Here is a 52817-nt window from a genome sequence, read left to right as displayed (position 1 = left end):
GCATCGCCAAAGCCCACGGCATGAGCGTGAGGGAACTGAAGGAGCTCAACGGCCTCACCTCGGACCTGATCCATCCCGGCCAGGTCCTGAGGCTTACGGAAAAGGAGCTCCCAGCCAAAACCCGCTTCCTGCAGGAGGGGCTTGCGGTCTGGTATGGCCCCGGCTTCCACGGCAGGCGCACGGCCAGCGGGGAACGCTACGACATGCACGCCCTCACCGCCGCCCATCCCTCCCTGCCCTTCGGCACCCGGGTGCGGGTCACCAACCTGAAAAACGGCAAAAGCGTGGTGGTGCGCATCAACGACCGGGGGCCCTTTGGGGGAAGGTATATCATCGACCTCTCCTACGCCGCGGCCAAAACCATCGGGGCCCTTTCCGCCACCCGGGTACGGGTGGAGGTTGTGGAGGAGGAGTAGCATGGCGCGCTACGGCTTCCACCTCTCCATCGCCGGAAAAAAGGGGGTGGCCGGGGCCGTGGAGGAAGCCCAGGCCCTGGGTCTTTCCGCCTTCCAGATCTTCGCCAAAAGCCCGAGAAGCTGGAAAACCCGAGCCCTCTCCCCAAGCGAGGTGGAAACGTTTCGCGCCCTCAGGGAGATAGCCGGGGAGCTTCCCGGGGTTATCCATGCCTCCTACCTGGTAAACCTGGGAGCAGAAGGGGAGCTTTGGGAAAAGAGCGTGATGAGCCTGGCGGACGACCTAGAAAAAGCCCGCCTACTGGGCCTGGAGTACGTGGTGGTCCATCCGGGCTCTGGAGACCCCAAGCGGGTCAAGGAAGGTCTCCTGAAGGCCCTGCACCTGGCCAGGGTCAGGGAGCGCCCCACCCTCCTGGTGGAGAACACCGCTGGTGGCGGGGAAAAGGTGGGGGCTCGCTTTGAGGAGTTGGCCTGGCTCATAGAGGACACGCCCTTAGGGGTCTGCCTGGACACCTGCCACGCCTATGCCGCCGGGTACGACGTGAAGGGGGATCCAAAGGGGGTTTTGAGCGAGCTGGACCGCCTCGTGGGGCTCGAGCGGGTGCCTGTGGTACACCTGAACGATTCCGTGGGGGGCTTGGCTAGCCGCATCGACCACCACGCCCACCTCCTCCAGGGCCAGATCGGGGAGGGGCTTAAGGGCGTGCTCCTTGACCCCCGGCTGAGGGGCCGGGTCTTCATCTTGGAAACCCCAAGGAGCCCGGAGGAGGACGCCTGGAACCTGAGGATCCTGCGCACCTGGCTAGAGGAAGCCTCCCCCTAGGAAAAGGCGCAAGGCGGAAACCACCATCAGCAGAAGCCCGAGCTTAAAGGCCCGCTCCTCTCCCGAAAGCAGGCCGAGCCCTGCGGCCAGAAGGGCCAGGGGCAGGACCACCCAGTTGAGCCAGCCCAAAAGGGGCAGGAGGGCGGGGAGGAGGAGCAGGAGGGCCACCACGGCCAGCACCAGGCTCAGGGTGCGCATGACCCCAGTCTAGCCGAAGAAAAAGCCAAAGAACACCCGCCGGGCCAAGCGCAACACCTCCTGGATAGGCCCCCGCAACACGGTAAGGATCAGAAGAAAGGAAAGCCAGGCGTACTGCTCCAACCGCCACAAAAGGGGTTGCCAAGAAAGGGGAAGAAGGCTCTGCAGGATCTTGGAACCATCCAAGGGGGGGATGGGCAGGAGGTTGAAGACCGCCAGGACCAGGTTAATGGAACTGGCGAAAAAGGCCGCCAGGGCCAGCAGGCCGAGCTCAGTCTGCCCCTCCCCCCGCAGGGTCATCACCACTCCCACGGGATCCAGGGTAAATAGCCCCCGAACCAGGAGGGCAAAGAGCACGGCCAAAACCAGGTTGATGACGATCCCGGCAATGGAAACCACGAAAAGCCCTAGGCGGTAGTGGCGGAAGGCCGGGGGGTAGATGGGCACGGGTTTGGCCCAGCCGAAGCCCACCAGGAGGAGAAGGACCGTGCCCAAGGGGTCCAGGTGCTTGAGGGGATTAAGGGTAAGCCGCCCCTGGCGCTTGGCGGTGGCGTCCCCGAAAAGGTAGGCCGCGTAGGCGTGGCCCAGCTCGTGAAGGACCAGGCTGAACACCAAGATGGCAAAGGTCAAAAGAAAGGCCAGGGGATCCCGCTGCAAAAGAGCGATCATAGCCCGATGACCCGGTATAGCGTGGCCAAGAAGCCCGCAAGCCCTTGGACCGCCGCCCCGGTAACCCCGGTATAGGAGAGCACCAGAAAGATCAGGATGAAACCCAGGGGTCCGTAGGCCGCAAGCTGCTCCAGAAAGCGCCGGGCCTCATACCCGCCCACGGCGTAGAGGGCCTTGGCCCCATCCAAGGGAGGCACGGGGAAAAGGTAGATGGCGGCGTGAAGGAGCATGAGCCTTTGGGCCAGCAGAAGTCCTTCGCCAAAGGGATAGGGCAGAAAGCGGGCGAGAAGGCCATAGAGGAAGGCAGCCACAAAAAACCCCAAAGGCCCCATGAGGGCCACCATGGCCCCCTTCCTCCCGGGCAGGTTCGTGGGCACGGTTCTCGGCCATCCGAAACCCAAAAGGAGCAAAAAGACCAGGCCTAAGGGTTCCAGGTGGACCTTTAGGTCCAAGGAGAGGAAACCGTAGCGGCGGGGAGCCGTATCCCCATACCGGTCCGCCAGGTAGGCCTGGAACAGGTTGTGGACCACGAGGCCAAAAACAGCAAAGGCGAAGGCCACCAGGAAGACCGGGGGGTCATTGAGGTACGGAAAAAGACCCATCGCCTATCAGTCTACGGGCTAAGGCCAGTTCCTCCTCGAAGGTCCTTACCTCCCCCCGGGCCCGCGCCTCGGCCACCTGGCGCAGGATCTCCCCCACCCTGGGACCCGGCTTCAGGCCCAGCTGCAAGAGATCCCGCCCCATGAGGACCCGCCTTTTTTCCGTAAGCCAGCCCTCTTTCCCGGGGAAGAGGGCCAGAAAAACCCCGCGCAAGGGCTCCTTCCCCAAAGCCTCCTTGTCCACCTCCTCCCAGGAGCCTTTGAGAAGCAGGGCCAAGGCCTCCTGCAACCGCTTGGGAAGCCCCAGGGCCAAGGCCTTTTCCAGGGGGTTTTCCTGGAAGTAGAGGAGAAGGAGGAGGCGAGCTTCCACCCTAGCCCGCCCAGGCGGAAACCCCTCGTCTTCCAGAGGCCCCCACCTAAGCCGTACAAAGGGGTCCCTGGGTGGAAGCTTTAGCCCGTAGAGGGGACCCAAGGCCCCAAGCTCCTCCAAAAGGGAAAGGGCCTCGAGGAAGGTGTCCTCCTCCAGGGTCAAGAAGAGCTCGTCGCGCAGGCGGCTCTTGCTGGCACCCTTGAGCACCTCGGGAAGGAGGGCTGGGGGCAAGGCCTTTAAGGCCTCCTCGGAAAAACGGAAGGCCAACCGGGCAGCCAGGCGCGCCCCCCGGACGATGCGGCTCGGGTCCTCCACGAAGGAAAGGGGATGCAGGGGACGGAGGAGGCGGTTCCTTAGATCCTCGAGGCCCCCATAGGGATCCAAAAGCTCTAAGGTGGCCAAGGACAGAGCCATGGCGTTCACCGTGTAATCCCGCCTCTCCAGGTCCTTGGCGATGGGGGCCGGACGCACCTGGGGCAAGGCGCCGGGATAGGGGTAGACCTCCTCCCGGCTTTCCGCCAGGTCCACGGTAAGGCCAAAACTCACGCGCACCCGGGCGGTGCCAAAGGCATAGTGGAGGCCAAAGCTGCCCCCGAAGCGCTCCACCAGAAAGCGGGCCACCTCCCCCACCCTGACCCCTGGTTCCAGAACCAGGTCCAGGTCGGGGCCCGACCGGTCCAAAAGGGCATCCCGCACCGCCCCCCCCACCAGGTAGATCCCTTGCGGAAACGCCTTCCTAAGGGCCAGGACCACCCGCCTGGCCCCTTCGGGTAAGGCTTCCAGGATCCGCTCCCCCAGAGGCTTCTCCAAAGCGGGCTTCTTGCGGTAGAGGTCGGTACGGGTGAAGATCCCAAGAAGCTTAACGCCCTCCCCCAACCTCTCCCCCACCAGAACCCTTCCCCCTCCCGCCTTCAAGTGGGGCTCCACCTCGGAAAGGGGGGTCTCCGGGGGAAGGACAAGGGCCCGGGCCAAAAAGCCCTCCACGGGATACTCCGCCAGGCCAAGTCTTTCCGCCTTCCTAAGATCCCTTCTCCGGGCCAGGCCCAAGACCCGCACCCTTCCTCCCTCCAGGGGCTCCACCACCGGCATGGCCCCGTACCCCCGCTCCTCCAGGATCCGCAGGGCTTCCCGCACGGTGGTGGGGCGCAGGGTTTCCACAGGCGCGGACATGACCTCGGCTAGGGTGGACTCGGGCTCCAGGTACTGGGGAAGGCTTTCCAGAAGGCGCCGCACCGCATTGCGTACCCCCCGCACCCGGGCAAAGGCCGCCCGGGGGTGCCCCCCACCTCCCACCTGGGAAAGCCAGCGGCCCACATCCAACCGCTCCCGGCTCCGGGCGATGAGGAGGACCTCCCGGGCAAGCCGAAGCACCAGCAACACCCCATGGGCCTCGTGCAGGTCCAAAAGAGCATGGGCGAGGGGGGCCAAGGCCGGCACATAGCCCTCCTCCTGAGCCCGGGCGAGGAGGAGCCGGAACCCCTGCCGTTCCACCACCTTGGCGGTGCGGATAAGGCTCTTCAGGACCTCCCGGGCCTCCTCCCCCAGCTGGGGCCGTACCCACTCCCGCACCCGGGGGATCTCCGCTCCTTGCTGGGCTAAAAAGTAAGCGGCCTCGAGGTCCTGGGGCGTGGTGGAGGGAAAGCTGAACCCCCCGGTATCCTCCCAGATCCCCGCATAGGCCAAGGTGGCCTCCAAGGGTGTGAGAGTCAGGCCCCGCTCCCGGATCAGGGGAATCAGGAGACTCACCGTGGCCCCTACCTGGGCCACCCTCCCCCCCACCGCAGGCACATCCCCCGGTGCCCGGGGGTGGTGGTCGAAGACCAAAAAGGGCACCCGGCCCACCAGGGCCTTAAAGGGACCGATGCGCTCAGGCCGGGCGTTGTCCACCAGCACCACTTCGGTAACCCTTTCCACGGGGATCTCCGCAGCCGGGACCAGATCCAGACGATCCTCCAAAAGGGGGGCGATCTCCTTCAAGGGCCCCTCGAGGCCCCCAATCAAGGCCAGAACGCTTCCCGGAAAGAGCCTTCCCGCCAGGACCATGGAACCCAGGGCGTCAAAGTCTAGGTTCTCGTGAGCCACCACCACCCGCACACCTTCAGCTTACTTGACGATAAAAACGGGCCTTGTTAAACTCAGGCTTGGCACTTGGAGAGGTGCCCGAGTGGCTGAAGGGACACGACTGGAAATCGTGTAGGCGGGCTTAAACCTGCCTCGCGGGTTCGAATCCCGCCCTCTCCGCCAAAGCCCCCTTGCCCCTTAGGGCAAGGGGTTTTCCACATGGACCACCGTTCCCGCCTTCCGGGCCTCCTCCGCTAAGAAGGTGAGCCGGTGGGCCTGGACCGCCTGGGAGAAGGGCTCTAAAAGACCTTCGTCGTCCCTCTTCAGCGCCTGCAAAAAGGTCCCTATGTCCCCGCCCCCGTGCCCGCTTCGGATGGAGCCCTCCCGTTCCGTCTCCAGGTCAAAGACCCTCTCCCCCTCCCCGAACCGGTAGAGCCTCAGGTACCGCCCATCCCCAAAAACCTCTCCCCTGGTCCCGAAGATTCGGGTCTCGCGAAACCGCATCCGGGTGACGACTCCCCGGACTTTAGTCTGGGGAGTCGTCACGATGCTACTGAGCCACAAACCGTGCGCAACCGGGAGCAAGAACCCCCCGGCCACGCTACCGGGGGGCAAAGCGTTGTGTCCTGGACTTGGTGGAGCGGAGGGGATTTGAACCCCTGACCTCCCGCTTGCAAGGCGGGTGCTCTCCCTCTGAGCTACCGCCCCAAGCCTAGGGGAGTATAGCCCAAAAGGGGGGGTTACGCAAAGCCCCTTTTCCCCCTATAATCGGGAAGGTGTGCCGGGCCAGCCCGTAGGCAGGGGAAGGTCCTGCGGGAAAGAGGACGGCACACAGGAAACGCCAAGCCCAACCTTCCCCGAATGGGAGGAATATGCCTGTAAACATCAGCATCAAGGAGCTTTTGGAAGCAGGGGTTCACTTCGGCCACGAGCGCAAGCGCTGGAACCCCAAGTTCAGCCGCTATATCTACGCGGAGCGCAACGGAATCCACATCATCGACCTGCAGAAGACCATGGTGGAGCTGGAGCGCACCTTCCGCTTCCTCGAGGACCTGGCCATGCGGGGAGGCACCATCCTCTTCGTGGGCACCAAGAAGCAGGCCCAGGACATCATCCGCATGGAAGCGGAGCGGGCCGGGATGCCCTACGTGAACCAGCGCTGGCTGGGTGGCATGCTCACCAACTTCAAGACCATCTCCCAGCGGGTGAACCGCCTGGAGGAGCTGGAGAACCTCTTCGCCTCCCCGGAGATCCAGGACCGGCCCAAGAAGGAGCAGGTGCGCTTGAAGCACGAGCTGGACCGCCTGCAGAAATACCTTTCGGGCTTCCGCCGTCTGAAGCGCCTTCCTGACGCCATCTTCGTGGTGGACCCCACCAAGGAGGCCATCGCCGTGCGGGAGGCCCGCAAGCTCTTCATCCCCGTGGTGGCCCTGGCGGACACCGACTCCGACCCCGAGCTGGTGGACTACATCATCCCCGGCAACGACGACGCCATCCGCTCCATCCAGCTCATCGTCTCCCGGGCTGTGGACCTCATCATCCAGGCCCGGGGCGGGGTGGTGGAGCCCTCCCCCTCCTACGCCCTGGTGGAGGAGGCCGAGAAGGCGGAAGCCCAGGTCCAGGGGGAATCCGACTTCGGCGAGGACGAGGTGGAAGCATGAGCCAGATGGAACTCATCAAGAAGCTGCGCGAGGCCACGGGGGCCGGCATGATGGATGTGAAGAAGGCCCTCGAGGACGCCGGCTGGAACGAGGAAAAGGCCGTCCAGCTCCTCCGGGAGCGGGGGGCCATGAAGGCGGCCAAGAAGGCGGAGCGAGAGGCTCGGGAAGGGGTCATCGGCCACTACATCCACCACAACCAGCGGGTAGGGGTCCTGGTGGAGCTCAACTGCGAGACCGACTTCGTAGCCCGGAACGAGATCTTCCAGAACCTGGCCCGGGACCTGGCCATGCACATCGCCATGATGAACCCCCGCTACGTCTCCGCCGAGGAGATCCCCGCTGAGGAGCTGGAGAAGGAGCGGCAGATCTACATCCAGGCCGCCCTCAACGAGGGCAAACCCGCCCAGATTGCGGAGAAGATCGCCGAGGGTCGCCTGAAGAAGTACCTGGAGGAGGTAGCCCTTCTGGAACAGCCCTTCGTCAAGGACGACAAGATCCGGGTGAAGGAGCTGATCCAGGAGGCCATCGCCAAGACCGGGGAGAACATCGTGGTACGGCGCTTCTGCCGCTTTGAGCTGGGGGCGTAGGGCCACCCCACCCTGGCAGGGCCAGGGTGGGGACCCCGGCAAATCCAAGTCTATGGAAGCGTACCCCCTCAAGGGAGAAGGGCGTGAGCCGTGGGGAATATCTGGGGCCTTTTTCAGAAGGGCCCCGGCTTTGCTAATGCCATGAAGTACAAAAGGGTTCTCCTAAAGCTTTCCGGAGAGTTTTTGACGGCCAACGGCTTTGGTATCGAGCCCGAGGCCACCAAGGCCCTGGCCAAGGAGATCAAGGCCGCCTACGACACGGGAGTCCAGCTGGCCATCGTGATCGGGGCGGGGAACCTCTGGCGGGGAGCAAGGCAGGGGGTGGGTATGGACCGGGCCACCGCCGACTATATCGGCATGCTGGCCACCATCATGAACGCCCTAGCCCTGCAAGACGCCCTGGAGTCCCTGGGGATCCCCACCCGGGTCCAGACCGCCCTCACCATCACCCAGGTGGCCGAGCCCTACATCCGCAGGCGGGCCCTGCGCCACCTGGAGAAGGAACGCATCGTCATCTTCGGCGGAGGGACGGGCAACCCCTTCTTCTCCACGGACACCGCCGCCGCCCTAAGAGCTCTGGAGGTGGGGGCCGAGGTGGTCCTCATGGCCAAGAACAAGGTGGACGGGGTTTATTCCGACGACCCCCGGAAGAATCCCCACGCGGTGCGCTTTGACGAGCTCACCTACCTGGAGGTCTTGAACCGGGGCCTGCAGGTCATGGACACCACCGCCATCACCCTGTGCATGGAAGCGGGGCTTCCCATCGTGGTCTTTGACATCTTCAAACCCGGCGCTTTGGTAAGTATCATCCAGGGGGAAAAGGTGGGTACCCTGATCCACACCTGAAGGAGGTGCCATGAGCCTGAAAGAGCTTTACGCGGAAACAAGGGCGCACATGCAAAAGAGCCTCGAGGCCCTGGAGCACAACCTGGCGGGCCTTCGTACCGGGCGGGCCAACCCCGCCCTTCTCCTCCACCTCAAGGTGGAGTACTACGGCACCCATGTGCCCCTGAACCAGATCGCCACCGTAACCGCCCCCGACGCCAAGACCCTGGTGGTGCAGTCCTGGGACCAAAACGCCCTGAAGGCCATAGAGAAGGCCATCCGCGACTCGGACCTGGGCCTGAACCCCGCCAACAAGGGGGATGCCCTGTACATCAACATCCCCCCCCTCACCGAGGAGCGGCGCAAGGAGCTGGTGAAAACCGCCCGCCACTACGCCGAGGAGGGACGGATCGCCATCCGCAACATCCGGCGCGAGGCCCTGGAAAAACTCAAGAAGCTTTCCAAGGAACTCCACCTCTCGGAGGACGATACCAAGCGGGCGGAGGCCGAAATCCAGAAGATCACCGACGAGTTCATTGCCAAGGCCGACGAGCTTCTGGAGAAGAAGGAGCAGGAGATCCTAGGCTAGGAAGCCCCTTAGGACCCACCTTTTGTCTGCTGTGGACGGCTTGCCCAAATCTTATGGGCCCCTTACCCGGGGGCCCACGGGAAAGGAGGGGTGATGGAGGGCAGGGACGACCTGCCCACCCGGGTCCTCTCCGCCCTGGTAGGGGTTCTTTTGCTCCTATGGGTGCTGTGGGGGGGACTCGCCCTAATCCTGCCCACCCTGGTTTTCGTCCTGTGGCTGGGGAGCCTGGAGCTTAGGGACATGCTGGCCAAAAGGGGCATCCGGCTGAACCTGCCCTTCCTGGTGGGCGGAGGGGTACTCCTCTTCCTCTTCTCCTTGCCCCAGCTCTACTGGCACTTCCCCCAGGTGCCCTGGCGGGAAGTGGCCCTGGGGCTTTTCCTATTGGGAAGTTTCAGCTATGAGCTGCTCAGGGGAGCCGACCTCACCCGCTTCGCCTTCACCCTCATGGCCTTTTTGTACCTGCCCTGGAGCCTGGGGTATGTCCTCCTCCTGAGGGAGATCCCGGACAGCACCCTGGGCCTTTGGACCCTTTCCCTGCCCCTGGTGGCCAGCTTCGCCACCGACATCGGCGCCTACTTCGTGGGCCGGACCCTGGGCCGTCAAAAGCTGGCCCCGGAAATCTCCCCCGGTAAGACGGTGGAAGGCTCTCTGGGGGGGATTGCGGTAAGCTTCCTGGCCCTGGCCCTCTACACCGGGCTGGTGCGGGAGGTCTTCCCTTTCGGCCTATTGGAACTTTGGCTTTTCAGCCTCCTCCTTTCCCTGGCCGCCCAGCTTGGGGACCTGGTGGAGTCCATGCTGAAGCGGTACTGTGGGGTGAAGGACTCGGGGCACTTCCTTCCCGGCCACGGCGGCCTTCTGGATAGGATCGACAGCCTTCTCTTCACCTTCCCCCTCACCTACTTTTTGGTGGTGCTCTTCACATGAAACGGGTGGTGATCCTAGGCTCCACGGGTTCCATAGGGCGGCAGGCCCTCGAGGTGTGCCGCTGGCGGGGCTACCGGGTGGTGGGGCTTGCCGCCGGGCAAAACCTGGAGGAGCTCTCCCGCCAGATCCAGGAGTGGAGGCCCCTCCTGGTGGCCGCCCACGAAAGCCTCCACGAGGAGCTAAAGGCTCGCTTCCCCGGGCTAAGGCTTGGCACCCCGGAGGAGGTGGCCTCCTTGGAAGCGGAGGTGGCCGTGGCCGCCATTCCGGGCCTTGCGGGGCTTGCTCCCACCTGGGCTGCGGCCAGAACAGGAAAGCGCCTGGCCCTGGCCAACAAGGAGGCCATGGTGGCGGCAGGGCCCCTCCTCTGGCAGGAGGTGGAAGCCCAGGGAGCTGAGATCCTCCCCGTGGACTCCGAGCACTCGGCGCTTTTCCAGGCCCTCCTGGGGGAAAGGCGCGAGGATGTGGCCGAGCTCATCCTCACGGCAAGCGGAGGACCTTTCCTTTGGGGGCCCGAGGATCTCTCCCAGGTTACCCCAGCCATGGCCTTAAACCATCCCCGCTGGTGCATGGGCCCCAAGGTGACGATAGACTCCGCCACCCTCTTCAACAAGGGCCTCGAGGTCCTCGAGGCCAAGGAGCTTTTCCACTTTCCCCTGGAGAAGATCAAGGTCCTGGTTCACCCCCAGGCCTATGTCCACGGCCTGGTCCGCTTCGTGGACGGTAGCCTCAAGGCCCAACTGGGCCCCACGGACATGCGCCTTCCCATCCAGTACGCCCTCACCTACCCCGAAAGGGCGGAAACCCCTTTGCAGAACCTCCCCTTCCCTGGGGTGCTGGAGTTCTTCGAGCCGGACCTCAACCGCTTCCCCGCCCTGGCGGTGGCCTACGAGGCGGGAAGGCGGGGCGGGGTGGCCCAGGTGGCGGTTTCCGCCGCCGATGAGGTGGCGGTGGAGGCCTTTCTTTCCGGAAAGATTCCGTTTACCGAGATTCCAAAGATCCTGGCCCGGGTCCTGGAAAACACCCCTTCCCTTCCCCTAACATGGGAGAACCTCTTCGCCGTGGATGCCTGGGCCCGGGAAGAGGCCAAGAGGTGGGCATGAGCTTGGTCTGGTTTCTGATCATCATCGGCGTGAGCATCTTCGTGCACGAGCTGGGGCACTACCTGGCAGCACGGGTTCAAGGGGTGCGGGTCAAGGCCTTCAGCCTGGGCTTCGGCCCCGTCCTTCTCAGGCGGCAGGCCTGGGGAACGGAGTGGCGGCTTTCCGCCATCCCCCTAGGGGGGTATGCGGACATCGAGGGCCTCCTCCCGGAGGAGCGGGGCCGAGGGTACGACGCCCTGCCCTTCCTGGGCAAGCTTTTGGTCCTGGTGGCCGGGGTGCTCATGAACATCCTTTTGGCCTGGGGACTCCTTGCCTACCTCTTCAGCGCCCAAGGGGTGCCGGAGGCCACGGGAAGGGCCATCATCCTGGAGGTCCTGCCGGGAAGCGTGGCGGAAGAAGCGGGGCTACGGGCCGGCGACATCCTGGTAGCCATAGACGGCACCCCCCTGGCCCAGGCCCAGGAGATCGAGCGGGTCAAGACCCCAGGGGAACATACCCTCACGGTGCTCCGCCAAGGCCAGGAGCTCACCCTCTCCCTCACCTGGAAAGAGGGCATGGAACGGCTTGGGGTGGTGTACCAGCCAGAGGTCACCTTCCACCGGGTGGGACTCCTGGAGGGGCTTGGGCTAGCCGTAAGCCGCACCCTGGCCTTCGGACCCCAGATGGTGAAGGCATTGGTGGGAGGGCTTTTGAGCGTGCTGGCGGGAAATCCCGACAACGGGGTCATGGGACCGGTGGGCATCGTGGCCGAAACGGGCCGGGCAGCCCAGGAAGGGCTCTTCCGCCTTCTGGAGCTTACCGTGGCCATCAACCTGTCCTTAGCCCTTTTCAACCTTCTCCCCATCCCCGCCTTGGATGGAGGCCGGATCCTGATCCTCTTCCTCTCCCGCTTCCTGCGCATCCGCCCCGAGCAGGAGGCCATGGTCCACTACCTGGGCTTTCTCTTCCTCATCCTTCTGGTCATCCTGGTCACCTTCCAGGACCTAAGGCGGCTTCTCGGGGGCTAAATGGAGGCCACGGTCCTCATCCCTGCCTACAACGAGGAGGCCTCCATCGCAGGGGTGGTGCGGGTGGCCAAGGAGGCAGGTTTCCCCGTGGTGGTGGCCGATGACGGCTCAGAGGACCGCACCGCCCAGGAGGCCGCCAGGGCTGGAGCCCAGGTGGTGCGCCTGCCCCACAACCGGGGTAAGGGCGGGGCCATCGCCGAGGGGCTCAAACGGGTGAACACCCCCTTGGTCCTCCTCCTGGATGCGGATCTTCTGGGTCTTGCCCCGCACCATCTGGAGTCCCTGCTGGACCCTGTGGCAAAGGGGAAGGCGGAGATGACGGTGGGCGTCTTCCAAGGGGGAAGGCTTTCCACGGATCTCGCCATGCGCCTTACCCCCTTTCTCTCCGGACAGCGAGCCCTGAAGACGGAGGATTTGCGAAGGGTGCCGGGCCTCGAGAACGCCCGATACGACTTGGAGCTCCTCCTCACCCGCTACGCTAAAAAGGCGGGCTGGCGGGTCCTCTACCTGCCCCTTCCTGGGGTGAGCCAGGTGATGAAGGAGGAAAAGCGGGGGCTTCTACCGGGATTGTTCCACCGCCTGCGCATGTACCGGGAAATCCTGCGCTACTACCTCAAGGCCAAGGCTTAAGGCCCCTGCCTGGGCGTAAGGGCCTGTGGGAGCCTTAAAAGCTCCACCCAGTCCTCCCCGGTGCGGTAGGCCACCACCCCCAGGCCCGGGACCCAAAAGAGCTCCTTTAGGTCCGTGCCTCCCTTTTCCGTGGTGTAGGCCACCCGCACCCGGTAGGCGTTGAAGGCCCCGGCCTTTACTCTTACCCCTTCGATTCCCTCCACCCGGGCGGAAAGGGCCACCCGCTGCCCGCGAAACCGGGCGCTTCCCCCCCAGGAAAGCCCCAGGTCCAGCCTCGAGGGATAGAGAAGAAGGGGGGGCGTAAAGGGAAAGTACCCCTCGGGCAGGCCCACCCCCAGGAGAAAAAGCCCCTCGGCACCCCCTTTGAGCCGGTCCTCCCGGAACACGCGCCCCTCCTTCCAGTAGCGGAGGCGATACCCCTCCTGGGTGGGAAGAAGCTCCTGCTGGGTGCCATCGGAGTACAGGTACCGTCCCCCTCCCTGGGGAAAGACCTGGCCCAGGGCCAGGGAAAGGAAAACCGACACCGCCCAGAGGAACCGCCAAAGCCCCCTGCCCTTAGCGCTTTCCATACCCTTACTCCGCCTCTCCCAGCTCGTGCCCGCGCCGGGTGGCGGCCTCCACCGCCTCGTAGAAGGCAGCTCTCAAGGAGCGGGCCTCGAGGGCATGGAGGCCGTGGATGGTGGTTCCCCCGGGGCTGGCCACCTCGTCCTTGAGCTGGGCGGGATGGCGGCTTTTCAAGAGCTCCCCCGTGGCCGCCAGGGCCTCCGCCGCCAGGCGCAGGGCCAGGGCCCGGGGCATACCCATCTTCACCCCAGCATCGGCCAAAGCCTCCGCCACCACCGCCAGATAGGCGGGGGCGGAGGCGGACATGGCGGTGAAGGGGTCAAAGAGGTGCTCGGGGATCTCGTACACATCCCCCACGGTGGCGAAAAGGGACCGGGCAAACTCCAGGTCCCCTGCCTCCCGGGCCTCCCTCAAGGCGGTAAGGGCGGTGGAGCTCTCCCCGATCACCGCCGCCAGGTTGGGCATGGCCCGCACCACCCGCCGGGTGTCCAGCCTGCGGGAAAGCACCGCCGTGGATACCCCGGCCATGATGGAGATGTATCCCACCCCGGGGTGGGCGATCTCCGGGGCCAGATGGGGAAAATCCCGGGGCTGGACCGCCAAAAGCACCCGCTCCGCCTGGGCGAGTTCCTTAAGGGCCAAAGGACGAAGCCCAAAGGCCTCGGCCAGCTCCCGGGTGCGCTCCGGGGTGCGGCCCACCACCCCCACCTCCCCGGGCCTGAGGAAACCCCGGTCCAAGGCTCCCTTCAGGATGCTTTTCCCCATCTTGCCCAGGCCCACAAACACCAACTTCATGATCTAGAGTTTACCTTCCGCAGGCGCAGGTAATAAAACCCATCCAGGCCTCCCTCCGGGGCCACATAGACACCCAGGCCCGACCGAAGCGCGGGAAAGGGGCAGGCTATGGGCTCCGGCACAAACTCCGGGTGCCGGGCAAGAAAGGCCCGGGCCACCCCCTCCCCTTCCTCCTCCGTCAGGGTGCAGACGCTATACACCAGCACCCCCCCTTCCTCCGTAGCCCGGGCAGCGGTCTCCAGAAGCTTAAGCTGCAACTCCGCCATGCGCCTCGGATCTTCTGGAGCCAGGCGGTAGCGGAGCTCGGGATGGCTCCGGAAAGTCCCGGTTCCGGTGCAAGGAGCATCCAGAAGAACCTTTTTGGCCTTCTCGGAAAGAGGTTCCCTCAGGTCCTGGGTGAGGTAGATGACCCTCAGGCCCAGCTTCCTCGCCGTCTTCTCCCCTGCCTCCTGGCGTCTGGGGTTCAGGTCGTAGGACACCACCTCCGCCCCCTTGGCGGCCAGGTAAAAGGCCTTAAGCCCCGCACCCCCGCACAGGTCCAGCACCTTTTCCCCGGGGACAGGGCTAAGAAGCCGGGCGGCAAAGAGGGAAGCGGGGTTTTGGGGCTGGAGGCCTAAAGCAGAAAAGTCGGTTTTCCCTCCCTCCCAGAGGTAGCTATCAGGGATGGGCCCTGGCTTCAATCCCTCCACGGAGCGGTACGCGGTGACGAAGAGGGGAGCGGGCTCGTTGAACCCCTCCGCGAAGGCCACCTGGCCGAAGAATCCTTGCCAGGCTTGGCAAAGCCAGTCGGGCAGGCTGAGGCGTACGCACTCCGGGGCCTCCCGCAGGCTCAAACGACGGAGCACGGCGTTGACCAGGCCGGCGAGGCGCGGGGAAACCTTCTTGGCCTCCTCCACCCAGGGGCTCACCCGGGCATGGTCCGCCTTGCCCGCAAGCCACTCCCAGGCCCCCAGGCGCAGGATGCAGCGCACCTGGGGAGGAAGCCTCTCCGGCTTCCTGAGGTGGGGCTCCAAGAGAAAGTCCAAATACCTCAGGCGGCGCAGGACCCCGTACACCAGGTGGGTGGCGTAGGCCCTGTCCCGCTCGGGCCAGGACAGGCGGTCCAGAGCCCGGTCCAAAAGCAGCTGGGTCCTGCCGCCCCGCTCCACCTCGAGGAGGATGCGAACGGCCAGGGCCCTGGGGCTTCCCGGCCTCAAGACTCCAGGGGATGGGCCTTGATGCTGAACTTAAGGGCGGTCCGCTCCTCGTTCTCCAGGTCCAGCTTGACGAAGGCCGGCTTGACCACCAGGTCCAGGTTGTCGGGGGCGATGTACCCCCGGGCGATGGCGATGGCCTTCACCGCCTGGTTCACCGCCTGGGGCCCGATGGCCTGCACCTCCACCTCCCCCTTGGTGCGCAAGAGCGCCGCAATGGCGCCGGCCACGGAGTTGGGGCGGGACTTGGAAGACACGCGCAACGTTTCCACTTTGACCTCCTGAAAGCTCTTGGGCCACCCCGCTTTGGAAGGACATGGGCGGCTTCAGGCCCATGGTAGAGCAAAAGGGCCCCATGTGCAACTAGGAAGCCAGAACCCGTTCCTCCAGGCCCTTAAGAAGGCTTTCTATGTTCTCCTGCATGAGCTTTTGCACCAGCTTCTGCAAAAGCCCCCCGAAGATGGGGATGGCGAGCTCATAGGTCAGGCTCAGGACCACCCGGGTCCCCTCCCCCTCCGGCAGGAAGACCCAGGTGCCCTCGTACCGGTCAAAATCCCCTTCCGGGGAGTAAAAGCGGTTCCTTAGGTTCTGGTCGTCCCACTCCTCCTCCTCCAGCCAGCGCACCTTCTTGCCCATGGCCACCGCCACCCATTCGCTTCGGGTGCGGTTTCCCTCCTGGGAAAGAACCTTTAGGCTTTCCACCTCCTTGAGGTAGGGCTTCAAGCCCTCCAGGTCCTTGGCCAGGGCATACACCTTTTCCGCTGGCGCCTTGATCAAGCGTTCCGCGCGCACCTCGGGCATGGGCTCTTTTTACCCGCTTTCCTCCTCCTTGACAAGCCGGTAGGCCTCTAGGGCCACGGAAAGGGGGAAACCCCGGCCCCGAAGGAAGCGCACCGCCTTGGCCTTGTCCTGGCGGCGGGGGTAGCGGCGGAGGACCTTAAGCGCCGCCTCCAGGCTCTCCTCCTCCCCATAGGCGGCAAGGACTTCCTCCACCACCTCCTCCGGCACCCCCTGGGCTTTCAGGAGAAACCGGAGCTTATGGGGGCCGTACTTCCGCCTGCTGGCCACGAAGGCTTCCGCAAAGGCCCGGTCGTCCAGATAGCCCAGCTCCTCGAGGCGGGCCAGGGCTCCTTCCACCTCCCCCTCGGGAAAGCGGCCGAGAAGCTTCTCCCGCAGGCGGGCCCGGCTCATGGCCCTTTGGGAGAGGAGCCTTAAGGCATAGGCCAGGGCCTCAGCCTTTTCCATACCCATAGGGTACGCTAAAGCCCATGCGGGTCTTCGCCATCGCCGACCCCCACCTCTCCCGCCTGCACTCCAAGCCCATGACCATCTTCGGCCCCAACTGGCAGGGCCACCCGGAGGCCTTCTTCCGGGGCTGGCGGGAGGTGGTGGCGGAGGGGGACCTGGTGATTGTGCCTGGAGACATCTCCTGGGCCATGCGCCTGGGGGAGGCCCTGCCGGACCTCCTGGACCTGGCCGCCTTGCCCGGCAAAAAGGTGCTCCTGAAGGGGAACCACGACTACTGGTGGCCCTCCATAACCCGCCTGAGGGCCGTTTTGCCCGAGGGCATGTACGCCCTGCAAAACGACGCCCTGGTCTTGGATGGGGTGGCGGTGGCGGGAAGTAGGGGCTGGCAGTATCCCCCCGCCACCCCAGAGGACGAGCGGATCTTCGCCCGGGAGGTGGAGCGGCTCAAGCTCTCCCTACAGGACCTCGAGGGCAAACCCTACCGCCACCTGGTGGTGGCCTTCCACTTTCCCCCCTTCGGCCCCAAGGGGGAGGCCACCCCCCTTTTGGAGCTGGCCGCGGAGGCCAAGCCCCAGGCCATCGTCTACGGCCACCTGCACGGGGCCGACCCGGAAAAGCTTCCCAAAGAGTACCGGGGCATTCCCCTCCACCTGGTGGCCGCCGACGCCCTGGCCTTCCGGCCCAAGCTGATCCTGGAGGTAGGATAAAGGGGTGATCACCGCCTTCGTACTCATCCGTGCCCGCGGGGACCGGATCGCCACCCTGGGCGAGGCCATCGCCGAACTCCCCCAGGTGGCCGAGGTCTACTCGGTTACAGGCCCCTTTGACCTGGTGGCCCTTTTGCGCCTGAAGGACCTCGAGGAACTGGACGATGCCGTCACCCAGGGGATCCTGGCCCTGGAAGGAGTGGAGCGCACGGAAACCCTCCTGGCCTTCCGCGCTTACCCCAAGAAGCTCCTGGACCAGGGCTTCGCCCTGGGCGGGGAGTAGGTTGGTTCCTCCACCCCTGGGCTTCCTCCTGGCCCTCCAAGGGGGGCTACTCCTCCTTGGGGCTTCGGGCATGCTCCTCTTGGGCCTTCCCTTCGGCCAGGCGGGTCCCAAGGAGCTCTTCTATGCCCTGGGCCTCTTCCTGGCCTTGGCCGCTTTGGAAGAAGCCTTCCGGCACCTTTTCCCCGCTTCCTTCCGGGAGGCGGAAAACCTCCACCGGGCCTTGGGAGAAGCCCTGCGCCGGGCTGGGGTAGGACCCGCGGTCCTCCTTCTCCTCGCCCTCCTTTCGGGGGTGGCCGAGGAAGTCTTCTTCCGGGGCCTTCTGCAAAGCCTCCTCATGGCCTGGCTGGGGCCCTCGGGGCTCTTCCTCCAGGCCCTGGCCTTCGCCCTCCTTCACCCCGCCCCCAGGCGGGCCCTCGCCTACCCCGTATACACCGGGCTTGCCGGGCTCCTTTTCGGGCTCACCTACCTTCTCACCGGAAGCCTTCTCCCCGGCATCCTGGCCCACTTCCTCCACAACGCCCGGGGGTTCTACGAGATCTCAAGAAGCTAGGAAAGCTTAGCGCAAATCCCCTTCCCCGGCTAGAACCAGGGCCACATTCTCCGCCCAGAACCTGCTACAATAAAGGCAAAGCTATCAAAACCCGTCCCTGGCCGGTATGAAGGAGGGCGTCCATGAACGAACTGGAGCGCATCCGTCGCCGTCAAGACCTCGAGGCCTACCGGGCCCTGAGCTGGGGGGGACATCAACTACCGCAAGGTGGCCATCTACGGCTCCGACTCCGACCCCAGGGCCTTCAACTTCGACGGGGAACTCAACATCGCCAACCGGGGCCTGGTGGAGTTCATCGAGATCCTCAAGCTGGACGTGGCCTTCCTCTACGACCTCCTCACCGCCAGCCAGGAGCACAAGATCAAGTCCAAGAAGTTCGCCCAGACGGATATAGATGAGATTGTGCTTGGGCACACGAACGAGCCTGAGTACCGAAAGCTCCAGGCCAACGAGTACATGGAGGCCCTCCGGGACCGCACCATCAAGATCGACGGGCTGGGCCACCTACTGGCACACCCGCCTCCTCCTCCCCCTCCTCTCCCCGGAGGAGGCCTTGGAGTTCGCCGAGCTCCAGGCCGGGCTTCTCGCCCCACACGGCTTTAACCCTTACCGCCTGGGCTACCTGCTCCTAAAGGAGGTGGAGGAACGCTGGGATAAGGGGCGGTTCGGCCCCGAGTACGAGGCCCTGCCCCTAGGGGAGCGGCTCACCTACGAGAGGCCCACCGGCCTGGGGCTCAAGCAGCTTTTCCAGGTGCGCACCGTCCACACGGACCTGAGCTTCCTGGATAGCTTCCTGACCCCCGAGTTCGCCCTCAGGCAGAGGCTCCTCAACCCCGAGGACCTTCCCCGCTTCGCCGAGGCCAAGAAGGCCCTCCTCTTCCGCCTCACCAACGGGGGCTACCCCATCGTGGAGCTGGTGGACGCCAACTACGGGAACCGGGGAGAGCTCCTTCTGGAACACGCCTACGAGGGCGTGGAGCTGGACCTGAAAAAGACCCAGGCGGTGCTGGAGAACCTCTACCGCCTGTGGGGCCGGCCGGTGCACCTGAAGACAGTGGTGGGGGAAAAGGAAACCCTGCTTTCCGCGGGAAGCTAGCGCAAAACCCGGAGGTAGCCCAAAAGGAGGGCCTCGGAAAGCTCCCCCAGGTGCCGGGCCACCAGGCGCCCCTCCCGGTCAAAGAAAAAGGTGGTGGGAAGGCCCTGGGTCTTCAGGACCTGGGAAAGCTGGGTTTCCGGATCCAGGAGAACCCACTTGGGGGCCAGCTTCTCTTCCTCTAAAAAGCTCCGCACCACCGCCGGTCCCTCCCCCTGGCTGGCGAAGGCGAAGCGCACCTCGGGGTGCTCCTGGCTCAGGCGCACCATCATGGGTAGTTCCCGCCGGCAAGGAGGGCACCAGGTAGCCCAGAGGTTCAGGACCAAAGGCTTCCCCCGGAAGTCCTGGAGGTTCACCGGGGTACCCCCCAGGGTGGCGAGGGTGACCGAGGGCAGCCGCACCTCCTCCCCCCCTCGCCTCTGCACCTGGAAGACCCCGAAGACCAAACCGGCTGCCAACGCAGAGAACAGGGCATACCGCCAAAGGGTCTTGGGCAATACCATCAGCGTGTACCCTCCCGCAGCCAGGATACCCCAAAGGGGAGTAAAACCTCCTTGCCAAACGTAAAGGACGGAAAGGGGATCCCTGGCGAACACCGAAGCGTTTTCCAGCACAAAGCCAAGCCGCGCCCCCACAAAGCCCAGAAGAATGGCATTGTACGCCCAAGGGGCCAGCCGCCGGTCCACCCGACGTGCCGCCACCTCGGCCCCCGCCACCAAGACCAAGAGGGCCAGGAACACCTGGAACCTGACCCAGGGGATGGCGAAGGGTCCTACCTGTACCGCATCCATCAGCGAACCAGGGGGAAGCCGGCCCTTTCTATGGCCAAGACCCCACCCTCCAGGTTGTAGAGGTTGGTGTACCCCTTTTTCTTCAGGTACTCCGCCGCTTGGCGGCTGCGGTTGCCGCTACGGCAGTAGAGGTAGACGGGCTTGTCCTTGGGGAGCTTGTCGGCCCAGGCGGCGATCTCCTGAAGGGGCAGGTTTACCGCGCCCGGCACGTGGCCCTGGGCGAACTCCTGGGGGGTGCGCACGTCCACCACCCAGGCCCCGGACTCGAGGGCCCGGTAAAGCTCTCCTGGATCCACATCCTGGTAGCTCCCCTTGGGCCCACAGGCGGCGAGGACTAGGGGAAGGGCGAAAAGGCCAAGGAGGGCGCGGCGATTCACCTTAGGCCCTCACCCCCACGGCCCTTTGTATGGCCTGGAGGAACTGGGAAAGGGGTTGGGCGCCCAAAATCCGCTCCTTTCCGTGGTTGATGACGGTGTCGGGTACGCCGTGGATGTGGTAGCGCTCGGAAAGGGCAGGGAACTCGTTGGCCTCAATCATCTCGCCCCAGACCTTAGGGGAAGCGTAAGCCATGCGGTGGGCGGTGCGCACCGCCTGCGGGCAGTAGGGGCAGGTGGGGGTGACGAAGACCTGGAGGACCACCTCCTCGGGGAGGTTGTTGAGCTCCTCCACCACGTTTTCCGGCAGGCCGTGGCCATCCCGGCCCAGCATCTCGATGTCCTCGAGGAGGCTTGCGAACTCGTACCCCGCTGGGATCCCCCGGTAGCGCAGGTTAATGGCCTCGGAGCCCTTCTCCCGCAGGATCAGGGTGGGGGGATCCTCCACCCTGTACTCCTTGGCCTTCTCCTTGCCCTCGGGGGTGGCCAGGTCGTAGACCACCAGGTGCAGCTTATCGGAAAGGGCGGAAAGCTCCTCCAGAAGCTGCTTGGTCTCCTTGCAGTACAAGCAGGGCTCCTTGCCCGGGGCCACGAGGGTGGAGGAGTCGGTGAAAAGGACCATCTCCACATCCCGCACCAGGCTGGAAAGCCTCTCGCGCACGATCTCTTGCTCCTTCGGTCCCAAAAGCGCCATGCTCACCTCCAGAATACCCCGGTAGGGGTACATCCAGGCCCTCACTATATCAAAAAAGATTTTCCGGAATAGAGCATTCCTTCACGTTCGCGCGCCTTGACACCATTACCCCCCATGGGTATACTGACCCCCTGAGGGACAAAGCTCCCTCGCTGGAGGTGAAGGGATGATCTTCCGCCAAATCTACGAGGAAGGCCTCGCGCAGATGAGCTACCTTCTGGGCTGCGCCGCCACCGGGGAGGCCTTGGTGGTGGACCCTAGGCGGGACGTGGACGTCTACCTGGAGCTCGCCCAGAACCTGGGCCTCCGCATCACCGCCATCGCCGAAACCCACATCCATGCCGACTACCTCTCGGGGGCCCGGGAACTGGCCCGGGCCACGGGGGCTACCCTCTACCTCTCCGACGAGGGGGATGAAAACTGGAAGTACCAGGGCCTCGAGGGCTTCTCCTACGTCCTCCTTAAGGATGGGGACGAGTTTCGGGTGGGGAACATCCGGGTGAAGGCGGTGCACACCCCCGGCCACACCCCGGAGCACATCTCCTTTCTGGTGGCGGACGGGGCGGTAACCGACGAACCCCTCCTCTTCCTCACCGGGGACTTTGTCTTCGTGGGGGACGTGGGGCGGCCCGACCTCCTGGAGGAGGCGGCGGGGATCCGGGGCACGGCGGTCCCGGGGGCAAGGCGGATGTTTAAGAGCCTTAAGGAGAAGTTCCTCACCCTGCCGGACCACGTCCAGGTCTGGCCGGGCCACGGGGCCGGCTCCGCCTGCGGCAAAGCCCTGGGGGCCCTTCCCGCCACCACCGTGGGCTACGAGAGGCGGCACGCCTGGTGGGCAGAATACCTGGAAAGGAACGATGAGGAGGGCTTCGTAAAAGCGCTTCTCGCCGGTCAGCCGGAAGCCCCCACCTACTTCAAGGAGATGAAGCGGCTGAACCGGGATGGCATGCCCATCCTGGGGGGTATCCCGCACCCGGGCCGCCTCACCAAGGCCCAGTTTGACCGCTACCTGGGAGAAGGGGCCATCCTGGTGGACACCCGGGACAAGTTCGCCTTTGCGGGAGGCCACATGCCGGGATCCATCAACATCCCTGCGGGGAAGAACTTTTCCACCTGGGCCGGGTGGCTCCTTCCCTACAACCGGCCCCTCATCCTCCTGGCCCACCCAAGCCAGGTGGAAAACCTCACCCGGGCCCTCATCCGCATCGGTCTGGACGAGGTGGTGGGGTACATCCCAGGCCTTTCGGGGTATGCGGAAGGGGAGCTGGAAACCGTACCCCAGATTACCGCCAAGGAGGCCCATGCCCTTTGGCAAAAGGGCGAGGCGGTCATCCTGGACGTGGGAGCCTCCCAAGCAGGCCATCGCCGAAAGCCTACTCATCGTGGGAGGGATCGCCCTTCTGGGAGCCCTGCCCTACGCCCTAAGGGGCCTGGTGGACTGGCGCAACGTGCTCTTCTTCGGCCTTCCGGGCATGGCGGGCACCTACCTGGGGGCCTGGCTTTCCCGCTTCGTTTCCGGGGAGGTACAGCTTCTCACCTTCGCCCTCAAGTCCTTCGCCGGCTTCTACAAGTACCTGCACCTTCTGCCCGAGCTGGGCCTGGCCGTCAACTACGGGGTGGCCCTCCTCTTCGTTGGGGTGGGAACCCTGGGAAGCTTCCTGGGTAGCCGGCTGGCGGTGCGGCTACCCCAGGGGGGCCTGCGGCGGGGGTTTGCCCTTTTCCTGGTGGCCATGGGGGCCTTCATCGTGGCCCAGAGCCTGGCCCAGGGGCATTAGACTGAAGGGGTGCGCTTCCGCACCCTCTTGGCCATCCAGGCGGAGGTCAAGCCGGACTTTTATCGCACGGAGGAGGCCTTCCGGGAGCGGGTCTTCTCCTTGCTGGAAAGCCTCGAGGGCACTTCCTCTCCCCGCCTGGTTGCCTTCCCGGAGCTCTTTGGGCTTCCCCTCCTCCTCCACCTGGAGGGGGATTTTCATCCCAGGGACCTCCTGAAAAACCCCCTTCTCCCCTGGAGGCGGGCCCGGCGGGCCTACGGGGTTTTCCAGCAGGTAATGGCGGAGGCCGCCCGGGCCTTCAGCACCTATCTTCTGGCGGGCACCCTGCTCTCCCCGCCCTACGAGGAGGAGCTGGCCCGGGGGCGGTTCGCCCGCACGCCCCTTTTTCAGAACCTCGCCCTTTTCCTCAACCCCGAAGGCCGCTTGTTGGCCCAGGTGCCCAAGATGGAACTCACACCCCCTGAGCGCTGGCTCAGGCGGGGCACCTTCGGCCCCCACCTGGTGGAAACCCCGGCGGGCAGGGTGGGCATCCTCATCTGCCTGGACGGCTTTTTCGAGCGGTACCTGGCCCGGCTGGACGCCCTGGGGGCGGAGGTTCTCCTGCAACCCTCCGCCAACCCCGCCCCCTGGGACCGCCCCTGGCCCTGGGATGGATCCCGAAGGGAAGGGGAGGTCTGGAGGGCTTCCGCCCAGGAGAGGCTTGTGGGCCGGGAACACCTCCGGCTCCTCCTGAACCCCATGCTGAACGGCGAGATTCTGGGCCTCACCTTTGAGGGGCAAAGCGGCATCTACGCCCCCGGGGAGGCCCTAGCCTTGGCCCCTGCCCCAAGGGGGGATGCGGCCCTCCTCCTAACCCTATAGGCGCTCGGGGAAAAGGGTGATGGGATAGGGGCGGATCAGGAACTTGACCAGCCTTTCCCAGGCCTTGTCCTTCACCCCCTGGGCCAGCTCCTCCGCCACCTCCTCCAAGGGGTAGCGGCCCGGGGGTACCAGCCTTTCCAGGAGGATCACGTGGAAGCCAAACTCCGTCCCCAGGGGAGGGGAAACCTCCCCGGGCTTCAGGGCCAGCAGGGCCTTTTCAAAGGCGGGGATGTAGGTGCCTTCCGGCTCGCAGCCGAGATCCCCCCCGGCTTCCTTGGAGCCCGGGTCCTGGGAAACCTCCTTGGCCACCTGGGCGAAGGCCTCCCCCTTGGCCAGGCGGGCCAGGACCTCCTTGGCCGCCTCGAGGGTGGGCACCAGGATGTGCCGGGCGCAGTAGAGGGCGGGGTGGCGGTACTCCGGGGAAAGGAGCCAAAGGGCCTTCAGGGCCGCTGGGGAAACCTTAAGCTCCATGCGGTAATGGGCTTCCAGAGCCTCGAGGGCTATGGCCTCGGCCAGGAGGGTGCGGTAGGTGGCCAGGTCGGGCACCCCTGCCCCTTCCAGGGCCTTCCGCAGGGCCTCCTCCTCGGGAAAGGCCTTCACGAGCTCCGCCACCTGGGCCTCCACGCTGTCGGGTAGGGGCCAGAACCCCTGGCGCCTGGCCAGCAAAAGAAGCGCCCGCTCCTCCGCCAGGGCCTCCAGGTATGGAGCCCGGTACTGAGCCAGGAGGGCGCGGGTTTCCTCCGAGTCGGGGAGGCCAAGCTGCCGGAGTGCGCTTTTGGCGAAGAGGCCAAAGCGCATCTCAAACTGGCTTCTTGTAATGCTTTCGGGCCCCACCTGGGCCACCACGGGGTCCTCCTGGGCCAGGGCTAGGGGGGCAAGGGCCAAGGAAAGGGCGAGGAAAAAGGCGCGCATGCCCCATGCTACCATGGAGGGCGTGAACGACCTCATCCTCCAGGCGGCCCGGGGCGGGCCCACCTCGAGGCCCCCCGTCTGGTTCATGCGGCAGGCGGGGCGCTACCAGAAGGAGTACCAGGAGATCCGGCGGCGCTACACCCTACCGGAGATCGTGCAGAACCCCGAGGTCTGCGCCGAGGTGACCCTTCTTCCAGTGAAACAGCTTGGGGTGGATGCCGCCATCCTCTTCGCCGACATCACCACCCCCCTCTACGGGATGGGGGTGGAGCTGGACCTGGTGGAGGGCAAAGGCCCCGTCATCCACCGGCCCATCCGGGACTCCAAGGGGGTGGAGGCCCTAAGGCCCCTGGAGCCGGAGGAGGCCGTGCCCTTCGTGCTGGAAACCATCCGCCTCCTGAAAAGGGAGCTTGAGGTGCCCCTCATTGGCTTCGCCGGGGCTCCTTTCACCCTGGCCAGCTACCTCATCGAGGGCGGGCCGAGCCGCCAGTTCAAGGAGGTCAAGGCCTTCATGTACCGGGAGGAGGCCCTCTGGCACCAACTTCTGGAGAAGCTCACCCAGGCCATGGCCCGCTACCTCAAGGCCCAGGTGGAGGCGGGGGCCGATCTCCTCCAGGTCTTCGACTCCTGGGTGGGGGCCCTATCCCCCGCGGACTACCGGCGGTACGTGAAGCCCCACATGGCCAGGCTCTTCCAGGAGCTAAGGCCCCTTGGGGTACCCGTGATCCACTTCGGGGTGGGGACCATGGGCCTTCTTAAGGAGATGCAGGAGGCCGGAGGGGACGTGATGGGCCTGGACCACCACACCCCCCTTCCCTGGGCCCGGGAGGCGCTGGGGCAAACCCCCATCCAGGGCAACCTGGACCCCGTGGTCCTCTTCGCCCCCAAGGAGGTAATCCGGCGGGAGGTGGAAAGGATCCTTGCGGAAAACGCTGGCCGGCCCGGGCATATCTTCAACCTGGGCCACGGGATCCTGCCCGGCACCCCGGTGGAACACGTGCGCTATGTGGTAGAACTCCTCAAGGAAAAGGAGAAAGCGGCATGAACGTACTCCTCATGGCCTACGGCACCCCCTACACCCCGGAAGAGATCGAACCCTACTACACGGACATCCGCCGGGGAAGGCGTCCTTCCGAGGAGCTGGTGAGGGAGCTGGAAGAGCGCTACCACGCCATCGGCAAAAGCCCCCTGAACGAGATCACCCTGGTTCAGGCCATCAGGCTCCAGGCGCTTTTGAACCTCGAGGCCCCCGCCTACCCCAAGCGCCTCCTGGGCCCCTTCGGCCCCCGCATCCCCCAGGGGCCGGCCCGGGTCTACGTGGGCACCAAGCACTGGCATCCCTCCATCGGGGAGGCCGTCGCCGCCATGCACGAGGATGGGGTGAGGCGGGCGGTGGCCATCGTGGCCGCCCCCCATTACTCCCTAAGGAGCGTGGCGGAGTACCAGGAGAAGGTGGAAGCCGCCCTAAAATCCCTCCCCGAGCCCATGGAGATGGTCTGGGTGGAAAGCTACGAGGCCCATCCCAGCCTGATTGCCGCCTACGCCAGGAGGCTTGAAGAGGCCATATGGCGGCTTAGGGAGCCCAGGAAGGCCGCCTACGTCTTCACCGCCCACTCCATCCCCCTCTCGGCGGTGGAACGGGGCGACCCCTACCCCCGGCAGGTGGAGAGGACGGCGGAGCTCATCGCCAAGAGGCTTGCCCTGCCCCGCTTTAGCGTGGCCTACCAGTCCGCAGGGCGCACCCCCGAGCCCTGGCTTGGCCCCGACATCAACGAGCACCTTAAGTCCTTGAGGGAGGAGGGCTTTGAGGAGGTGGTGGTCCAGGCGGTGGGCTTCCCCGCCGACCACCTGGAGGTCTACTACGACCTGGACCTCGAGGCCCAGGCCACCGCAAAGGAGGTGGGACTAAGGCTCATCCGGGCCCGGAGCCTCAACGCCGATCTGGACTACATCCAGGTGCTTAAGGAGCTGGTGGAGGCAGCGTGGCTCAGGTAGCCGTGGTGGGAGGAGGATGGGCGGGGCTTTCCGCCGCCTTGGCCCTGAAGGAGGCGGGGGTGGACTTCCTCCTCCTGGAGGCAAGCCCCCGCCTAGGGGGCAAGGTGCGCACCCACAAAGGGGAGGGCTTCCTGGTGGAAGGGGGGCCGGACGCCAGCGTGCGCTACAAGAAGGAGGTCCTGGAGCTTAGCGAGCGCTTCGGCCTCACGCCCATCGGCACCCTCCCCGCCAAACCCGCGGCCTACATCCTGCGCAAAGGAAAGGCCCACCCCCTCCCCGAGGGGCTTTTGCAGATCGTGCCCGGGGACCTCAAGGGCCTTTACCGCACCTCCCTCCTCTCCCTTTCCGGGAAGCTCAGGGCCCTATACGACCTTTTCCTCCCCCGGGGGGCCAAGGAGGACGAGAGCCTGAAGGAGTTCGTGGAACGGAGGCTTGGCCCCGAGGTCTTCGCCGCCCTGGTGGCACCCCTGGCGGGAGGCATCTATGGAGGGGAACCCGAGGAACTCTCCATGCGAGCGGCCTTCCCCCAGCTTTTGGACCTGGAGCGGAAGCACCGAAGCCTCATCCTGGGGGCCATGCGGGCGAAAAAAATGCGGGGAAGCCGGGAAGGGGGAAGCCTGTTCTTCTCCTTCCAGGAGGGGCTTTCCGTGCTAACGCGGAGGCTTGCGGAGGAGGTGGCGGAAAAAACCCTTTTGGGCGCACCGGTCCTGGCCCTCGAGCCCCTGGGTAACCGCTTCCGCCTCCACACCCCAAGGGGGCCCATAGAGGCGGATACCGTGATCCTGGCCACCCCTGCCCCCGTGGCGGCAAGCCTCATGAGGCCCTTCCTCCCCGAGGCCACGGCCCTTCTCAAGGGGATTCCCCACACCCCGGCGGCCACGGTGAGCCTGGCCTTTAACGAAGCGCTTCCCGTATTGGGGCATGGCCTCCTCATCGCCAAGGGGGAGGGCTACAGGGCCAGGGGGTTTACCTGGACGCACCAGAAATGGCCCGGGAGGGCCCCGGAGGGGTTCAGCCTGGTGCGGGCCTACTTTTCCGGGGAGGTGGCGCGGCTTTCCGAGCCGGAGCTTGCCCGGGTGGCCCTGGAGGACCTCCGCCGCTTCCTGGGCCAGGAGGTGCGGGCGGAACGCACCTTTGTCTTCCGCTTCCCCGAGGGCATGCCCGCCTACCGGGTGGGGCACCTGGAGCGGAGGGAAAGGTTGGAAATGGCCCTCCTCAAGGCCCCGGGGCTCTTTCTGGCCGGGAACTACCTGGAGGGGGTCGGCCTCCCCGAGGTGGTGGGCTCGGGGAGGAGGGCCGCGGAAAGGGCCCTCGCCTACCTGGCCCTGGCCCCTACCCCCTAGGGAAAATCTTGGGGTAGAATGGCCCCAACCATGGCCCTACTCTATACAGCGGCCGCCCTGGCCTCCTTTCTCGTGGGGCTGCTCCTGGGGCTCCTCGGCTACCCCGGCTTTTACGTCCTCCCCTGGTTCATGATCGCGGTGGCGGTGGTGGCCAGCGTGCACGGCCTCCCCTGGGGGCTTCTGGCCAGCGCCCTCGCCGCAAGCGCCCTGGCCCTCTTCCCCCAGTTCAGCGGGGTAGCCCTGGCCCTCCTCCTCCTCTCGGCCCTCCTCGCCCACCAGGTGGGGAAAGGCCTGCGGAGGGCCCACCGTCGCGCCCGAAGCCTGGCCCGGGTAGAGAGGCTTTTGGCCTCGGCCCTCGAGGCCCTCCCCCAGGCGGAGGACCGGGAGGCCCTGCTAAAAAGCCTCCCGGAGCGCCTCTTTGCCCTGGGGGAAAGGGGGCACGTGGGGGTCTGGGTGCCCCAGGGGGGTGGGTTTCGCCGGCTTGCCAGCCGACCGCCCATAGGCTTGGACTGGATTCCGGAAACCGGGGTGATGGGCCGGGCCTTCCGGGAGGGGCGGCCCATTTACATCCCCGACGTGCGCAAAGAACCCGCCTACATCGCTCCCCCCGGTCAGGAGGCGCTTTCCGAGCTCGCCCTGCCCCTTTTTGAGCAGGGCGACGCGGTGGCGGTCCTCAACCTGGAACGCCCCAAGCCCTTTCCCCCCGAGGAGGTAGCGGGCCTTAGGCGCTTTGCCCAGGCGGTCAGCCTCCAGCTTTCCCGCCTGGCGGACCTTAAGGAGCGGAGAATCCTGGCCGACGAGGAAGCCTGCCCTGCAATCTGGGCGCCTGGGGCAGGTGGAGCCAGTGGCGCAACCGGCCGGACGCATGGGCTTGCCCCTTTCCTCAACCCCCGCCCCTGCTCCCCGGAAGCCCCTAAGGAGGGGGGGAGCATGCGGGCGTGGATCCTAGGGGTTTTCCTTCTGATAAGCCCTTGGGCCGCCGCCCAGAGCCCCATAGGCCACACGGTGAGCCTCCGCATCCCGCCGGTGGCCTACCTGCGCCCGGAGGGGGCCAGAGGGGAGGCCGCTTCGGCCCTGGAGCTGGGGGCTGGCCTTCATGGGGTCCGCCTCCTGGCCAACACCCGGTGGACCCTCTCGGTGGAGGTACGGGGCGAGGCGGTGGTGGCCTCGAGGCCCTTGGCGGAGGGGCTTCACCTTTTCCTGGGCCAAGGCTCCCTTACCCTGACCCTCTGGGTTCCCCCGGGAAGCAAGGTGCGGCTAGAGGTGGAGGTGGGCCCCCCTACGCCCCAGGCCCCGGGAAAAGCCCTTTCAGAGCCCGGATCGTTAGATCCATCCCAGTAGGCGGCGGGCTTTTTCCGAAAGCCTCTCCGGGGTCCAAGGAGGCTCAAAGGTGATCTCCACCTCCACCTCCTCCACCCCGGGAAGCCGGGAGAGGGCCTGCCGCACCGCATCCCCCATGCTGTCGTGCAAGGGGCAGCCCGGGGTGGTGAGGGTCATACGCACATAGGCCCGGGGGGGTTCCACCACCAGGTCGTAGATCAGGCCCAGGTTAACCACGTCCAGGCCAAGCTCCGGGTCGTAGACCATCTCCAAAAGCGACCACGCCTGCGCCTCCAGCGGGTTCCTCGCCGTCATCGCCGCATCACCTCCCAAAGGGCATAAACATGGGGGAAAACCCCCAAGAGGTAGACCCAGCCCGCCCCGGGAAAGAGGGGAAAAAGGAAGGCCCCTAGGGCCAACAAGGCCCCTGCCCCATACCCCGCCCCTTCCGGGAGCATTTCCTTCAACAGGGGCACCTTTTCCTTTCCTGCCCTTGGGGCATACCGGTGGGTCCAGACCAGAAAGGGCAGGATCTTGTAAAGCATCCCCGTCACCACCAGCCCCACGAAGCCCAAGGCAAACCAAAGCGCTGCCCATACGGGGTTAAAGGGCAGGGCCAAGAGGGCCAGGCCCAGGAAGAGGAGGCCAAGGAGGTAGTGCCGCACCCCGATATCCAGGGCTTTTTTCATGCGGTTTTTGAGGATGCGCCAGGTGTCGTAGAGAGCCAGGGCGTAGGAAAGAAGAAGAAGGAGATAGCCCAACCTCTCCCCCATGGCCAAACCCAGAAACCCAAGATTGGCCGCAAAGAGGAGAAGCCCCAGAACCCGCTCGTCCACCCCGTGGGTGAGGGTGAACATGGAAAGGAGCTTGTAGCCCACGCCCAGGATGGAAAGGAGGAAAACCCCGCCCAAGCCCGCAAGGAGGTGCCAGGTGAGCCTTTCCGGGTCGTAAAAACCATAGCGCTGGGAAAGAGCCTGCAAAAGCCCTAGAAAGGGGGTGAGGACCAGGTAGAAGACCACCCAGGCCAAGGCGGTGGCCACCCGGTTCCAGCGGGGAGCCTGGCGGAAGGTGAGGTAGACGTGGTAAGCGAAGAAAAGAAGGGCAACCAGGACCAAGCCCCCACCCCAGGGCACAAGGGAAGGAACCCAGGCGAAGCCCGAGGCCAGGAGGACTACCCCCAGGCTCCAAAGAACCATCACCGGATACCCCCACTCCGGGCGGTAAAGGGGAGTCTCCAGGACCACCGGCAGAAGCTGGTGCATGGCCCCAAGGAGCACCCCCACCCCGAAGCCCAGGAGGAAGAGGTGGGCCCCGGCCAAGCCCAAAGGGTGCCGGGGAACGGCAAAGGCCTCGGGATGGAGGGCAAATAGGAGGCTTGCCGCCAGGAAAAAGGCTTCTCCCAGGAAGACAAATCCGGCGGGGATGGAAAGGGGAATCACGCGGTTATGGGCCGTGACCAGCATCGTCTTAATCCTGAGCCTGCTGCCCGGGATTAGCCATGATCCAGGTCATGGCCACCCCCTGGGCGGTCAGCGGCCCGGGGGCAGAAGGGTGAGGAGGTCCCCTTCCCGCAAAGGAGTGGCCAGGCCCTCGAGGTAGCGCACATCCCGGCCGTTGAGAAGCACCGCCCAGCGGGGCCTGAGCCGCCAGAGGGTCTTGGGCTCCAGCCAAAGCCCCACCTCCTCCTCGGCGGCCAGGGCCTCGAGGGCAAGGTCCCTTAAGGCGGGGGTGGCGGTGAACACCTTGGCAAGCGCCTCCCCCACGCCTCCCGCCCGCAGGGAAAGGGGCTTGGGCAGGGCGGGATAGGCCAAGCCCAGGGCCTGGAAGCTCACGGCCACCTGCCCCTCCTTCAGGGCCATGGCGGCGTCAAAGCCTTTGCGCATCACCTCCTCCTGGGCGGAAAGGTAGACGAGCCAGGGGCGCACATCCCGCACCCTCTCCGCCACATACCGCCCCACCTGGGCAAAGGAAAGGCCCACGTATTCAGGGGGAATCAGGGCCCCCTTCGGCCCCAAACCGCCGTGCCAGAGCCCCGCCCGATACACCTCCCGGGCGAACTCCGCCGAGGTGTCCACCCCGATGGTGCGGGCCAGCCAGGCGGAGAAAAAAGCCCGCCTCAGGTAGAGCTCCTCTTCCCGAACCCTTCCCTCCCAGCCCAGGGCCCGGGCGGTGCCGGGGTGGCGGCTTAGGCGGTCGTAAACCCCAGCCACAAAGGAAGCCGCTTCCTCAAGGAGCCTTTCCGCATCCAGGCGCATGGCCCTCTTCTCCTCCTCCCCAAGCCCGCCAAAGGCGAGAAGGTCGGCAAAGACCTCCTCGGGCAGGGGCGGAAGATCCAGAACAAGGGCTTCCTCAGGCCGTGAGGACACCTGCTTCATCCTCCCCTCCGCTCCCGCTCCTCCCGAAGCCGCCTCAGCATCTCCGCCGTCAGGACCCGCCTCCCCATGGCGTGGGCGAAGACCAAGGTGGCGAGGACCTGCAAGACCCCGGAAACCCCAAGCCAGGGGCGGAGGCCTGCGTGGCCTGAAAGGGAAAGGGGCTCGAGGACAAGCCGCAGGAGGAGCCCAGTGTTTAAGAGGACGAAGGTGATCCCTTCCAGCCGATCCTGCCGGAGCCCACCCGGCCTCGGCATCATCCAGTAGGCCACCCCCATGACCATCTGCAGGAAGAAGCCCACAAGGCCGGCGTGCACATGGCTTGGGCGGAAGGGACCGACAAGCCCCGGAAAGAGGTAGAAGAGGGTGCCGAGAAGGGCGGTATAGACCAGGTAAACCAGGGCCGCCCGGATGAAGAGATAGTGCCAGAAGCCCACTAGCCCCCCTTGCGGATAAGGAGCTTGACCTTCCCCGGGCCTAGATCCTTGAGGGCGTAAGCATGCCCCTCCTCCTCGAGGCGGGCCAGGAGGTGGATGGGCCTGCGCACGTGGTGGACCAAAAGCTTCTCCCCCGGCTTAAGGGCGGCCAGGGCCTCGAGGACCCGCATCATGGGGAGAGGGGGCTCCAGGTTCTCCTCGATGGTCACCTCAGCCTGGACCTCTTCCCAATCAGCCTCGGTAAGGGGAGGCGCCTTGGCTAGCCCCTTTTCTGCCGCCGTGCCTTGGCGGTAGAAGTGGGCCCGGTAGTGGCGTTCCCCAACCTTCTCGCACCAGGCGAGAAACCCCTGCTTGGCCAGCACCCGGTAAAGGGGGATGGGCTCAAAGAGTACCTCTAGAACCAGCCTTTCCCCCGGCTTCACCTCCCTGGCCGCGGCCAGGATGCGGGAAAAGGGCTCCCCGCCCGCCTCGAGGGTAGGCCGGACGTCCAGCCGGAAGCCCACGGGGGCGGAAAGCCAAGACGGAGGCGGGGTGCCGACAAGGCTCTCCTCGGCCACAGGAAAGGCAGGGCCCGCCTCCACCCCCAGGGCCCGGTTGAGCCTTGCCACGAGCTCCTCCGGCTCCAGGCCTCCGATCCTCGCCGCCTGGGCCACGGTGACCAGGGCCGGCATGGTGCGGCGGAGGAGGGGGTTTTTGAGCTTCTGGAAGGCGGGGCTTGCCGCCACCAGGACCTCGAGGAGGTGGGGCCAGCGGGCGAGAACCTCCGCCACCTTCATCCCGGGGTGCACTACCTCTTCCCGATCCGCACCCGCCATACCTCCGGGCCCTCCTCCAAATAGGTCCAGTCCACCTGGCCCGGGCGCTCGGCCATGAGCTGGTAGTAGAGGGGTTTGGGGTCGTGGTCGTTGACCAAAACGAAGCTCTGCCCCGGCTTCAAGCTGTCAAAGACGCCAAAAATCCGTGGGTGCCGCTCTCTTGGGGGTATGGTGCGAACGTCCAGCTCCATAGCGCCCTCAGTTTCCCCGGGCCAGTTCCCCTTTCGCCATGACCTGGGTCAAAGGGAAAAGCCCCCGCCAAAGGCGGGGCCACCAGGCAGGCCTGGATTCAACAGGGCTTCTCCGCCCCCTTACGGGCATAGTAGTACCAGTTCAGGAAGAGGTTCAGAGCGTAGAAGACCATGAGGCCGTAGAAAAAGGCGGTAAAGCCCCCCGTGGCCTTTTGGGTGTAAGCGGCTAGTGTGGAGAAAATAAAGGGCCCGTAAGCGCCGATGGCCGCCGTCCAGCCGATCACCCCACCCGCCTGCCTGGGGGGGAAGATCATGGGCATCTGCTTAAAGGTGCTGGCGTTCCCCACCCCGCTGAAGAAAAAGACCAAGAGCATAGCCAGGACAAAGAGCGGGAATTGCTCCAAAGAGGTGGGCCGGGTGAAGAGGGTGACCAGCAAGGCGGAAAAAAAGATGCCGATGGCGGACACCTGGGTTACGATCGCTCCCCCAAGGCGGTCGGTGATGGGGCCCGCCAAGATGCGGGATAGCGAACCCACCAAGGGCCCCAAGAAGGCGTACTTCAGGGGGTCCGGGGCCCCGTCAAACTTCCCGTAGACCTCGCGGATGAGGAGGGGGAAGATGGCGGAAAACCCAGAAAAGGAGCCAAAGGTCATGATGTAGAGGCTGGTCATGACCCAGGTGTGCTTGTCGCGGAAGATGTCAAACTGCTCACGAAGGTTAGCCCGGACCGGAACGCTTCTCAAGTACACCCAGGCCAGCCAAGACCCCACCAGCACAAAGGGCACCCAGATAAAGGTGGCGTTTTGCAGCCAGATGGGCTGGGACACCCCGGGCTTGGGGGTGAAGGTTTGGGGCCCGCCCAGGAGGGAACCAAAGAGGGCGAAGCCGATGACCCAGGGGGTCACGAACTGGACCACGGAAACGCCGAAGTTGCCGATCCCTGCTTGCAAGCCCAGGGCCGTCCCCTGGAGGCGCTTGGGGAAGAAGTAGCTGGTGGAGGGCATAAAGCCGGAGAAGTTGCCCCCGCCGATCCCGGCCAAGAAGGCCAGAAGGAGGAGAACCCAGTAGGGAGTATTCGGGTTCTGAACGGCGAAGCCCCAGCCCAATAACGGCACAAGGAGGAGCAAGGTGGAAAACGTCACGAGATGCCGGGTACCCAGGATAGGCGGTAGGAAGGTCCAAACGATGCGCAACGTCCCTCCCGCCAACCCCGGCATGGCGGTGAGCCAGAAAAGCTGGGTCGTGTCCAAGGGGAAGCCGGACTTGGGCAGACGCACCACCAGGGCGCTCACCACGTACCAGGTGATGAAAGAGAGGGTGAGGTTGAAGGTGGTGATCCAAAGGGTGCGCCAGGCCAAGGCAGGGTCCCAGCGCTTGGGATCCTCGGGATCCCACTCTTTGAGCCAGGTGCCCTTAGCAGCTTTTAGCATGGGCGGCCTCCTTTCAGCGGTCTCCTTTCAGTTCAAAGTCGTGCTGCAAATGCTTGGCCTCTTGTTGCAAAAGCTGGATCACCGTGAGGTGCATCCAGAGGAAGGCGATGGCCGTGAGGAGGAAGAGGACGAAGAAGGTCATCTGGGGCAGGCCGGTCCAGGCCTGGGCGTAGGCGAAGAGGGGCGGGAGGAAGAAGCCCCCCAGGGCCCCCAGCATCCCCACCAACCCCCCCACCGCCCCCACGTCCTTGGGGAAGTAGGTGGGAATGTGCTTGTACACCGCAGCCTTGCCAATGCCCATTCCCACGCCGATGATGAAGACCAAGAAGGTGAAGAGCCAGACGTTCATGGTGAACTGCATGACCTCCTTGGGGCCCCCCTTGGTGTAGAGCACGATGTGACCTTCAGGCATCATGAGGATGGCCGAGGGAATGAGGATGCTCCAGAAGGTCCAGTACATGACGCGCCTGGCCCCCAGGCGGTCGGAGAAGTACCCCCCCACCGGCCTCAAAAGGCTTGCCGGGAAGATGAAAAGAGCGGTGAGCAAAGCGGCCTGGTGGAGGGGCAGGCCGAAGACGTCCACGTAGTACTTGGGCAACCAGGCGGAAAGGGCCACGTATGCGCCGAAGACGACCACGTAGTAGAGGCTGAAGCGCCAAACCCGGATGTGGCGGAGGGGTCTGAGCATCTCCAAGAAGGGCCTCCCCTGCCCCGGCCGCTTGTCCCGCCTGGGGGTGCCGAACCACATGACAAAGCCCATCAGCACCAGAAGCACGGCATAGAGAAAGGGGATGAAGCGCCAGCCTCCGGGGATTAAGCCTCCCAGGTACCCTGCCGGCGGGATGCTGGCGATGAGGGCGGGCCCGATGAACTTGGTGACGCTGGCCCCCACGTTCCCCGCCCCGAAGACCCCCAGGGCAAAGCCCTGCTGCTCCTTGGGGAACCAGGCGGAGTTCCAGGCGATGCCCACGCTGAAAGCGTTTCCCGCAAAGCCCACCAGGAAGGCGTAGAGGAGGAGTTCCTCATAGCTCCCCGCCCGGGAAACCAGGTAAGCGGGAATGGCGGTGAAAAGGAGCATCAGGGTGAAGACGATCCGCCCCCCATATCGGTCGGTGAGGATGCCCGTCACCATGCGCCACAGGGAGCCATTCAGGATGGCCACCGCCGAAATCCAGGAAAGCTGCACGTCCGTAAGGCCAAACTCCTTGCGGATGGGCACCCCCAGCACCCCGAACATCAGCCAGACCGCAAACATCAGGGTGAATCCCAGGGTGGAAAGCCAGAGGACCCTAAGCCGCTCGTGGCGCTCCTCTTCCAGCCGCATAGCTCACCTCGCCAGCTTGCGCACCCAAACCACGATTTGCCAAGGCCTTAGGAGGTAGCCCAGAGGTACGGTGATCACGTGGACCAAGCGGGAGAAGGGGAAAACGGCCACAAGGAGCCAGAAGTTGAAGACGTGGAACTTGATCCAGAAGGGTAGGTCCAGGAGGAGCTCAGGCCGGGGCTGCAGGGTGAGGACGCTCCAGAGGTAGGGGGTCATGACCGCGGGGAACCAGAAGCTCCCGTAACGGTAGAAGAGGGCGGTCAGGACCCCAGAGAGGGCGGAGAGGAGAATCAGGACCAGGACCAGGTAGTCCATGCCCGTGGAGGCCGCCCGCACCCGGGCCACCGAGATCCGCCGGGCCAGGAGGACATAGGTGCCCACCAGAGCCCAAAATCCAAGACCCAACCCGGTGATCTCCAGGAGGTAAAGCCTCACGGGTACGGCGTTCCAAAGGAGCAGGCCCTTGGGCAGGAGGAGGGCCAAAAGATGGCCCAGGAGAACCAGGACCAGGCCCCAGTGCATGGCGGTAGAGCCGAAGAAGAGGCGCTTCTGCTCCAGAAGCTGGCTGGACTGGGCCGAGACCGAAAAGGGCCGGTAGACCATGCGGTAGGCGGTGACCGCCACCGCCAGGGTGAGGGCGATGTAGGGGAAGATGCCGAAGAGAATCGTATTCCAGTTCATCCTTCACCTCCTCGCCAAATCCCCCTGCAAGGCCTCCTGGACCCCCTCGAGGACCAGGAGGTAAGGGTTCTTGGCATCCAGGGTCTTGAGGGTCTTGTGCATCTCCTGAAGGGCCTTGGGCAGGATCTCCAGAAGCTCGGGAAGGGGGTTTTCACACCGGGCCAGGTAACGGAGCACGTTGGCCAGGTGGTCGGGAAGCTCGGTTCCCGGGTCCAGGTTGATCTCCCGGAAGGCCCGCACCAAAGCGGCCAGGAGCTCTCCCCGCTGGTAGCTTTCCCCGTAGACGGCAAACCCCACATAGGGGGCGGTGGTGGGGGTGAGGTCCAGGGTGCGGGTGTAAAGCTCCTCCCACTCCCCCAGGGAAAGCTCCTCCACCTGGCGCAAAAAGCGCTCCAGCTTCTGCTTGGCAGGCCCCCTGGGGCAGGCGATCCAGCGCCGCCAAAGTTCCTCCAAGCGGCCCGGCATGGGGTAGTCCAGGGCCAGGGCCAGGGTTTCCAAAAGGGTGGCGTTGCGCATGGCTTCCTCCTACTCCCCCCTCAAGGGCGGCTGGATGTAGCCGAAGCCCGTCTCCCCCTTGTGGGCCAAGGGATCCTTCCACACCTCCGCCGCCATCTCCCGGTGGTAAGGGGGCAACACGAAGCGCTCCTCCAGGGTGGGGAGGGTGGTGAGGCGGTAGATGGCCTCGGCCTCCTCGAGGGTGAGCCCGGCATCCCGCAAGACCTTCCGGGCCTTTTCCGTCACGCCGCCTTCCAGGCTTTCCTGCCTTTTCAGGATGCGCACCGCCAGCATCTTCTTAAGGGCGGGCACGATAAGGCTTTCATTGCCGGCGCTGAAGAGGTTGGCCAGGTACTTCACCGGCATCCTCGCCTTTTCCAGGCTCTCGTACACCTCAAAGTCCAAGTCGGTTTCCGGAAGGTCAAGCCGCACCAGACCCTCCCTCCCCTGGCTAGCCCTTAAGGCCTTCTCCAGGGTGGACACCACCGGGGAAAGAGGCGGAACGTAGAACATCATGGCCAGGGTGCGGTATTCGGGGTGCAGGGGGAAGGCCAGCCCCCAGACCTTCACGAACTTGTAAATGGGGGAGTTCTGGGCGGCCTTAATCCAACCCTCGTCAATCCCCTCAGCCTTGGCGGCGGCGATGACCTCGGGATCAAAGGGATCCAGGATGATCCCAAGCTGGGACTCCACCAGCCGCTCGTCGGGCACCATGGCCGCCTCGGGGATACGGTCGGCATCGTAGAGGAGCACCCCCATGTAGCGGATCCGCCCCACGCAGGAGTGGGCGCAGGCCGGGGCCTGGCCGGTCTCCAGGCGGGGGAAGCAGAGGATGCACTTTTCGCTCTTGCCTGTGGCCCAGTTGTAGTAGACCTTCTTGTAGGGGCAGGCGGCCACGCACATCCGCCAGGCTTTGCATTTGTTCTCGTTGACCAGGACCACCCCGTCCTCGGCCCGCTTGTAGATGGCCCCGCTGGGGCAGGCAGCCACGCAGGAGGGGTTTAAGCAGTGGTTGCAGATGCGGGGCAGGTACTGGAAGACCACGCCCTCAATCTCCGCAAGTTGGGCCCGCACCTCGGGGTCCAGCCCCTTTAGGTTGGGATCGTTGGCGGCGTAGAGGGGGCTTCCCCCAAGGTCGTCGTCCCAGTTGGGCCCGGCCCCTGGGGTCATGGGCTCCCCCGTGATCATGGAGATGGGGATGGCGGTGGGCTGATCCTCCCCTTCGGGGCTGGTGAAGAGGTCGCTATAGCGGAAGGTGAAGGGCTCGTAGTAGTCGTCCAGGGAAGGCAGAGCGGGGTTGAAGAAGAGGCGGAAAAGCCCCTGGGTGCGGGAGTGCAGGCGGAGGTCCAGGTGGCCATCCTTATACTCCCAGCCCCCCTTGAAGCGCTCCTGGTCCTCCCAGCCCGTGGGGTAGCCGGTGCCGGGGCGGGTTTCCACGTTGTTCCACCACATGTACTCCGCGCCCTTGCGGTCGGTCCAGAGGTTCTTGCAGGCGATGGAGCAGGTGTGGCAACCGATGCACTTGTCCAGGTGGAAGAGCATGGACATGTGGGCTCTAACCTTCATGGCGTTCCTCCTTTACCACTCCGGGGACTTCTCCAGCTTGCGCACGAAGACCCAGGTGTCCCGGTTCACCCCCACGGGCCCCCAGTAGTTGAAGGCGTAGGTGAACTGGGCATAGCCCCCGGACATCAAAACGGGCTTGAGGCGGGCGCGGGTGATGGAGTTGTTCATTCCGGCCCGCTTGCCCCTAAGGGGGCTCTTGGGAATGCCCACCGTGCGCTCGGTGGCGTGGTACACGAAGACGGTTCCCCTGGGAATCCGGGCCGAGACGATGGCCCTTTGCACGAAGACCCCGTTGTCGTTGAAAAGCTCCACCCAGTCGTTGTCCTTAATGCCCAGTTCCGCGGCATCCTTATCGTTGAGCCACACCGGGTAGCCTCCCCGGGAAAGGGTCATCATGCGGTGGTTCTCGGAGTAGGTGGAGTGGATGGACCACTTCCCGTGGGGGGTGATGTAGTTGAGGAGCTTGCCCTGGGCCTCCTTGGCTGCCTTTTCCGTCTCCTGGAGCATGAAGACCTCAGGCCTTGGCTTGTAGGTGGGCAGGTGTTCACCCCAGGCCAGGTAGTTGGGGTGGTCCAGGTAGAAGTGCTGCCTGCCCGTGAGGGTGCGCCAGGGGATGAGGCGCTCCACGTTTAGGGTGTAGGGGCTATAGGCCCGGCCCAGGTTGATGATGGCGCTCCAGGTGGGGGTGGTGAGCTGGCGGCGGGGCTGGGCCACCAGGTCCTTGAAGGAGATGCGCACGTGGCGGTTGCCCTCGGCGAGGTCGGCGAGCCTCACCCCCGTTTTCTTCTCCTCGTCCAGGAAGGCCCGGTAGGCGAGCTCCCCGTTGGAGACGGGGTCTAGGAAGAGGATGGCCTCCGCTACCTCCCGGGCCTCCTCGAGGCTCGGCCGCTTCTCCCCTTGGAAAACCCTAGGCTGGCGCTCCGCCAACTCCCTGTAGAAGTCCTCCACCGGGATGGTGAGCCCGTGCATCCCCACCCCCACCTTCTCCACCACCGGCCCCAGGGTGACCATCTTCTCGTAGATCTGGGTATAGTCCCGCTCCACCACCCGGAACTTGGGCATGGTCTTGCCGGGGATGGGCTCCACCTCCCCCTTCTTCCAATCCCGGTCCTCCGCCTGGGCCAGCTCGTCCGGGGTGTCGTGCTGCAAGGGGATCATGACCAGGTCCTTCACCGGGGTGGGCAGGTGCACCCGTGCCAGTTCCGAGACCTTCTTGGCAATGGCCTTGAAGATATCCCAGTCGGGCTTGGACTCCCAAGCGGGGGGCACGGCCGCCTGCAGAGGGTTGATGAAGGTGTGGAGGTCGGTGGTGTTGATGTCGTCCTTCTCGTACCAGGTGGCGGCGGGGAGGACGATGTCCGAGTAGAGGGCGCTGGTATCCATGCGGAAGTTGAGGTCCACCACCAAATCCAGCTTCCCCTCGGGAGCGGGCTTCCGGTAGACCACCTCCGTCACGTGCTCTGCAGCCACCTCCTCGGCGATGGCGTTGGTGTGGGTTCCCAGGTAGTGCTTGAGGAAGTACTCGTGCCCCTTGGCGCTGGTGCCGATGGCGTTCCCCCGCCAGATGAACCAGACCCTGGGCCAGTTCTCAGGAGCGTCGGGGTCCTCCACGGCGAACCTCAGTTCCCCCCGCTTAAGGGCCTCCACCACGTACTGGACGATTTCCGCCTCGGTCTTGGCTCCCCTGGCCTCCGCCTCCTTGACCACCTCCAGAGGACTCTTGTTGAACTGGGGGAAGAAGGGAAGCCACCCCTTGCGCACCGCCCGCACCTGATGGTCTAGGGTGTGGTCGGAAAATCCCTGGGCCGTCTTATCGTAGGCGGCGAAGCCTCGCTCGTAGCGCCACTGGTCGGAGTGGACGTAGTGGAAGCTCGGGGTGTTCTGCTGCCTTGGGGGGTAGCCCCAGTCGGTGGCGAAGGCAATGGGACCCCAGGAGGCCTGGTTGGCCAGCTTCTCCTGCCCCACGTAGTGGGCCAGGCCCCCGCCGTTCACCCCCACGCTTCCCGTGAGCATCAAAGCCACGATCCCCGCCCGGTACATGAGGTTGTTGTGGTACCAGTGGTTGATGCCCGCTCCGATGATGATGAGGTTTTTCCCCTTGGTCTTGAGGCCGTTTTCCACCCAGGAGCGGGCGTACTTAAGGAGGGTATCCCGGTGGATCCCGGTCCACTTCTCCTGCCAGGCAGGGGTGTAGGGAAGTTCATCCCCGTAATCCCTGGGGTAATCCCCCGGAAGACCCCGCCCCACCCCGAACTGGGCCATGAGGAGGTCAAAGACCGTGGCCACCGCCACCTTTTCCCCCTCCTTGGTCACCACGTACTTGACGGGCACGCCCCGCTTGAGGTTTTGGTCGGAGGAGAAGTCGTCAAACTCCACAAGAAGGACCTCGTCCTCCGCCCCCAGGAGGCTCAGGCGGGGGTTTAAGGGCTCCCCGGTCCTAGGATCCTCCAGCTTCAGGTTCCACTTGCCCTTCTCCTTCTGCCAGCGGAAGCCGAGGGTCCCTCCGGGCATCCTGGGGCCTTTCTCCTCATCCCAGAGGAGGAGCTTGAAGTCCCCGTTCTCCTCCTCGGCGTACTCCGAGAGGCGGTTCGCCCTCAGGTAACGCCCCGGGCGGCCGTCCGTAATCTCCACCAGGAAGGGGGCGTCGGTGTAGCGCTTCAGGTAGTCCAGGAAGTAGGGCACCTCCCGCTCGGCGTAGTACTCCTTGAGGAGGACGTGGTTCACCGCCATCCAGAAGGCCCCATCCTGGCCGGGATGGATGGGAATCCACCAGTCGGCGTACTTGGAAACCTGGGAGAAGTCGGGGCTAAAGACGGTGAGCTTGGCCCCGGCGTGGCGCACCTCGGCGACGAAGTGGGTGTCGGGGGTGCGGGTCATGTTGAGGTTAGAGCCCATGACGGCGATGAAGCGGGCGTTGTACCAGTCGGCGGACTCGTGAACGTCCGTCTGTTCCCCCCAGATCTCGGGGGAGGCGTTGGGCAGGTCGCAGTACCAGTCGTAGAAGCTCAGGGGCACGCCGCCCAAGAGGGAGAGGAAGCGGCTTCCGGCGGCGTAGGAGATCTGGCTCATGGCCGGGATGGGGGAAAAGCCGATGACCCGGTCCGGCCCGTAGCGCTTCACCGTGGAAACCACGGCAGCGGCGATGAGCTCCAGGACCTCGTCCCAGCTCACCCGCCTGAAGCCTCCCTTTCCGCGGGCCTTCTGGTAGCGCTTGCGCTTATGAGGATCGCTCTGGATGGCCTCCCAGGCAGCCACGGGGTCGGGATGTTGCTTTTTGGCCTCCCGCCAGAGGTCCAGCAGGGCCCCCTTGGCGTAGGGGTACTTCACCCGGATGGGGCTATAGAGGTACCAGCTGAAGCTGATGCCCCGCTGGCAACCCCTGGGCTCGTAGGGGGGCAGGCCCGCCTCGAGGCTGGGGTAGTCCGTAGCCTGGAGCTCCCAGGTAACGATCCCATCCTTGACGAAGACCTCCCAGGAGCAGGAACCCGTGCAGTTCACCCCGTGGGTGGTCCGCACCCTCTTGTCGTGCTGGAACCGGTTGCGGTAGAACTCCTCCCACTTCCTTTCCGCTGGGCTTTCTATTTCCCTGATCCAATCCTTCATGTTTACCTCCTAAGCTGGCTTTGGATGCGCTCCGCCAGGCTCCTGGGCCTTAGCTGCCAGAGGATGGCCTGGTAAAGCAACAAGAGTCCCAAAAGCACCAATCCCGCCACCAAGAACCGGCCCAGATACAGGGAAGCGGGCCTTGGAACTTCATTGGAGACCTGCACCAAGAAAGCGGCCAAAGCCGCCGCCTCGGCCTCGGTCAAAGGCTTGCCCTTGTAGGCTTCCCGCATCACGGGGAAAGCGGGGTTTTGTAACAAACCGGTAAGCCCCGCCTCGCCCCCCAGGCGCTTGGCGGCATCCGTGAGGTCCTTGCCCAGGGACCCCCCGCCCAGGAAGCCTACGCCCGCCACCGTGTGGCAGGCCTGGCAGGGGGCCCCGCCGTTCTGCAAGGGCTTCTGGCCCAGGTATAGGGCCCGGCCTAAGGCGGGATCCCCTTGGACCTGAGGCGCGAGCGCCGGGGCCTCGGCTTGGGCACCCGATAAACCCTTTAGATACTGGGCGATGGCCCGGGCTTGGGCCTCGGATACCTGGGGCATGGGAGGCATGACCCCGCTATAGCTCACCCCATTTACCTCCAGGGGGCCGGAAAGCCCCTCCCGCACCACCTTCACCACATAGGCCTCGTCTTGTACCCGTGGGTTCCCCGCCAAGGGGGGGATGGCTCCCGGGATACCCTGGGCTTCCGCCCCATGGCAGGCGGCGCAGTACTGGCCGTAAAGGGTTTTCCCATCTTGGGCCAGGGCCAGGGCTAGGGCCAGGAGCAAGGCCAGGGGAAAGAACCTTTTGCCCTTCATCCTCACCTCCGGCTTGCAGTTTGGAGGGAGGCACTGGCAGCCACTGGCTCCCTTTAGGACATATGTCCCAAAAGAACCCCCCTGGGATTTTTGCTGGGACGTCTGTCCCCAACACCTCCCCTATACTGGGAAGCGATGAAGCCCTTAGCCCGGCTTAGGCTGGATCCCAAAGGGGTGGCCACGGTCCTCGAGGCCGACCCTTCCTTGGACCTGGAGGGGAACGGCCTCCCCTGCGCCCTTTTGGTCCAAGGACAAGACCCCTTTGGCCGCCCCCTTTGCCCCCGGTGCCCGGTGCAACGGGAGCTGAGACGGGGAGCCTACCGGGCCAGCACCCCATTGCTGGTCAAGGGGCGGCGCCTCCGCTGCCAGGGATACCGGGAAGCGGAGGGCTTCCTGGTGGAGCTTTACCCCGAGCGGGCCGAGCCCCCAGATCTCCTTCTGGAGCTTTCCCGCCTGACCCAGCACCTTCTGCGTAACCCCGAGGGGTTCCCGCAGGCCCTCGAGGACTTCCTCCGCGCCCTACGCCTGGCCCTAGGCATGGAGGCCGCCGAACTCTTTCTGATAGACCCCGAGGGCCATCACCTGATCCTCACCGCCTACGAGGGCCTTCACCGCGAGGCCTTCCTGGAAAGGCCCTGGTTCCAGTTGGGGGAAGGCTACCCCGGGATTGTGGCCCTGAGGCGCGAGCCCCTCGTCACCCACGCCCTGGGGGAAGATCCCCGCTACCTGAGGCAGAAGGTGAAGCAACTGGGCTACCAAACCTATGTCTGTTGCCCCCTGGAGCTTCCCCACAGCCTCATCGGCGTCTTAAACCTCGCCTCCCGCGACCCCCGGTTGGACCACGAGGCCCTTTTAGACAGCCTCGGCCGCATAGGCCCCCTCTTTGCCAGCACCCTCTACACCCTCCTGACCCGCTTGGGGGAGGTAGGGCTCGAGGCCATCGCCCAGCACCTCCTCCGGGGCGAGGCCTCCGAGGCCCTCCTCACCTTCCTCCAGAAGGTACGCCGCCTCACAGGGGCCACGGGGGTGCAGGTGGTGGCGCGGGAAGGGCGCCGGGTGGCGCTGGGCTGGGTCCCGCCCTGCACCATGAAGAACTGCCCCGCCTGGCGGGGGGAGGTGGCGGGCCTGAAAAACGGTCTCCCCGACTGCCCCGAGGCCGAGGGCCGCCCCCGGATCTGCCTTCCCCTCTGGGCTAAGGGAGAGGTGGTGGCGGTCCAGACCCTCTTCCACGCCCGTCCCCCACGCCCCCCCACAGGCCCCGCGGCCCCTGCCCTCTGGCTGGAGCGGCTGGTCCTTCCCCTGCTCTTTCCAAAAGAGGAGGCCAGGCCCATCCCCGAGCTGGAGGTCTATGCCCTGGGGGGCTTCCGGGTCCGCTACCGGGGGCGGGAACTCGGTCCTCGGGACTTCGGACGGCGGGGGGCGTACCAGCTCCTCAAGCTCCTCCTTGCCCACAAGGACCGGGCCCTGTACGCCGAGGACCTCGCCGAAACCCTCTTCCCCGAGCTCCCTCCGGAGAAGGCCCGGCAGGAGGTCTACACCCTGGTCTACCATCTGCGCAAGGCCTTGCCGGGAATCGTGGAGCGGGAGGGGGAGTACTACCGGCTAAGGCTCCCCGAGGACCGCTTCCTGGACTTTGAGCGCTTTGAGGCCCTGATGCGCAAGGCGGACCTCGAGGAAGGCCTCGCCGCCTTCAAGACCCTGCGCCAGGCCCTGGAGCTCTACAAGGGCCCCCTCTTCGGCGATGACCCCTACGGGGAGTGGGCGGAGGCCGAGCGGGCCTACCTGCAGGAGAGGGCCCTCTCCGGCCTTCTGCGCCTGGGGGAGCTGGCCGAGGCCCTGGGTTACCTGGAGGTGGCCAAGGAAGCCTACGCCAGGGCCTTAAAGCTGGAACCCTTCCTGGAGGAGGCACAAAGGCGCCTGAGCTTCTTGAAGGGGTAAGGAATGGATCTTAAGCAGGTTCCCCTCTTCCGAGACCTGAACCCCGAGGACCTCAAGGCCTTGGAAGGCGAGGCCAGGGCCAGGCGGCTAAAGCGGGGCGAGGTGCTTTTCCTCGAGGGGGAGCCCGTGCGCTCCCTCTTTGTGGTGGAGAAGGGCCTCATCAAGGTGTACAAGCTGGACCCCGAGGGAAGGAAACAGGTGGTCCTGCACCTGGAAGGCCCAGGGCGGGTCCTGGCCGAGGTGGCCCTCTTCCTGGAGCGCCCCACCTACCCCGCCAGCGCCGAGGCCCTGGAGGAAAGCCAGGTCCTGGCCATCCCCAAGGAGCGCTTCTTCCAGCTGGCGGAGGCCCGTCCCCCCTTGGCCCGGGCCCTGATCCGTTACCTGGCCCGGCGCCAGGGGCAGCTTCTCCACCTTCTGGACCGTCTGGTCTTCCACGAGGTGCGGGAAAGGCTGGCGGAATACCTCTTGGAAACCCTGGCGACGGAGGGCCAGGGCTTCCTCCTTCCCACCAATTCCGAGCTTGCCGCCCTGCTCGGCACCGTGCCCGAGGCGGTCTCCCGCAACCTGGGAGAGCTCTACCGGCAGGGGCTCATCCGCCTCCAGGGGCGAAGGGTATATGTGGACCGCCTCGAGGACCTAAGGTCCCTCCTCTCCTGAGGCGGGCACCCCCGCGAAGCCCCCGCCCAACGCTTCGCCTCAAGGCCCCTTCCGCCCGATGAACCCCTGGTGCGCCAGGGGCGGGAAACCGGCCTCTCCCCCACCTGCCGCGACCCTGCCCCGGCCTAAGGGCGGGTCTTGGCCACATCCTGGGGCTTTAGGGGGCTCGCCCGGAGCCTCTTCACCTCCTCGGGGGATATGGGCCTCGGGTTCTTGTTGCCGAAGGAGGAGAGAACGTAATTGAGAAGAGCAGCCACCTCCGCGTCGGAGAGCTGGCCGTAGCCCGGCATCACGCCGTTATAGGTGGCGCTACCCACCTTTAGGGGCCCTTGGAGGCCGAAAAGGACCACGCGGATTAGGTAGACCCGCCCCTTTTCCTCCTTGGCCAGCTGGTCTAGGCCCTTGAGGCTGGGGAAAACGCCGGGAACCCCAAGCCCTGTGGGTTGGTGGCAAGCCTGGCAGTACTGGCCGTAGAGCTTGGCCCCCTCCTGGGCCAAGGCCAGACCCAAAAGGCCTAAAGCCGCAAGCGCGCCAACCAAGAGTTTCTTCCTCAGCATACCCTTCACCTCCCGATCACGTGCTTCCCCACCTTCTCCAGCCAGGCCGGGGGCACGTAGGCGCACCGGGGCTCGCTTTGCAGGTAGTCCCCGGTCTCTGCCCAGGCCCGGGCCCGGCTTCCCCCACAGACATAGCGGTACTCGCACACCCCGCACTTCCCCTTGAGGAGATCCTTGTTCCGTAGCTCCCGGAAGAGGGGGCTATTTCGGTATATCTCCAGAAGAGGTTGTTCCCGGATGTTCCCCGCATAGAGGGGCAAAAACCCCGAAGGGGCTACATCTCCGGTGGCGGAGACGAAGACGAAGCCGTTTCCGTCCGTAACCCCTAGCCGGGAGTGCTCCATACCGTCTTGGAAGTATTCCCGATAGAGGCTCTCCCCCGCGGCCAGCGCCCGGTCCTCTACCCCTTCCTCCTGCCGCCTTTGCAGGACCACCCGGCGGAAGTGGTGGGCCTCCGTGGTCTTGACGTGGAAAGGATAGGTCTTGGAAATCTGGTAAAGCCAGTGGAGGACTTCCTCAAACTGTTTGGTGGAAAGCTGCCGAAGAAGCCCTCCCCGGCCCACTGGCACCAGGAAGAAAAGGCTCCAGAGGACCACCCCCTTCTCCGCTAAGAGATCGGGAAGGGCTTGGATCTCGGGCCAGTTATCCCGGGTGACGGTGGTGTTCACCTGGGTGGGAAGCCCCGCCTCCCGGGCCCAGGAGAGGGCCTCGAGGGTCCTTTGGAAGGTCCCCTCCGCCCCGCGGAAGGCATCGTGGCTTTCGGAGGTGGCCCCGTCCAAGGAAAGGGCCAAGCGAGTCACCCCCGCCGCCTTAAGGCGGAAGACCATCTCCCGGGTGAGAAGCGGCGTAGAAGCTGGGGTAAGGCCCACCTTGAGGCCTAAGGCCTTGGCCTTCTCCAGGATCTGAAAAAGGTCCTTCCGGGCCAAAGGATCCCCTCCCGTGAGAAGGAGGAGGGGCTTGGGGTGGTAGGTGGCGACCTCCTCTACAAGCCGAAGCCCCTCCTCCGTCGTCAGCTCCCCCGGAAGAGGGTGAGGCTCCGCCGAGGCCCGGCAGTGCCGGCAGGCCAGGAGGCAGGCATGGGTCACCTCCCAGGCCACCAGGTAAGGGTAACGGGCAAAATCCGTGGTCTCTATCCCGCTGATCTCCATGCGCGCCTCCTTTCACCCCCAGCTCCTAACTTAGGGCCTCCAAATCCCGGTTTCCTTAACCTGGGTCAAGGGGAAGGTCCCCAGGCGCTTCGGTTGCCCAGGAATCCCTATCCGGTTTTCCCCCCTTCGCCCGCCGGTCTAGAGGAGACTTGACCCAGGTCATGGCCGGGAATCCTCTAGACGAGGAAGCTTAGGAGCATGGAAGGCATCACCCTAAGGACCACGGTGAACGAGATCCTCGAGCGTTTTCCTGAGGCGGTTAGCCTTTTGAGCCAACTGGGCCTGGACACCTGCTGCGGCGGGGCAGAGCCTTTGGAGGAGGCGGCCAAGGCCGCCGGGCGGGACCCCCGGGAGGTCCTAGAGGCCCTCCGCGCCTTCCTCGCCAAGGAGGCCCGGTGAACCTCCTGGAGAGGGCCCGCTATGGGGAAATCCGGGGGGTGGAGGTCCTTGCCGACCACCCCGAGGTCCGCCTCGTCCTCTTCAGCCTGCAGAAGGGGCAGGAGGTGCGGGGCCGGGGGGAACCCCGGGTCCACCTCCTCTGCCTCGAGGGCGAGGGCACCCTGTGGGCCGGGGAAAGAACGATCCCGGCAAGCCCTGGAACCCTCCTCGCCTGCCCACCCGGTGAACCTCACGGGGCCAGGGCCGGGGAAGGGCGGTTTCTGGTCCTTGGCATCATCACCCCCAGGCCATGATCCTGGCAAGCCGGCTTGCCCTCACCACGGCCCTCCTCTGGTTTGTAGCCGCCAATCTGGTGGGACTCCTGCTCGGCCTGGGTGTCCTACCCTACAATTGGCGCCCTGCCCACGCCCACATGCAGCTTTTGGGTTTTGTGGCCCTCATGATCTACGGCGTGGCCTACCACGCCCTGCCCCGTTTCCGCGGCGTGGTCTTCCGCAGGCCCGGGCTCGCCCTCTTTCAGGTAGGCCTTGCCAACCTGGGCCTGCTGGGCATGGCCCTGGCCTGGGGGCTGGGCCTGGGGGCAGGGGTCTGGGGAGCCTTCGCTGGCCTTTCCTTTGCCGCAGGCTTCCTCTTCGCCCTTTTGGCGCTGGAAATCCTCTGGGGCTAAGGAGTCCTGTCCACGTTCTAGGGAGGTGAGTATGCGCACGACCCCAAGCGTGCCCTTAAAGCCGGTAGCCCTCCCCACGGAGCACGGGGGCTGGGGGTTCACCCTCGAGCCTCTCCTCCTCGCCCTCCTCCTCTCCCCTGGGCTCCATACCCTAGGCCTCTTCCTCCTAGGGCTCTTCGGTTTCCTGGCGCGGCACCCTTTGAAGCTCGCTTACCAGGACCTGAGGCGGGGAAAGCGCTACCCGAGGACCGAGCTGGCCCTGAGGGTGGGTGGGATATACCTCGGTTTTGCCCTCTTGGGCCTCCTCCTCACCGCCCTAACCGCTAAAGGGCCCTTTCTCTACCCCCTCGCCCTGGCCTTCCCCCTGGGGGCCTACATGGCCTACATGGATGCCCAAAACCGCTCCCGGGACCTTTTCCCCGAGATTGCGGCCGCCCTCTTCATGGCGGCCTTCGCCCCCGCCGGGGTCTTGGCGGGCGGGCTCCCCCTGGAGGTGGCCCTGGGAAGCTTCCTCGCCCTGGCCCTAAGGGATGTGGCCGCCCTCTACTACGCCAGAACCCAGGTCCTAAGGGCCCGGGGCCAAAGCCCCAAGGTCTATCCCGCCCTCCTCGCCCTCGGGGGTAGCGCCCTTTTGGCCCTCTTCCTTTCCCGGCAGGGCCTCCTTCCCCTCCCTACGCTCCTCGCCCTCCTCCTCCTCGCCTTCTTCGGGGGCTTCACCCTCTTTTTGCCTCCCGTCCCCGCCCGGGTGGTGGGCTGGACCCAGATGGGTTTCGGCCTCCTCATCGTTTTGGCCACCGCCTTGGGCTACACCCTCCAGGGCCTCCCCACGGCCCTTCTTGGCGTGCCCGCCCTTCACCGGGCGCTGGGCCTACCCCTTGTGTTCCTGGCCTTCCCAATGGGCTTCTACCTCCTTTGGCGGCGGGAGGTGCCCCGCCTGGCCCGGGCGCTCCTTGGCCTCTACGACCTGAACGTCCTCCTGGGCCTGGTCTACCTGGCCTTGGTGGGAAGGCTCTCCCCCCACCCCCTCCTGGCCCTCCTGGGGGTAGGCCTCCTCCACCTCCTCCTGAAGCGGCCCTATCCCTGGCCCGGTCTGGGGTTTCTCCTCTTGGGTATGCTTCTCCTTTGGCACTAGGCCGTCCTGGCCGCCAAGGGACCGCTGGCGCCGCACCCTTTGGGAAGGACTTGGGAGTCGGGCAAGGGGCTTGGGGCCCGCCTTGACCTGGGTCATAGACGGGGAGGGAGGGTAGGTGAAGGCTGGAGGCCTGGGCGGCCCCCCCGCCTAAAGGAAAGGAGGCAAGATGATTTACCCCTTTGAAGGCAAAGGGCTAGTGAGGCCAGGGGGTCAGGTCCGGTGCCTGGACCTAAAGCCGGGGGAGAAGCAGACCCTGAAGGTGGAGCGGAGCGAAGACGCTCTCCTGGCAGTTCTCGAAGGGGTTCTGGTGGTGGGGTTCTGGGGGCGCTCCCTCCGCCTCCAGCCGGGCCGGACCGTGAGAGTTCGGCCTGGCCAGCTCCATGTGGAGGCCCCAGAAGGCGGGCGTATCCTCTGGATCACCTTGGGGCTTTCGCCGAGCCAGCTCGCCCGGGACCACAAGGAGCTTGAGGCCCTTCTGGAAACCCTGCCCTCCCAAGGAGCAGCCGAGGCCCTGGTTCAGAGGCTCCAGGCCCACATCGCCCTGGAGGAGGCCCTCTACTACCCCACGCTAAGCCCCGGAAACCGTCGGGATCGGCTCCTGGAGCACCGGCTTCTCCTGGAACTTCTGGGAGAGCTCCAAAGCTCCCTCCGGGAAGGCCGGCCCGTGGATGGGGTGGTGGAACGCCTCAAGATCGCCCTCCAAGCCCACAGCGAGGCGGAGCTAAGGGCCTAGTCGGGGAGGATCCGCACCCCAGGTTCCCGGAAAAGATAGGTGTAGGCCCAGTCCAGGAAGACCAGAAGGCGGTTGCGGAAGCCCACGAGCTCCCTCAGGTGCACGAAAGCCCAGAGGAGCCAGGCGGGAAGCCCAGCCACCCCGAGGCCCCAAAGCTCCGCCACCGCCCGATTGCGGCCGATAACCGCAAGCTGCCCCCGGTCGCGGTAGCGGAAGGGGAGGGGGTCCTGCTCCCTTAACGCCCGGAGGAGGTTTCGCGCCGCCCACCGCCCCTGTTGCAGGGCCACGGGTGCGAGCTGGGGGAAGCCCAGCCCGTTGAGGTCCCCCACCACGTACACCTCGGGATAACCGACAAGCCGCAGACAGGGGTCCGTGGGCACCCGGCCCCGAGCGTCCGCAGGAAGCCCAGGAAGGGGGTTCCCCCGCACCCCCACCGCCCAGAGGACGAGGTCCCCTTTAAGCCGCTCGCCCCCGGAAAGCCTTACCCATCCCTCCCCCACCTCGGCCACCTGGGCCCCCAGGCGCACCCTCACGCCAAGTTGGGCCAAGGCCCCCTCCGCATACCGGCCGAGGGCCGGCCGGAAAGCGGAAAGGAGCCGGGGCCCCGCCTCCAGCAGGGTGACGGTCCCCGCGGGCACCTCGGGGAAGTCCCGTGGCAGGGTGTAGCGCAAGAACTCGGCCAGGGCCCCGGCGAGCTCCACGCCCGTGGGCCCGCCCCCCACCACGAGGAGGTCCAGGGGGCGCCCCCTGCGGGCCGCTTTTTCCAGGGCCTCGAGGAGGCGGTACCGGACCCTTAGGGCCTGGCCCAGGGTCTTGAGGAAGAGGGCATGCTCCCTCACCCCCGGTACCCCCAGGTCGCTGGGAAGGCTTCCCGTGGCCACAACAAGGAAGCGGTAGGGAAGCGCATCCCCGCCCTCCAGGAGGAGCCTTTTCCCCTCGAGGTCCACCCGCTCCACCCGGCCGAGGAGAAACCGGCCCCGGCGCAGCAAGGCCCGCAAGGGGTAGGCCACGGCCGGCCCCTCCAGGAAGCCGGTGGCCACCTGGTAAAGGAGGGGCTGGAACAGGTGGTGGTTCCGGGCGTCCAGCAAGAGGTAGGGAACCCGCGCCCTTTCCAGAACCCGGGCGGCGGCAAGCCCCCCAAAGCCCCCGCCCAGGATCACCACCTCTGGCCAAGCCCCGCCCATGCCTGCTCCCGCATTTTAATCCGGCCGTAGCCCCCGGGGGGTCAGAAGGCCTCCTCCAGGATCCTCCGCTTGACCTCGGTGATGAGCCGGTTCACGTCAATGCCCCGCGGGCAGGCCTCGGTGCAGTTGTGGGCGTTGCGGCACCGCCACACCCCGTTTCGCCCGCCGAGCCAACTGGAAAGCCGCTCCTCGGCCCCTCGGTCGCGGGAGTCAAAGAGGAAGCGGTGGGCCTGCACGATGGCCGCCGGGCCGATGTAGTGCCCGTTCACCCAGTAGACGGGGCAGCTGGAGGTGCAGGCGGCGCAGAGAATGCACTGGGTAGCTCCTTCCTTCGGAACCCTCTCCCCTTCGGATGGGGACTGCCGAGGGTCATCCCCTCCCCTCGAGGACGTGCACGTTGGGCAGGGTCTGGGCCCAGGTGCGGTTCTTCTCTATGTAAACCTTCCACTGCTCCGGGACGTCCTCCTCGGGGTAGATGGCGTTCACCGGGCAAGCGGGCACGCAGGCCCCGCAGTCAATGCACTCGTCGGGGTGGATGTAAAGCTGCTCCCCGGCATCGTAGATGCACTCCACCGGGCAGACCTCCTGGCAGGACCGGTCCTTCACGCCAATGCAGGGCTCACAGATCACGTGGGGCATAAGCACCTCCAAGCCCCAGCCTGCCCCCTCGCCTTCCCCTCGTCCATGACCCGGATCAAAGGTTTTTCCCTCAGGCCAACCTCCACCTGCACCGCTGAGGACCGCTCCCGGGAATAGGCTCCTTGCCCGGCATCACACTCTGGAGCTCAAAGGAGGAGGAAACTGTGGCTATGGTCTCCCTGAGAAAACCCCTACCCCCATATGCCCTCCACACCCCAGGGGGGCAAAGGGTGTACCTACCGGACCTCAAGGGAAAGATCCTGGTCTTGCTTTGCGACCTGGATCTGGCCCGGGCCCTGGCCACCCGCCAGGAGGAGCTTTCTGCCCTCGAGGCCCAAGCCTTTTTCCTTTCCCAAGAGGCCCGGGAAAGCCCCTTGCCCCTCCTTCTGGACCGGGAAGGGAACCTGATTCAGGCCATCCCCCACCAGGGAACCTTAATCGCCGACCCCTTCCTGGAGGTCTACCACCTGGGCCCGGTGAAGGATGTGGAGGAACTCCTAGACTGGGTGCGGTTTGTGGGGGGGCAGTGCCCGGAGTGCGTCCTGCCGGAGGCGGAATGGCTCTAAAGGACGTGGCCGCCCTCTACTACGCCCGCACCCAGGTGCTTAGGGCCCGGGGGGCAAGCCCTAAGCGCTACCCTGCTTACGTCGTCCTTTGGTCCACTACCCTCCTGGCCTTCTTCCTACAAGGCCAGGACCTCCTTCCCCCCGCCACATCCCTTGCCCTCCTTCTCCTGGCCCTTTACGGGAGCCTGGCCCTCCTCAGACCGCCGGTGGAGGCCAGGGTTATCGGCTGGACGCAGATGGGCTTTGGCCTTTTGGTGGTCCTGATACCGGTTGCCAAAGTTGTGGTCTGTTATTGACGTCTATCCTCTTCTGTGTTAAGGTAAAGGCGGAGAGATAGGGGTGAAGCTGTCCCATTGGGCCAGAAAGCACGGGATTCCCTACCGCACCGCCTGGAAGTGGTTCAAGCAAGGGATTCTGCCTGCCAGGGCCATCCAGCTACCCACGGGCACCATCCTGGTTCTTGAGGAAGAGGAAGAGGTTAGGCTCCCCCAGGATGCTGCGGCCATCTACACCCGGGTCTCGGTGCACGAGGCCA

General features: G+C 65.4%; 59 protein-coding genes, 2 tRNA genes and 6 pseudogenes (1 of these 67 running past the window's edge). 33 read left to right on the top strand and 34 right to left on the bottom strand.

The window, feature by feature from the left end; translation table 11 throughout:
* Together F604_RS0105000 and nfo are read left to right on the top strand one after the other, a co-directional pair.
* Positions 1-416 carry the 3' portion of a septal ring lytic transglycosylase RlpA family protein gene (locus tag F604_RS0105000; protein ID WP_019550680.1) on the top strand. The gene continues 82 nt to the left of window position 1, outside the view, so only the last 416 of its 498 coding nucleotides appear in the window; the start codon falls outside the window, past its left edge; the stop codon is at positions 414-416.
* Position 417: 1 nt separating this feature from the next.
* Complete coding sequence (gene nfo / locus F604_RS0104995) at positions 418-1236, top strand: endonuclease IV (RefSeq protein ID WP_019550679.1); 819 nt, start codon at positions 418-420, stop codon at positions 1234-1236.
* On the opposite strand, the gene F604_RS0104990 is transcribed toward nfo, so the two are convergent.
* The 4 genes from F604_RS0104990 to F604_RS0104975 are packed head-to-tail and all read right to left on the bottom strand — an operon-like array spanning position 1216 to position 5166.
* Positions 1216-1434 carry a hypothetical protein gene (locus F604_RS0104990; RefSeq protein WP_019550678.1) on the bottom strand — a complete coding sequence of 73 codons (219 nt, stop codon included), beginning with the start codon at positions 1432-1434 and terminating at the stop codon, positions 1216-1218. The genes nfo and F604_RS0104990 overlap by 21 nt on opposite strands.
* A gap of 9 nt (positions 1435-1443) precedes the next feature.
* On the bottom strand, positions 1444-2103 hold the full coding sequence (locus F604_RS0104985; protein ID WP_019550677.1) for a site-2 protease family protein: 660 nt from the start codon (positions 2101-2103) through the stop codon (positions 1444-1446).
* Positions 2100-2705: a zinc metalloprotease gene (locus F604_RS0104980; protein WP_019550676.1), complete on the bottom strand. Its 606-nt coding sequence runs from the start codon at positions 2703-2705 to the stop codon at positions 2100-2102. Before F604_RS0104980 ends, F604_RS0104985 begins: the two co-directional genes overlap by 4 nt.
* The gene (locus F604_RS0104975) at positions 2680-5166 is read right to left on the bottom strand and encodes a CBS domain-containing protein (protein WP_019550675.1); all 2487 of its coding nucleotides are present in this window, start codon (positions 5164-5166) and stop codon (positions 2680-2682) included. The genes F604_RS0104980 and F604_RS0104975 overlap by 26 nt, the downstream gene beginning before the upstream one ends.
* 56 nt (positions 5167-5222) lie before the next feature.
* Here F604_RS0104975 and F604_RS0104970 point away from each other — a divergent pair.
* Positions 5223-5316 (top strand) — tRNA-Ser (locus F604_RS0104970).
* Positions 5317-5331: 15 nt separating this feature from the next.
* Here the strand turns inward: F604_RS0104970 and F604_RS0104965 are convergent.
* Positions 5332-5637: a hypothetical protein gene (locus F604_RS0104965; protein ID WP_019550674.1), complete on the bottom strand. Its 306-nt coding sequence runs from the start codon at positions 5635-5637 to the stop codon at positions 5332-5334.
* Positions 5638-5766: 129 nt separating this feature from the next.
* Positions 5767-5841 (bottom strand) — tRNA-Ala (locus tag F604_RS0104960).
* A gap of 164 nt (positions 5842-6005) precedes the next feature.
* Here F604_RS0104960 and rpsB point away from each other — a divergent pair.
* From rpsB to F604_RS0104920, 8 genes are all read left to right on the top strand, one after another.
* Positions 6006-6794: a 30S ribosomal protein S2 gene (gene rpsB, locus F604_RS0104955; protein ID WP_015717575.1), complete on the top strand. Its 789-nt coding sequence runs from the start codon at positions 6006-6008 to the stop codon at positions 6792-6794.
* Positions 6791-7381, top strand: a complete 591-nt coding sequence (tsf, locus tag F604_RS0104950) for a translation elongation factor Ts (RefSeq protein WP_019550673.1) — start codon at positions 6791-6793, stop codon at positions 7379-7381. Before rpsB ends, tsf begins: the two co-directional genes overlap by 4 nt.
* Positions 7382-7522: 141 nt before the next feature.
* The gene (gene pyrH / locus F604_RS0104945) at positions 7523-8227 is read left to right on the top strand and encodes a UMP kinase (protein ID WP_026328980.1); all 705 of its coding nucleotides are present in this window, start codon (positions 7523-7525) and stop codon (positions 8225-8227) included.
* A 10-nt stretch (positions 8228-8237) separates the two neighbouring features.
* Entirely contained in the window at positions 8238-8795 is a 558-nt protein-coding gene (gene frr, locus F604_RS0104940) for a ribosome recycling factor (protein ID WP_015717578.1), read from the top strand.
* A gap of 93 nt (positions 8796-8888) precedes the next feature.
* Complete coding sequence (locus tag F604_RS0104935; RefSeq protein ID WP_019550671.1) at positions 8889-9719, top strand: phosphatidate cytidylyltransferase; 831 nt, start codon at positions 8889-8891, stop codon at positions 9717-9719.
* Positions 9716-10819 (top strand): 1-deoxy-D-xylulose-5-phosphate reductoisomerase, encoded by a 1104-nt coding sequence (gene dxr, locus F604_RS0104930; RefSeq protein WP_019550670.1) that lies wholly within the window; start codon positions 9716-9718, stop codon positions 10817-10819. The genes F604_RS0104935 and dxr overlap by 4 nt, the downstream gene beginning before the upstream one ends.
* Entirely contained in the window at positions 10816-11826 is a 1011-nt protein-coding gene (locus F604_RS0104925) for a M50 family metallopeptidase (protein ID WP_019550669.1), read from the top strand. Before dxr ends, F604_RS0104925 begins: the two co-directional genes overlap by 4 nt.
* A complete protein-coding gene (locus F604_RS0104920) occupies positions 11827-12456 on the top strand; it encodes a glycosyltransferase family 2 protein (protein ID WP_019550668.1) in 630 nt (209 codons plus the stop codon). It begins immediately after the preceding gene.
* Here the strand turns inward: F604_RS0104920 and F604_RS0104915 are convergent.
* The 6 genes from F604_RS0104915 to F604_RS0104890 form a co-directional block, all read right to left on the bottom strand.
* On the bottom strand, positions 12453-13025 hold the full coding sequence (locus F604_RS0104915; protein ID WP_019550667.1) for a hypothetical protein: 573 nt from the start codon (positions 13023-13025) through the stop codon (positions 12453-12455). The genes F604_RS0104920 and F604_RS0104915 overlap by 4 nt on opposite strands.
* A gap of 4 nt (positions 13026-13029) precedes the next feature.
* On the bottom strand, positions 13030-13815 hold the full coding sequence (gene proC / locus F604_RS0104910; RefSeq protein WP_015717584.1) for a pyrroline-5-carboxylate reductase: 786 nt from the start codon (positions 13813-13815) through the stop codon (positions 13030-13032).
* Positions 13812-15011 (bottom strand): RsmB/NOP family class I SAM-dependent RNA methyltransferase, encoded by a 1200-nt coding sequence (locus F604_RS0104905; RefSeq protein ID WP_019550666.1) that lies wholly within the window; start codon positions 15009-15011, stop codon positions 13812-13814. Before F604_RS0104905 ends, proC begins: the two co-directional genes overlap by 4 nt.
* A complete protein-coding gene (locus tag F604_RS0104900) occupies positions 15008-15280 on the bottom strand; it encodes a stage V sporulation protein S (protein WP_014515944.1) in 273 nt (90 codons plus the stop codon). The genes F604_RS0104905 and F604_RS0104900 overlap by 4 nt, the downstream gene beginning before the upstream one ends.
* Before the next feature lie 91 nt (positions 15281-15371).
* On the bottom strand, positions 15372-15809 hold the full coding sequence (locus F604_RS0104895; RefSeq protein WP_019550665.1) for a type II toxin-antitoxin system RatA family toxin: 438 nt from the start codon (positions 15807-15809) through the stop codon (positions 15372-15374).
* A gap of 9 nt (positions 15810-15818) precedes the next feature.
* Positions 15819-16259: a regulatory protein RecX gene (locus F604_RS0104890; RefSeq protein ID WP_019550664.1), complete on the bottom strand. Its 441-nt coding sequence runs from the start codon at positions 16257-16259 to the stop codon at positions 15819-15821.
* A 17-nt stretch (positions 16260-16276) separates the two neighbouring features.
* Here F604_RS0104890 and F604_RS0104885 point away from each other — a divergent pair, with 17 nt between their 5' ends.
* The 5 genes and pseudogenes from F604_RS0104885 to F604_RS11925 all read left to right on the top strand — a co-directional run.
* Positions 16277-16963 (top strand): metallophosphoesterase, encoded by a 687-nt coding sequence (locus tag F604_RS0104885; RefSeq protein WP_019550663.1) that lies wholly within the window; start codon positions 16277-16279, stop codon positions 16961-16963.
* 4 nt (positions 16964-16967) lie between these two features.
* The gene (locus F604_RS0104880) at positions 16968-17246 is read left to right on the top strand and encodes an Lrp/AsnC family transcriptional regulator (protein WP_019550662.1); all 279 of its coding nucleotides are present in this window, start codon (positions 16968-16970) and stop codon (positions 17244-17246) included.
* Position 17247: 1 nt separating this feature from the next.
* On the top strand, positions 17248-17796 hold the full coding sequence (locus F604_RS0104875) for a CPBP family intramembrane glutamic endopeptidase (protein ID WP_019550661.1): 549 nt from the start codon (positions 17248-17250) through the stop codon (positions 17794-17796).
* A gap of 186 nt (positions 17797-17982) precedes the next feature.
* Positions 17983-18288: pseudogene (locus F604_RS12595) on the top strand (PrkA family serine protein kinase); the annotation flags it as partial.
* Positions 18287-18892, top strand: a pseudogene (locus F604_RS11925) (SpoVR family protein); the annotation flags it as partial. The pseudogenes F604_RS12595 and F604_RS11925, both read left to right, overlap by 2 nt.
* On the opposite strand, the gene F604_RS0104865 reads toward F604_RS11925, so the two are convergent.
* The 3 genes from F604_RS0104865 to pdo are packed head-to-tail and all read right to left on the bottom strand — an operon-like array spanning position 18889 to position 20748.
* Positions 18889-19680 carry a TlpA disulfide reductase family protein gene (locus F604_RS0104865; RefSeq protein WP_019550659.1) on the bottom strand — a complete coding sequence of 264 codons (792 nt, stop codon included), beginning with the start codon at positions 19678-19680 and terminating at the stop codon, positions 18889-18891. The pseudogene F604_RS11925 and the gene F604_RS0104865 sit on opposite strands and share 4 nt — an antisense overlap.
* Positions 19680-20057, bottom strand: a complete 378-nt coding sequence (locus F604_RS0104860) for a rhodanese-like domain-containing protein (RefSeq protein ID WP_019550658.1) — start codon at positions 20055-20057, stop codon at positions 19680-19682. The genes F604_RS0104865 and F604_RS0104860 overlap by 1 nt, the downstream gene beginning before the upstream one ends.
* A gap of 1 nt (position 20058) precedes the next feature.
* Entirely contained in the window at positions 20059-20748 is a 690-nt protein-coding gene (pdo, locus tag F604_RS0104855; protein WP_026328979.1) for a protein disulfide oxidoreductase, read from the bottom strand.
* Between the two features lie 166 nt (positions 20749-20914).
* Between pdo and F604_RS11920 the strand changes: the two are divergent.
* The 3 genes and pseudogenes from F604_RS11920 to F604_RS0104840 form a co-directional block, all read left to right on the top strand.
* Positions 20915-22111, top strand: a pseudogene (locus tag F604_RS11920) (MBL fold metallo-hydrolase); the annotation flags it as partial.
* A pseudogene (locus F604_RS13505) lies at positions 22092-22523 on the top strand (TSUP family transporter); the annotation flags it as partial. The pseudogenes F604_RS11920 and F604_RS13505, both read left to right, overlap by 20 nt.
* A 9-nt stretch (positions 22524-22532) precedes the next feature.
* Entirely contained in the window at positions 22533-23381 is an 849-nt protein-coding gene (locus tag F604_RS0104840; protein ID WP_019550654.1) for a carbon-nitrogen hydrolase family protein, read from the top strand.
* Here F604_RS0104840 and F604_RS0104835 read toward each other — a convergent pair.
* Positions 23376-24293, bottom strand: a complete 918-nt coding sequence (locus F604_RS0104835) for a peptidylprolyl isomerase (RefSeq protein WP_019550653.1) — start codon at positions 24291-24293, stop codon at positions 23376-23378. The two genes, F604_RS0104840 and F604_RS0104835, sit on opposite strands and share 6 nt — an antisense overlap.
* Positions 24294-24306: 13 nt before the next feature.
* Between F604_RS0104835 and hemE the strand changes: the two genes are divergently transcribed.
* The 4 genes from hemE to F604_RS13555 are packed head-to-tail and all read left to right on the top strand — an operon-like array spanning position 24307 to position 28972.
* Positions 24307-25338, top strand: a complete 1032-nt coding sequence (hemE, locus tag F604_RS0104830) for a uroporphyrinogen decarboxylase (RefSeq protein ID WP_026328978.1) — start codon at positions 24307-24309, stop codon at positions 25336-25338.
* Positions 25335-26288 (top strand): ferrochelatase, encoded by a 954-nt coding sequence (gene hemH / locus F604_RS0104825; protein ID WP_015717603.1) that lies wholly within the window; start codon positions 25335-25337, stop codon positions 26286-26288. The genes hemE and hemH overlap by 4 nt, the downstream gene beginning before the upstream one ends.
* On the top strand, positions 26276-27631 hold the full coding sequence (hemG, locus tag F604_RS0104820) for a protoporphyrinogen oxidase (protein WP_019550651.1): 1356 nt from the start codon (positions 26276-26278) through the stop codon (positions 27629-27631). Before hemH ends, hemG begins: the two co-directional genes overlap by 13 nt.
* A gap of 30 nt (positions 27632-27661) precedes the next feature.
* A complete protein-coding gene (locus F604_RS13555) occupies positions 27662-28972 on the top strand; it encodes a GAF domain-containing protein (RefSeq protein ID WP_019550650.1) in 1311 nt (436 codons plus the stop codon).
* Here the strand turns inward: F604_RS13555 and F604_RS0104810 are convergent.
* The 13 genes from F604_RS0104810 to F604_RS0104750 form a co-directional block, all read right to left on the bottom strand.
* On the bottom strand, positions 28955-29266 hold the full coding sequence (locus F604_RS0104810; RefSeq protein ID WP_019550649.1) for a metal-sulfur cluster assembly factor: 312 nt from the start codon (positions 29264-29266) through the stop codon (positions 28955-28957). The genes F604_RS13555 and F604_RS0104810 overlap by 18 nt on opposite strands.
* The gene (locus F604_RS0104805) at positions 29263-30414 is read right to left on the bottom strand and encodes a hypothetical protein (RefSeq protein ID WP_019550648.1); all 1152 of its coding nucleotides are present in this window, start codon (positions 30412-30414) and stop codon (positions 29263-29265) included. Before F604_RS0104805 ends, F604_RS0104810 begins: the two co-directional genes overlap by 4 nt.
* A 66-nt stretch (positions 30415-30480) precedes the next feature.
* The gene (locus tag F604_RS0104800) at positions 30481-31326 is read right to left on the bottom strand and encodes a protoglobin domain-containing protein (RefSeq protein WP_019550647.1); all 846 of its coding nucleotides are present in this window, start codon (positions 31324-31326) and stop codon (positions 30481-30483) included.
* On the bottom strand, positions 31323-31760 hold the full coding sequence (locus F604_RS0104795; RefSeq protein ID WP_019550646.1) for a hypothetical protein: 438 nt from the start codon (positions 31758-31760) through the stop codon (positions 31323-31325). Before F604_RS0104795 ends, F604_RS0104800 begins: the two co-directional genes overlap by 4 nt.
* The gene (locus F604_RS0104790) at positions 31760-32575 is read right to left on the bottom strand and encodes a DUF2249 domain-containing protein (RefSeq protein WP_019550645.1); all 816 of its coding nucleotides are present in this window, start codon (positions 32573-32575) and stop codon (positions 31760-31762) included. The genes F604_RS0104795 and F604_RS0104790 overlap by 1 nt, the downstream gene beginning before the upstream one ends.
* Positions 32548-32766, bottom strand: coding sequence for a DUF2249 domain-containing protein (locus tag F604_RS0104785; protein WP_019550644.1), 219 nt, complete (start codon positions 32764-32766; stop codon positions 32548-32550). Before F604_RS0104785 ends, F604_RS0104790 begins: the two co-directional genes overlap by 28 nt.
* 98 nt (positions 32767-32864) lie before the next feature.
* Complete coding sequence (locus F604_RS0104780) at positions 32865-34196, bottom strand: MFS transporter (RefSeq protein ID WP_019550643.1); 1332 nt, start codon at positions 34194-34196, stop codon at positions 32865-32867.
* Positions 34197-34209: 13 nt separating this feature from the next.
* A complete protein-coding gene (locus tag F604_RS0104775) occupies positions 34210-35520 on the bottom strand; it encodes an MFS transporter (RefSeq protein ID WP_019550642.1) in 1311 nt (436 codons plus the stop codon).
* Positions 35521-35523: 3 nt separating this feature from the next.
* A complete protein-coding gene (gene narI, locus F604_RS0104770) occupies positions 35524-36201 on the bottom strand; it encodes a respiratory nitrate reductase subunit gamma (protein WP_019550641.1) in 678 nt (225 codons plus the stop codon).
* 3 nt (positions 36202-36204) lie between these two features.
* Positions 36205-36717, bottom strand: coding sequence for a nitrate reductase molybdenum cofactor assembly chaperone (locus F604_RS0104765; protein ID WP_019550640.1), 513 nt, complete (start codon positions 36715-36717; stop codon positions 36205-36207).
* A gap of 9 nt (positions 36718-36726) precedes the next feature.
* A complete protein-coding gene (gene narH / locus F604_RS0104760; protein WP_019550639.1) occupies positions 36727-38262 on the bottom strand; it encodes a nitrate reductase subunit beta in 1536 nt (511 codons plus the stop codon).
* Positions 38263-38274: 12 nt separating this feature from the next.
* Complete coding sequence (locus F604_RS0104755) at positions 38275-41865, bottom strand: nitrate reductase subunit alpha (protein ID WP_019550638.1); 3591 nt, start codon at positions 41863-41865, stop codon at positions 38275-38277.
* A gap of 2 nt (positions 41866-41867) precedes the next feature.
* Entirely contained in the window at positions 41868-42662 is a 795-nt protein-coding gene (locus F604_RS0104750; RefSeq protein WP_019550637.1) for a c-type cytochrome, read from the bottom strand.
* Positions 42663-42797: 135 nt separating this feature from the next.
* Here F604_RS0104750 and F604_RS0104745 point away from each other — a divergent pair, with 135 nt between their 5' ends.
* Positions 42798-44600, top strand: a complete 1803-nt coding sequence (locus F604_RS0104745; RefSeq protein ID WP_019550636.1) for an AfsR/SARP family transcriptional regulator — start codon at positions 42798-42800, stop codon at positions 44598-44600.
* 3 nt (positions 44601-44603) lie between these two features.
* Positions 44604-45257 (top strand): Crp/Fnr family transcriptional regulator, encoded by a 654-nt coding sequence (locus F604_RS0104740; protein ID WP_019550635.1) that lies wholly within the window; start codon positions 44604-44606, stop codon positions 45255-45257.
* 125 nt (positions 45258-45382) lie between these two features.
* Here F604_RS0104740 and F604_RS0104735 read toward each other — a convergent pair whose 3' ends face one another.
* Both F604_RS0104735 and F604_RS0104730 read right to left on the bottom strand, forming a co-directional pair.
* Entirely contained in the window at positions 45383-45814 is a 432-nt protein-coding gene (locus F604_RS0104735; protein WP_019550634.1) for a c-type cytochrome, read from the bottom strand.
* Positions 45815-45819: 5 nt separating this feature from the next.
* Positions 45820-46962 (bottom strand): TIGR04053 family radical SAM/SPASM domain-containing protein, encoded by a 1143-nt coding sequence (locus F604_RS0104730; protein WP_019550633.1) that lies wholly within the window; start codon positions 46960-46962, stop codon positions 45820-45822.
* A 198-nt stretch (positions 46963-47160) separates the two neighbouring features.
* Here F604_RS0104730 and F604_RS0104725 point away from each other — a divergent pair, with 198 nt between their 5' ends.
* From F604_RS0104725 to F604_RS0104705, 5 genes are all read left to right on the top strand, one after another.
* Positions 47161-47361, top strand: coding sequence for a DUF542 domain-containing protein (locus tag F604_RS0104725; protein WP_019550632.1), 201 nt, complete (start codon positions 47161-47163; stop codon positions 47359-47361).
* Positions 47358-47654, top strand: a complete 297-nt coding sequence (locus F604_RS0104720; RefSeq protein WP_019550631.1) for a cupin domain-containing protein — start codon at positions 47358-47360, stop codon at positions 47652-47654. Before F604_RS0104725 ends, F604_RS0104720 begins: the two co-directional genes overlap by 4 nt.
* Complete coding sequence (locus tag F604_RS0104715) at positions 47651-48028, top strand: hypothetical protein (RefSeq protein WP_019550630.1); 378 nt, start codon at positions 47651-47653, stop codon at positions 48026-48028. The genes F604_RS0104720 and F604_RS0104715 overlap by 4 nt, the downstream gene beginning before the upstream one ends.
* A 31-nt stretch (positions 48029-48059) precedes the next feature.
* Positions 48060-49160: a YwiC-like family protein gene (locus tag F604_RS0104710; protein ID WP_019550629.1), complete on the top strand. Its 1101-nt coding sequence runs from the start codon at positions 48060-48062 to the stop codon at positions 49158-49160.
* Positions 49161-49326: 166 nt separating this feature from the next.
* Complete coding sequence (locus F604_RS0104705) at positions 49327-49893, top strand: hemerythrin domain-containing protein (RefSeq protein WP_019550628.1); 567 nt, start codon at positions 49327-49329, stop codon at positions 49891-49893.
* On the opposite strand, the gene F604_RS0104700 is transcribed toward F604_RS0104705, so the two are convergent.
* The 3 genes and pseudogenes from F604_RS0104700 to F604_RS0104690 all read right to left on the bottom strand — a co-directional run bounded on the left by F604_RS0104700 (position 49890) and on the right by F604_RS0104690 (position 51716).
* Positions 49890-51077, bottom strand: coding sequence for an NAD(P)/FAD-dependent oxidoreductase (locus F604_RS0104700; RefSeq protein WP_019550627.1), 1188 nt, complete (start codon positions 51075-51077; stop codon positions 49890-49892). The two genes, F604_RS0104705 and F604_RS0104700, sit on opposite strands and share 4 nt — an antisense overlap.
* Positions 51078-51118: 41 nt before the next feature.
* A pseudogene (locus F604_RS11910) lies at positions 51119-51439 on the bottom strand (4Fe-4S dicluster domain-containing protein); the annotation flags it as partial.
* A 7-nt stretch (positions 51440-51446) separates the two neighbouring features.
* A complete protein-coding gene (locus F604_RS0104690) occupies positions 51447-51716 on the bottom strand; it encodes an indolepyruvate ferredoxin oxidoreductase subunit alpha (protein ID WP_019550625.1) in 270 nt (89 codons plus the stop codon).
* Positions 51717-51946: 230 nt separating this feature from the next.
* Between F604_RS0104690 and F604_RS0104685 the strand changes: the two genes are divergently transcribed.
* From F604_RS0104685 to F604_RS0104675, 3 genes and pseudogenes are all read left to right on the top strand, one after another.
* Entirely contained in the window at positions 51947-52282 is a 336-nt protein-coding gene (locus tag F604_RS0104685; protein ID WP_244922429.1) for a hypothetical protein, read from the top strand.
* A complete protein-coding gene (locus F604_RS0104680; protein ID WP_019550623.1) occupies positions 52273-52578 on the top strand; it encodes a hypothetical protein in 306 nt (101 codons plus the stop codon). Before F604_RS0104685 ends, F604_RS0104680 begins: the two co-directional genes overlap by 10 nt.
* A gap of 43 nt (positions 52579-52621) precedes the next feature.
* A pseudogene (locus tag F604_RS0104675) lies at positions 52622-52817 on the top strand (IS607 family transposase); the annotation flags it as partial.

Source organism: Thermus scotoductus DSM 8553, assembly GCF_000381045.1.
Taxonomy (GTDB): domain Bacteria; phylum Deinococcota; class Deinococci; order Deinococcales; family Thermaceae; genus Thermus; species Thermus scotoductus.
The sequence above is the reverse complement of the archived record's forward strand: the minus strand, read 5'-3'. Positions and strand labels throughout refer to the sequence as shown.

What these genes read in the sequence shown, in the direction of transcription:
- nfo (WP_019550679.1), top strand. Translation starts at nt 418, where the DNA reads ATGGCGCGCTACGGCTTCCACCTCTCCATCGCCGGAAAAAAGGGGGTG.
- F604_RS0104990 (WP_019550678.1), bottom strand. Translation starts at nt 1,434, where the DNA reads ATGCGCACCCTGAGCCTGGTGCTGGCCGTGGTGGCCCTCCTGCTCCTC.
- F604_RS0104985 (WP_019550677.1), bottom strand. Translation starts at nt 2,103, where the DNA reads ATGATCGCTCTTTTGCAGCGGGATCCCCTGGCCTTTCTTTTGACCTTT.
- F604_RS0104980 (WP_019550676.1), bottom strand. Translation starts at nt 2,705, where the DNA reads ATGGGTCTTTTTCCGTACCTCAATGACCCCCCGGTCTTCCTGGTGGCC.
- F604_RS0104965 (WP_019550674.1), bottom strand. Translation starts at nt 5,637, where the DNA reads ATGCGGTTTCGCGAGACCCGAATCTTCGGGACCAGGGGAGAGGTTTTT.
- rpsB (WP_015717575.1), top strand. Translation starts at nt 6,006, where the DNA reads ATGCCTGTAAACATCAGCATCAAGGAGCTTTTGGAAGCAGGGGTTCAC.
- tsf (WP_019550673.1), top strand. Translation starts at nt 6,791, where the DNA reads ATGAGCCAGATGGAACTCATCAAGAAGCTGCGCGAGGCCACGGGGGCC.
- pyrH (WP_026328980.1), top strand. Translation starts at nt 7,523, where the DNA reads ATGAAGTACAAAAGGGTTCTCCTAAAGCTTTCCGGAGAGTTTTTGACG.
- frr (WP_015717578.1), top strand. Translation starts at nt 8,238, where the DNA reads ATGAGCCTGAAAGAGCTTTACGCGGAAACAAGGGCGCACATGCAAAAG.
- F604_RS0104935 (WP_019550671.1), top strand. Translation starts at nt 8,889, where the DNA reads ATGGAGGGCAGGGACGACCTGCCCACCCGGGTCCTCTCCGCCCTGGTA.
- dxr (WP_019550670.1), top strand. Translation starts at nt 9,716, where the DNA reads ATGAAACGGGTGGTGATCCTAGGCTCCACGGGTTCCATAGGGCGGCAG.
- F604_RS0104925 (WP_019550669.1), top strand. Translation starts at nt 10,816, where the DNA reads ATGAGCTTGGTCTGGTTTCTGATCATCATCGGCGTGAGCATCTTCGTG.
- F604_RS0104920 (WP_019550668.1), top strand. Translation starts at nt 11,827, where the DNA reads ATGGAGGCCACGGTCCTCATCCCTGCCTACAACGAGGAGGCCTCCATC.
- F604_RS0104915 (WP_019550667.1), bottom strand. Translation starts at nt 13,025, where the DNA reads ATGGAAAGCGCTAAGGGCAGGGGGCTTTGGCGGTTCCTCTGGGCGGTG.
- proC (WP_015717584.1), bottom strand. Translation starts at nt 13,815, where the DNA reads ATGAAGTTGGTGTTTGTGGGCCTGGGCAAGATGGGGAAAAGCATCCTG.
- F604_RS0104895 (WP_019550665.1), bottom strand. Translation starts at nt 15,809, where the DNA reads ATGCCCGAGGTGCGCGCGGAACGCTTGATCAAGGCGCCAGCGGAAAAG.
- F604_RS0104890 (WP_019550664.1), bottom strand. Translation starts at nt 16,259, where the DNA reads ATGGGTATGGAAAAGGCTGAGGCCCTGGCCTATGCCTTAAGGCTCCTC.
- F604_RS0104885 (WP_019550663.1), top strand. Translation starts at nt 16,277, where the DNA reads ATGCGGGTCTTCGCCATCGCCGACCCCCACCTCTCCCGCCTGCACTCC.
- F604_RS0104865 (WP_019550659.1), bottom strand. Translation starts at nt 19,680, where the DNA reads ATGGATGCGGTACAGGTAGGACCCTTCGCCATCCCCTGGGTCAGGTTC.
- pdo (WP_026328979.1), bottom strand. Translation starts at nt 20,748, where the DNA reads ATGGCGCTTTTGGGACCGAAGGAGCAAGAGATCGTGCGCGAGAGGCTT.
- F604_RS0104835 (WP_019550653.1), bottom strand. Translation starts at nt 24,293, where the DNA reads ATGCGCGCCTTTTTCCTCGCCCTTTCCTTGGCCCTTGCCCCCCTAGCC.
- hemE (WP_026328978.1), top strand. Translation starts at nt 24,307, where the DNA reads ATGGAGGGCGTGAACGACCTCATCCTCCAGGCGGCCCGGGGCGGGCCC.
- hemH (WP_015717603.1), top strand. Translation starts at nt 25,335, where the DNA reads ATGAACGTACTCCTCATGGCCTACGGCACCCCCTACACCCCGGAAGAG.
- F604_RS13555 (WP_019550650.1), top strand. Translation starts at nt 27,662, where the DNA reads ATGGCCCTACTCTATACAGCGGCCGCCCTGGCCTCCTTTCTCGTGGGG.
- F604_RS0104810 (WP_019550649.1), bottom strand. Translation starts at nt 29,266, where the DNA reads ATGACGGCGAGGAACCCGCTGGAGGCGCAGGCGTGGTCGCTTTTGGAG.
- F604_RS0104805 (WP_019550648.1), bottom strand. Translation starts at nt 30,414, where the DNA reads ATGCTGGTCACGGCCCATAACCGCGTGATTCCCCTTTCCATCCCCGCC.
- F604_RS0104800 (WP_019550647.1), bottom strand. Translation starts at nt 31,326, where the DNA reads ATGAAGCAGGTGTCCTCACGGCCTGAGGAAGCCCTTGTTCTGGATCTT.
- F604_RS0104790 (WP_019550645.1), bottom strand. Translation starts at nt 32,575, where the DNA reads ATGGCGGGTGCGGATCGGGAAGAGGTAGTGCACCCCGGGATGAAGGTG.
- F604_RS0104785 (WP_019550644.1), bottom strand. Translation starts at nt 32,766, where the DNA reads ATGGAGCTGGACGTTCGCACCATACCCCCAAGAGAGCGGCACCCACGG.
- F604_RS0104780 (WP_019550643.1), bottom strand. Translation starts at nt 34,196, where the DNA reads ATGCTAAAAGCTGCTAAGGGCACCTGGCTCAAAGAGTGGGATCCCGAG.
- F604_RS0104775 (WP_019550642.1), bottom strand. Translation starts at nt 35,520, where the DNA reads ATGCGGCTGGAAGAGGAGCGCCACGAGCGGCTTAGGGTCCTCTGGCTT.
- narI (WP_019550641.1), bottom strand. Translation starts at nt 36,201, where the DNA reads ATGAACTGGAATACGATTCTCTTCGGCATCTTCCCCTACATCGCCCTC.
- F604_RS0104765 (WP_019550640.1), bottom strand. Translation starts at nt 36,717, where the DNA reads ATGCGCAACGCCACCCTTTTGGAAACCCTGGCCCTGGCCCTGGACTAC.
- narH (WP_019550639.1), bottom strand. Translation starts at nt 38,262, where the DNA reads ATGAAGGTTAGAGCCCACATGTCCATGCTCTTCCACCTGGACAAGTGC.
- F604_RS0104755 (WP_019550638.1), bottom strand. Translation starts at nt 41,865, where the DNA reads ATGAAGGATTGGATCAGGGAAATAGAAAGCCCAGCGGAAAGGAAGTGG.
- F604_RS0104750 (WP_019550637.1), bottom strand. Translation starts at nt 42,662, where the DNA reads ATGAAGGGCAAAAGGTTCTTTCCCCTGGCCTTGCTCCTGGCCCTAGCC.
- F604_RS0104745 (WP_019550636.1), top strand. Translation starts at nt 42,798, where the DNA reads ATGAAGCCCTTAGCCCGGCTTAGGCTGGATCCCAAAGGGGTGGCCACG.
- F604_RS0104740 (WP_019550635.1), top strand. Translation starts at nt 44,604, where the DNA reads ATGGATCTTAAGCAGGTTCCCCTCTTCCGAGACCTGAACCCCGAGGAC.
- F604_RS0104735 (WP_019550634.1), bottom strand. Translation starts at nt 45,814, where the DNA reads ATGCTGAGGAAGAAACTCTTGGTTGGCGCGCTTGCGGCTTTAGGCCTT.
- F604_RS0104730 (WP_019550633.1), bottom strand. Translation starts at nt 46,962, where the DNA reads ATGGAGATCAGCGGGATAGAGACCACGGATTTTGCCCGTTACCCTTAC.
- F604_RS0104725 (WP_019550632.1), top strand. Translation starts at nt 47,161, where the DNA reads ATGGAAGGCATCACCCTAAGGACCACGGTGAACGAGATCCTCGAGCGT.
- F604_RS0104715 (WP_019550630.1), top strand. Translation starts at nt 47,651, where the DNA reads ATGATCCTGGCAAGCCGGCTTGCCCTCACCACGGCCCTCCTCTGGTTT.
- F604_RS0104710 (WP_019550629.1), top strand. Translation starts at nt 48,060, where the DNA reads ATGCGCACGACCCCAAGCGTGCCCTTAAAGCCGGTAGCCCTCCCCACG.
- F604_RS0104705 (WP_019550628.1), top strand. Translation starts at nt 49,327, where the DNA reads ATGATTTACCCCTTTGAAGGCAAAGGGCTAGTGAGGCCAGGGGGTCAG.
- F604_RS0104700 (WP_019550627.1), bottom strand. Translation starts at nt 51,077, where the DNA reads ATGGGCGGGGCTTGGCCAGAGGTGGTGATCCTGGGCGGGGGCTTTGGG.
- F604_RS0104690 (WP_019550625.1), bottom strand. Translation starts at nt 51,716, where the DNA reads ATGCCCCACGTGATCTGTGAGCCCTGCATTGGCGTGAAGGACCGGTCC.
- F604_RS0104680 (WP_019550623.1), top strand. Translation starts at nt 52,273, where the DNA reads ATGGCTCTAAAGGACGTGGCCGCCCTCTACTACGCCCGCACCCAGGTG.